This is a genomic window from Arthrobacter sp. BI5, from assembly GCF_056680065.1.
This window is the reverse complement of the sequence record NZ_CM155264.1, coordinates 1,304,549-1,362,219: the sequence shown is the minus strand read 5'-3', so window position 1 is coordinate 1,362,219 and position 57,671 is coordinate 1,304,549. Positions and strand designations below refer to the sequence as shown.

At 69.9% G+C, this 57,671-nt stretch carries 37 protein-coding genes (2 of these 37 running past the window's edge); 13 read left to right on the top strand and 24 right to left on the bottom strand.

All coding sequences use genetic code 11. The features are described 5' to 3' along the window. On the bottom strand, positions 1-618 hold the 5' portion of the coding sequence (locus AC1MED_RS06140; protein WP_479786019.1) for a CitMHS family transporter. It extends 849 nt beyond the left edge of the window; only the first 618 of its 1,467 coding nucleotides appear in the window; it begins with the start codon at positions 616-618; its stop codon lies beyond the left edge, outside the window. A 180-nt stretch (positions 619-798) separates the two neighbouring features. Between AC1MED_RS06140 and AC1MED_RS06135 the strand changes: the two genes are divergently transcribed. Together AC1MED_RS06135 and AC1MED_RS06130 are read left to right on the top strand one after the other, a co-directional pair. After that, a complete protein-coding gene (locus AC1MED_RS06135; RefSeq protein ID WP_479786018.1) occupies positions 799-2,574 on the top strand; it encodes a sensor histidine kinase in 1,776 nt (591 codons plus the stop codon). Further along, on the top strand, positions 2,567-3,238 hold the full coding sequence (locus tag AC1MED_RS06130) for a response regulator (RefSeq protein ID WP_479786017.1): 672 nt from the start codon (positions 2,567-2,569) through the stop codon (positions 3,236-3,238). The genes AC1MED_RS06135 and AC1MED_RS06130 overlap by 8 nt, the downstream gene beginning before the upstream one ends. 37 nt (positions 3,239-3,275) lie before the next feature. Here the strand turns inward: AC1MED_RS06130 and AC1MED_RS06125 are convergent, their stop codons facing one another. From AC1MED_RS06125 to AC1MED_RS06030, 20 genes are all read right to left on the bottom strand, one after another. Continuing rightward, positions 3,276-3,797, bottom strand: coding sequence for a hypothetical protein (locus AC1MED_RS06125; RefSeq protein ID WP_479786015.1), 522 nt, complete (start codon positions 3,795-3,797; stop codon positions 3,276-3,278). 144 nt (positions 3,798-3,941) lie between these two features. Then, positions 3,942-4,445 (bottom strand): GNAT family N-acetyltransferase, encoded by a 504-nt coding sequence (locus AC1MED_RS06120; RefSeq protein ID WP_346960130.1) that lies wholly within the window; start codon positions 4,443-4,445, stop codon positions 3,942-3,944. Between the two features lie 83 nt (positions 4,446-4,528). Next, positions 4,529-5,359, bottom strand: coding sequence for an inositol monophosphatase family protein (locus AC1MED_RS06115; RefSeq protein WP_479786013.1), 831 nt, complete (start codon positions 5,357-5,359; stop codon positions 4,529-4,531). Beyond that, positions 5,356-7,659 carry an NAD-dependent DNA ligase LigA gene (gene ligA, locus AC1MED_RS06110; protein ID WP_479786012.1) on the bottom strand — a complete coding sequence of 768 codons (2,304 nt, stop codon included), beginning with the start codon at positions 7,657-7,659 and terminating at the stop codon, positions 5,356-5,358. The genes AC1MED_RS06115 and ligA overlap by 4 nt, the downstream gene beginning before the upstream one ends. 143 nt (positions 7,660-7,802) lie before the next feature. Further along, entirely contained in the window at positions 7,803-8,069 is a 267-nt protein-coding gene (locus tag AC1MED_RS06105; RefSeq protein ID WP_479786010.1) for a hypothetical protein, read from the bottom strand. Positions 8,070-8,229: 160 nt separating this feature from the next. Next, positions 8,230-12,675: an FtsK/SpoIIIE domain-containing protein gene (locus AC1MED_RS06100; protein ID WP_479786009.1), complete on the bottom strand. Its 4,446-nt coding sequence runs from the start codon at positions 12,673-12,675 to the stop codon at positions 8,230-8,232. After that, positions 12,672-13,376, bottom strand: coding sequence for a hypothetical protein (locus AC1MED_RS06095; RefSeq protein WP_479786008.1), 705 nt, complete (start codon positions 13,374-13,376; stop codon positions 12,672-12,674). The genes AC1MED_RS06100 and AC1MED_RS06095 overlap by 4 nt, the downstream gene beginning before the upstream one ends. Positions 13,377-13,407: 31 nt before the next feature. Then, on the bottom strand, positions 13,408-15,087 hold the full coding sequence (locus AC1MED_RS06090; protein WP_479786006.1) for a serine/threonine-protein kinase: 1,680 nt from the start codon (positions 15,085-15,087) through the stop codon (positions 13,408-13,410). Further along, positions 15,084-16,835 carry an FHA domain-containing protein gene (locus AC1MED_RS06085; protein ID WP_479786004.1) on the bottom strand — a complete coding sequence of 584 codons (1,752 nt, stop codon included), beginning with the start codon at positions 16,833-16,835 and terminating at the stop codon, positions 15,084-15,086. The genes AC1MED_RS06090 and AC1MED_RS06085 overlap by 4 nt, the downstream gene beginning before the upstream one ends. Next, positions 16,822-17,811, bottom strand: a complete 990-nt coding sequence (locus AC1MED_RS06080; RefSeq protein WP_479786002.1) for a PP2C family protein-serine/threonine phosphatase — start codon at positions 17,809-17,811, stop codon at positions 16,822-16,824. The genes AC1MED_RS06085 and AC1MED_RS06080 overlap by 14 nt, the downstream gene beginning before the upstream one ends. Further along, a complete protein-coding gene (locus tag AC1MED_RS06075) occupies positions 17,808-19,265 on the bottom strand; it encodes an RDD family protein (protein WP_479786001.1) in 1,458 nt (485 codons plus the stop codon). The genes AC1MED_RS06080 and AC1MED_RS06075 overlap by 4 nt, the downstream gene beginning before the upstream one ends. Beyond that, positions 19,262-21,766, bottom strand: a complete 2,505-nt coding sequence (locus AC1MED_RS06070) for a transglutaminase-like domain-containing protein (RefSeq protein WP_479786000.1) — start codon at positions 21,764-21,766, stop codon at positions 19,262-19,264. The genes AC1MED_RS06075 and AC1MED_RS06070 overlap by 4 nt, the downstream gene beginning before the upstream one ends. Next, positions 21,763-23,094 carry a DUF58 domain-containing protein gene (locus AC1MED_RS06065; protein WP_479785998.1) on the bottom strand — a complete coding sequence of 444 codons (1,332 nt, stop codon included), beginning with the start codon at positions 23,092-23,094 and terminating at the stop codon, positions 21,763-21,765. The genes AC1MED_RS06070 and AC1MED_RS06065 overlap by 4 nt, the downstream gene beginning before the upstream one ends. A 63-nt stretch (positions 23,095-23,157) precedes the next feature. Further along, entirely contained in the window at positions 23,158-24,129 is a 972-nt protein-coding gene (locus AC1MED_RS06060) for an AAA family ATPase (RefSeq protein WP_346960119.1), read from the bottom strand. A 99-nt stretch (positions 24,130-24,228) separates the two neighbouring features. Beyond that, positions 24,229-30,360 carry an Ig-like domain-containing protein gene (locus AC1MED_RS06055; RefSeq protein ID WP_479785997.1) on the bottom strand — a complete coding sequence of 2,044 codons (6,132 nt, stop codon included), beginning with the start codon at positions 30,358-30,360 and terminating at the stop codon, positions 24,229-24,231. 150 nt (positions 30,361-30,510) lie between these two features. Then, positions 30,511-36,714 (bottom strand): Ig-like domain-containing protein, encoded by a 6,204-nt coding sequence (locus AC1MED_RS06050; RefSeq protein ID WP_479785996.1) that lies wholly within the window; start codon positions 36,712-36,714, stop codon positions 30,511-30,513. 151 nt (positions 36,715-36,865) lie between these two features. Continuing rightward, a complete protein-coding gene (locus tag AC1MED_RS06045; RefSeq protein ID WP_479785995.1) occupies positions 36,866-38,191 on the bottom strand; it encodes an adenylate/guanylate cyclase domain-containing protein in 1,326 nt (441 codons plus the stop codon). Then, positions 38,181-38,777 (bottom strand): PH domain-containing protein, encoded by a 597-nt coding sequence (locus AC1MED_RS06040; protein WP_346960114.1) that lies wholly within the window; start codon positions 38,775-38,777, stop codon positions 38,181-38,183. The genes AC1MED_RS06045 and AC1MED_RS06040 overlap by 11 nt, the downstream gene beginning before the upstream one ends. After that, positions 38,770-39,687, bottom strand: a complete 918-nt coding sequence (locus tag AC1MED_RS06035) for a biotin--[acetyl-CoA-carboxylase] ligase (RefSeq protein WP_479785992.1) — start codon at positions 39,685-39,687, stop codon at positions 38,770-38,772. Before AC1MED_RS06035 ends, AC1MED_RS06040 begins: the two co-directional genes overlap by 8 nt. A 225-nt stretch (positions 39,688-39,912) precedes the next feature. Continuing rightward, positions 39,913-40,818, bottom strand: coding sequence for an SDR family oxidoreductase (locus AC1MED_RS06030; RefSeq protein WP_479785991.1), 906 nt, complete (start codon positions 40,816-40,818; stop codon positions 39,913-39,915). Between the two features lie 433 nt (positions 40,819-41,251). Here AC1MED_RS06030 and AC1MED_RS06025 point away from each other — a divergent pair, with 433 nt between their 5' ends. From AC1MED_RS06025 to AC1MED_RS06005, 5 genes are all read left to right on the top strand, one after another. Then, the gene (locus tag AC1MED_RS06025; protein WP_479785990.1) at positions 41,252-42,835 is read left to right on the top strand and encodes an acyl-CoA carboxylase subunit beta; all 1,584 of its coding nucleotides are present in this window, start codon (positions 41,252-41,254) and stop codon (positions 42,833-42,835) included. After that, entirely contained in the window at positions 42,832-43,068 is a 237-nt protein-coding gene (locus tag AC1MED_RS06020; protein ID WP_479785988.1) for an acyl-CoA carboxylase subunit epsilon, read from the top strand. Before AC1MED_RS06025 ends, AC1MED_RS06020 begins: the two co-directional genes overlap by 4 nt. A gap of 53 nt (positions 43,069-43,121) precedes the next feature. Further along, positions 43,122-44,831: a DUF885 domain-containing protein gene (locus AC1MED_RS06015; protein WP_346960109.1), complete on the top strand. Its 1,710-nt coding sequence runs from the start codon at positions 43,122-43,124 to the stop codon at positions 44,829-44,831. A 393-nt stretch (positions 44,832-45,224) separates the two neighbouring features. Next, entirely contained in the window at positions 45,225-46,769 is a 1,545-nt protein-coding gene (locus tag AC1MED_RS06010) for a glycoside hydrolase family 71 protein (protein WP_479785986.1), read from the top strand. A gap of 269 nt (positions 46,770-47,038) precedes the next feature. After that, on the top strand, positions 47,039-48,505 hold the full coding sequence (locus tag AC1MED_RS06005) for a dicarboxylate/amino acid:cation symporter (RefSeq protein WP_479785985.1): 1,467 nt from the start codon (positions 47,039-47,041) through the stop codon (positions 48,503-48,505). A 78-nt stretch (positions 48,506-48,583) separates the two neighbouring features. Here AC1MED_RS06005 and AC1MED_RS06000 read toward each other — a convergent pair whose 3' ends face one another. After that, positions 48,584-49,156 carry a hypothetical protein gene (locus AC1MED_RS06000; RefSeq protein ID WP_479785984.1) on the bottom strand — a complete coding sequence of 191 codons (573 nt, stop codon included), beginning with the start codon at positions 49,154-49,156 and terminating at the stop codon, positions 48,584-48,586. 194 nt (positions 49,157-49,350) lie between these two features. On the opposite strand from AC1MED_RS06000, the gene AC1MED_RS05995 reads away from it, so the two are divergent. The 3 genes from AC1MED_RS05995 to AC1MED_RS05985 are packed head-to-tail and all read left to right on the top strand — an operon-like array spanning position 49,351 to position 53,109. Beyond that, on the top strand, positions 49,351-49,794 hold the full coding sequence (locus AC1MED_RS05995; RefSeq protein ID WP_479785983.1) for a YbjQ family protein: 444 nt from the start codon (positions 49,351-49,353) through the stop codon (positions 49,792-49,794). 38 nt (positions 49,795-49,832) lie between these two features. Next, the gene (locus tag AC1MED_RS05990; protein ID WP_479785982.1) at positions 49,833-50,564 is read left to right on the top strand and encodes a TetR/AcrR family transcriptional regulator; all 732 of its coding nucleotides are present in this window, start codon (positions 49,833-49,835) and stop codon (positions 50,562-50,564) included. A gap of 1 nt (position 50,565) precedes the next feature. After that, entirely contained in the window at positions 50,566-53,109 is a 2,544-nt protein-coding gene (locus AC1MED_RS05985) for an MMPL family transporter (RefSeq protein ID WP_479785980.1), read from the top strand. On the opposite strand, the gene AC1MED_RS05980 is transcribed toward AC1MED_RS05985, so the two are convergent. Beyond that, positions 53,076-54,578, bottom strand: a complete 1,503-nt coding sequence (locus AC1MED_RS05980) for an HNH endonuclease (RefSeq protein ID WP_479785979.1) — start codon at positions 54,576-54,578, stop codon at positions 53,076-53,078. The genes AC1MED_RS05985 and AC1MED_RS05980 overlap by 34 nt on opposite strands. A 3-nt stretch (positions 54,579-54,581) precedes the next feature. Further along, entirely contained in the window at positions 54,582-54,875 is a 294-nt protein-coding gene (locus tag AC1MED_RS05975) for a hypothetical protein (protein ID WP_479785978.1), read from the bottom strand. Between the two features lie 72 nt (positions 54,876-54,947). Between AC1MED_RS05975 and AC1MED_RS05970 the strand changes: the two genes are divergently transcribed. The 3 genes from AC1MED_RS05970 to AC1MED_RS05960 form a co-directional block, all read left to right on the top strand. Continuing rightward, on the top strand, positions 54,948-55,637 hold the full coding sequence (locus tag AC1MED_RS05970; RefSeq protein ID WP_479785977.1) for a Maf family protein: 690 nt from the start codon (positions 54,948-54,950) through the stop codon (positions 55,635-55,637). Positions 55,638-55,761: 124 nt separating this feature from the next. Next, the gene (locus AC1MED_RS05965; protein ID WP_479785976.1) at positions 55,762-57,606 is read left to right on the top strand and encodes an acetyl/propionyl/methylcrotonyl-CoA carboxylase subunit alpha; all 1,845 of its coding nucleotides are present in this window, start codon (positions 55,762-55,764) and stop codon (positions 57,604-57,606) included. A 33-nt stretch (positions 57,607-57,639) separates the two neighbouring features. After that, positions 57,640-57,671 carry the 5' end (the start) of a glutamine amidotransferase gene (locus tag AC1MED_RS05960; protein WP_479785975.1) on the top strand. The gene runs 700 nt beyond the window's last position, so 32 of the gene's 732 nt are visible here — the first part of the coding sequence; the start codon lies at positions 57,640-57,642; its stop codon lies off the right edge, out of view.

The following is a 57,671-nucleotide window of genomic DNA, read 5'->3' as shown; positions in this document are numbered from 1 at the left end:
CACCGTACGCAGCCGGTTGCGTTCCTGCAGGCCCAGCAGCCAGGCGAAGACAAACACCACGACGAGTCCGGCGATCAGCGACGGGACCATCGGAACGAAGACCTCGTTGACGTCGATCTTCAGCGCGGAGGCGGCGCGGGCGGTGGGGCCGCCCCACGGCAGGATGTTCATGGTGCCGTTGGCCAGGCCGGCCACGCAGGTCAGGACCACGGGGCTCATCTTCAGCCGCAGGTAGACCGGGAGCATGGCCGCAGTGGTGAGAATGAAGGTGGTGGAGCCGTCGCCGTCGAGCGAGACCGCCGCGGCGAGGATCGCGGTGCCCAGGACCACCTTCGCCGGGTCGTTGCCCAGCTTGCGCAGGATGAACCGGACCAGCGGGTCGAAGAGCCCGACGTCGATCATCAGGCCGAAGTAGATGATGGCGAACATCAGCAGCGCGGCCGTGGACGTCATCGACTTCATCGAGTCGAGCACCATGGGGCCGATGCCCAGGCCGGCGCCGGCGAACAGTCCAAAAACGGTGGGGACGATGATGAGCGCCAGCACCGGCGTCAGCTTCTTCGTCATGATCAGCACCATGAAGACCGCAATCATGGCGAATCCAAGTAATACCAGCACGGCCGGCTCCTTCTTCTGTGTTCCGCACCACTCCGCTGTGATGCGCACTACAGACGTTAGGGTGGCGTGCGTCACGGGAGGGCCTTTGCCTCAATTGATTGGCATACTGCTTGTTGGACGCATTTTGCGCATTTAGCTCACAGGCCGATGAGGCCGCCGGATCACCCAAGGAGGGCCGCCGTGGAAGCCCTCAAACGCCGCACTCCGCTGAAGTTCACGACCCAGACGCTGCTCCTGCAGCTGGGGGTGGTAGCCCTGGTGGTGCTGCTCAGCAGCGCAGTCCACGCCTGGCTGACGTACGAGCGGCTGGGCCGCGAGGCGGAGAACCAGGCCCTGACCCTGGCCCGCACGGTGGCCTCAGACCCGGCGGTCCGGGCCGAGGTGCAGCAGATCAGCGCACGGCCCGGCACTCCCCCGCCCGCGGAGCTGCTCGCCGGTCCGCTGATGGCCGCCGCGGAGGGCGCCCGGGCCCGCACCGGCGCGTTGTTCGTCGTCATCACCGACGAGACCGGCCTGCGGCTGGCCCATCCCGACGCCGACCGGCTGGGGATGAGGGTCAGCACCGACCCCTCCGAGGCCCTCTCCGGCAAGGAGGTCACCACCCGGAACACCGGCACCCTGGGCCCCTCGGCCGGTGCCAAGGTGCCCGTGTTCGCGCCGGGTTCAACCACGGTGGTGGGCGAGGTCAGCGTGGGCTACTCCACCGAAACCATCGGCCAGAGCCTCGCCCGGGACATCGTCCCGATCGCCCTGACCGCGGCCGGCGCGCTGCTGGCCGGCGCCCTGGTTTCTTTCCTGCTGCGGCACCGGCTCCGGCGGCTGACCCTCGGGCTGGAGCCTGAGGAAATCAGCACCCTGGTGCACGACCAGGTGGCGGTCCTGCAGGGCGTGGACGACGGCGTGATCGGCGTATCCGCCGACGGCCGGATCAGCGTTTTCAACGCCGCGGCCCGGCGGATGCTGGAGCAGCCGGACCTGGCCGGAACCACCTGGGCAACGGCGCCGGTGCCGGCCCCGTTGACGGCCCTGACCAGGCCGGACGCCACCGAGGGTGACGCCGTGGAGTTCCTGGCCGGCGGCCGCGTGCTGGTGGCGAGCGCCCGCAAGGCCCTGCACGGCCGGGAGGACCTGGGCTGGGTGGTGATGCTGCGGGACCGCACCGAGCTCCAGCATCTCACCCGCCAGCTAGACGCCGTCGGCACCATGTCCACGGCTTTGCGCGCCCAGCGCCACGAGTTCGCCAACCAGCTGCACACGATCGCCGGGTTCATGAGCATCGGGCAGCATCAGCAGGCGCGCGACTACCTGGCCCGGCTGGCCGCCACCGGGCCTTTGAAGTTCCCGGTGGACCAGGCCGAGCTGCTGCAGGACCCTTACCTCCAGGCTTTCCTGGGCGCCAAAGGGGTGGAGGCCGACGAACGCGGCGTCAGCCTGCGGCTCGGCCCCGAAACCCTGGTCCGCGGCCACGTCGTGGAGCCGCAGGAGGTGACCACGGTGCTGGGCAACCTGATCGACAACGCCGTGAACGCCGCCGTCGCCGGCGCCGCAACCGACCGCTGGGTGGAGGTCGAGGTGCTGGACGCCCTCGGCGACGGCGGAGCCCCGGGCACCCTGCACATCATTGTGGGCGACTCCGGCGACGGCCTGCCCGCCGCGGCGGACGGCGGGCAAGGCTTCGGCACGGAATACAGCACGGACGACGCCGGCGGCACGGAGGGTGTCTTTGCCGAGGGTTTCACCACCGCGGACCAGCCGGCGCGGGCCGGCGGCGGGCAGGGCCTGGGGCTGGCCCTGGCCCGGCAGCTGGCCCGGCGCCGCGGCGGCGACGTGACGGTGCTGGAGCGGGGTGCGCCCGGCGGGCCGGGCGCGGTGTTCCTGGCGACGCTTCCGGGGACTATCACCGGCGGCGTTGAGGACGTGGCAGCAGACGTGGCAGAAGGAGACAACAATGTCTGAAGATTTCCGGGTGCTGATCGTGGACGACGACTTCCACGTCGCCAAGCTCCACGCCGCCTATGTGGACTCCGTGGCGGGCTTCCTGGCCCTGGCGCCGGCCGGCTCGGCGTCGCAGGCCCTGAAGTCCATCCACAGCCTTCGTCCGGACCTGGTCCTGCTGGATGTCTACCTGCCGGACGCCTCCGGGCTGGACCTGCTGCACCAGCTGGATGTGGACACGATGATCCTCAGCGCCGCCTCGGATGCGGCGTCAATCCGGGTGGCGTTCCGGCGCGGCGCCCTCGGGTACCTGCTCAAACCCTTCACGGCCGAGTCCCTGTCCCAGCAGCTGCGCTCGTACGCGCGTTACCGCCGGATCCTGGCACAGCCCGGGAACCTGACGCAGGAGACGGTGGAACGGGCCAAGCGGGCTCTGATCCCCGGCGACGTCACGGCCTCCGCGCGGCCGCGCTCGGCCACGGAGGCGGCGGTGCTGGAGTCGCTGGAACCGGGGCAGCAATACTCGGCGGCCGAGGTGGCGGCCCGGGTGGGCGTCTCCCGGGCAACCGCGCAACGCTACCTCTCCGCACTGGCGGACGACGGCGCCGTCGACATCCAGCTGCGCTACGGCACCACCGGCCGGCCGGAACACCGCTACGGGGTGCCCGCGGGCCCCGGAAGTTAAGCCGGTCCGTGTCCTCGCGGCCCGCCACGAGGCGGTGCTAGCCGGCGATGTCGCGGGCTTTATGGAAGGCGTTGCTGCGGGCGTGCTCGTGGACGCGGTCCAGTGCTGCGATCTGCGACCGTCCGTCGGCAATGAGGCCGGCGAACGTTGACGGATCGAGCCCGAGTTCCGGCGCCAGCTCCTCCAGTGTCTGCCAGCCGCCGATTTTGCCCAGGATCGCGGCGCGCATCAGTTCGGATTCCAGGACCAGGGTCATGGGCGACCGGCTCAGCACCCGGCCGTTGAGCTTCAGGCGGCCGGCGCGTTCGGCCAGCCAGGCGGCAGCCTGGCGGTGCGGGCGCTGGCGGATGCCGAGCTCGCAGATCAGATCCTTGAGCAGCCCGCGCTCCCGGCGGATCTCCGCCGCCAGGGTTGCCAGTTCGGCGTGCACCGGGGTGTCGGTGAAGTCCTTGGCCATCCGTTCGATCCGGCCCACCCCGGCGGTGGAGCCGGTCAGGTGGTCCGACAGGTAGAGGCCGAGCAGTTTTTCGTCGATGGTGTCGGGGATGTGCGGGGCCATGCTTCCTCCGGCTGTACTCGTGCTGTTCCCAGCGTGGGTCACGGTGGTGCTCTGGGTGCATACCTTACCGCAGTGGGTCTCGCAGCAGCGGTGGCTTGTGACACCGCCGGACTGGAGCCGGGAAGGGCTGGGAGCCGGAAGGGGCTAGAGGTCCAGGCGGTAGACCAGCAGCTTGATGTCCGTCTCCGGGACGAACCAGTCGCGTTCCGGGGCCCGCTGGAAGCCCGTCTTCCGGTAGAGGCCGTGCGCGCTCTCCCAGGTCAGGCCGGTGGTCAGCGCCACGCCGGTGATGCCCGGAAGGGACCGGGCGTGCTCGATGATGGCCTGCACCATGGCTTTGCCGGCGCCGCTGCGCTGCACCGCCGGGTCCACCACGAGCATCCGGAATTCCAGCTCGTCCGCCTGGGCGATGTCCGCATAGGGCTCCCCCGCGACGGCGAGCGTCACCGAACCCACGACCCGGCCGGCGCGCTCCGCCACCCAGATGGTCGCGTCCTCGTGCCGCTGCGCGACCTTCTGGATCTGCTGCATGTAGGGGTGGTCCGCGTCCTCGAAGTGGCCCGCGGCCAGGTAGGCGTCCCGGGTGATGCGGGCGACGGCGTCGTAGTCGGCCGGGACGGCGGGGCGGATAAGGATCTGCGGATTCACCTGTCCATGGTACGGGCGCGTCCGGTTGTCGCGCCGCCAAACAGTACTTTCCGTGACTGAGCTATCAGTTCCGGTCCCCGTCGTCAGAGCGGGAACTTGCCGGAGAGCTCCAGGGGGCCGGCGCAGGTCCAGGCTGCGAGCCGTTCCTCGTCGGAGGGCCCGCCGTCGAGCACGCTGGTCAGCCGCGGACGGCGCACCCAGCAGCCGGCCTCCTCCGCGATCAGCGCGCCGGCGGCGAAGTCGTGTTCGTTGAGCCCGCGTTCGCCGTAGGCGTCGTGGGTGCCGTCCGCCACGAGGCAAAGATCCAGCGCGGCGGATCCCAGCCGGCGGACATCGGCGAAGCCGTCCATCAGGCCGCCCAGCGCGGCGGCCTGCTCAGCCCGGACGCCCCTGTCGTAGCTGAAGCCCGTGGCCAGGATCTGGCCGGTCCGGCCCGGCACCGGCCCGTTCAGCGGCACCCGCCGCCCGTGTTCTTCAAGCCACGCGCCGTAGCCGCGGGCAGCGTAGTAGACCCGTCCCAGCGCCGGGGCGTGGACGACGCCGGCCAGCCAGGCGCCGTCGGGGCCGGCCACCGCCACCGAGGTGCCGTAGTAGACGATGTTGCGGATGAAGTTCGTGGTGCCGTCGAGCGGATCGATCGACCAGCGGAAGCCGCTCGGGCTGCCGGGCAGCACGGTGCCGCCCTCCTCGCCGGTGATGATGTCCTGCGGCCGGGCGCGGGTGATGACCTCGCGGACGGCCGCCTCCGACGCGAGGTCGAAGGAGGTCACCCAGTCCCCCGAGTCGCCCTTGTTGCTCACGCCCAGCTCAGCCGCGCTCCGGCCGGCCAGCACCGCGGCGCCGGCGGCGGCAGCCTGCCGGGCCAGGTCCAGGAACGCGGTGGGCGCGGGGAATTCTGCCGGGCCGGGTCTCACTCGGCCGCCTCCTGGTGGTCTTCGCCGTCGTCCTCGGCCGCCTCGGCAGGGCCGCCCGGCGCTTCCTCGCCGCCGTCGTCCGCTCCGCCGCCCAGGCCGGCCGGTCCTTGGGCGAGCAGCGCGCGGAAGCCGTCCTCATCCAGGACCGGCAGGCCCAGCTGTTCCGCCTTGTCCAGCTTGGTGCCGGCGTTCTCGCCGGCCACCACGTAGCTGGTGTTCTTGGAGACCGAACCGGCGGCCTTGCCGCCGCGGACCAGGATCGCTTCCTTGGCCTCGTCCCGGCTGAACCCTTCCAGGCTGCCGGTGACCACCACGGTCAGGCCCTCCAGGGTCCGCGGCGTGGACTCGTCGCGCTCGTCCTCCATCCGGACGCCGTCGGCTGCCCAGCTGTCCACGATCTCCCGGTGCCAGTCCTCGGCGAACCATTCCTTGAGCGCCACGGCGATCACCGGGCCCACGCCGTCGACGCCGGCCAGTTCCTCCTCGGAGGCCTGGCGGATGGCGTCCATGGTGCCGAAGGCGGTGGCCAGGGCGCGCGACGCCCGCGGCCCCACGTGCCGGATGGACAGCGCCACGAGGACGCGCCAGAGCGGCTGGGTCTTGGCCTTTTCCAGTTCGCTGAAGAGCTTTTCGGTGCTGGCGGTCGGCTTGGACGGGGTCTTGGCCGTGCCCTTGGTGTAGAAGTACGGCACCAGCTCAAACTCACCGGTGGCCACGCCCTTGCTGCGCTTTTCACGGCGGATCCGGACCCCGGCGAGATCCTCGGGCTTGAGCCGGAACAGGTTCGCCTCGGTGGTGAGGGGCGCGACGTCGGGCTCGGCCGGCTGGGTCAGGGCGATCGCCGCTTCCCAGCCGAGCGCCTCGATGTCGAAGGCGCCGCGGCCGGCCAGGTGGAAGACGCGTTCGCGCAGCTGCGCCGGGCAGGAACGGGCGTTGGGGCAGCGGATGTCCACGTCGCCTTCCTTGGCCGGCGCGAGCGGCGTGCCGCAGGCGGGGCATTCAGTGGGCATCACGAAGTCGCGCACTGGCGGGTCCTGCTGATCGCGGAGCGCCAGCACGGGTCCGACAATTTCCGGGATGACGTCCCCGGCCTTGCGCAGCACCACGATGTCGCCGATTTTGACGCCCTTGGCCTTGACGACTTCCTGGTTGTGCAGGGTGGCCATTTCCACCGTGGAACCGGCCACCTTGACCGGCTCCATCACGCCGTAGGGGGTGACGCGGCCGGTGCGGCCGACGTTCACGGCGATGTCCAGCAGCTTGGTGTTGACCTCTTCCGGCGGGTATTTGTAGGCGACCGCCCAGCGCGGCACCCGGGAGGTGTAGCCGAGGGCGCGCTGGGTGGCGAGATCATCCACCTTGACCACGATGCCGTCGATCTCATGGCTGAGGCTGTGCCGCTTGTCGCCGTAGCGCCGGATGAAGTCCAGCACCTCCGCCAGGCCGGGCAGCACCTCGAAGTACGGGCTGGTGGGCAGCCCCCAGTCGGCGAGCTGCCGGTAGGTATCCGACTGGCTGGCGGTCTCCAGACCTTCGCGGGCGCCGATGCCGTGCACGTACATCTTGAGCGGGCGCTTGGCGGTTTCCGCCGGGTCCTTCTGCCGCAGCGAGCCGGCGGCGGCGTTGCGCGGGTTGGCCAGCGGTGCCTTGCCGGCCGCGATCAGCGCGTCGTTGAATTCAGCGAACGCCTTGGACGGGATGAAGACCTCGCCGCGGATCTCCATTTCAGCCGGGAAGTTCTCACCCTTGAGCTGCTGCGGGATTTCCTTAATGGTCAGCACGTTGTGCGTGATGTCCTCCCCCGTGAAGCCGTCGCCGCGGGTGGCCGCCCGGATGAGCACGCCGTCGCGGTAGAGCAGGTTCACGGCGAGGCCGTCGATTTTCAGCTCGGTGAGCCACGACGGCGGATTGCCGCCGTTGCCGAGCTTCGCGACGCCGGCCTCGGCCTTGGCGATCCAGGCCTCCAGCTCCTCGAGCGAGAACACGTCCTCGAGGCTGTACATCCGGGTCAGGTGTTCGACGGCGGCGAAGGCGGCGGAGACCTCGCCGCCCACCTCCTGGGTGGGGGAATCGTTGGCGACCAGTTCCGGGTGCATCGCCTCGATGGTTTCCAGCCGCCGGAAGAGCTCGTCGAACTCGGCGTCGGAGATGATCGGGGCGTCCTCCTGGTAGTACGCGAAGCGGTGCTTGCGGACCGCTTCGACCAGTTCCTCGTACTCTTCGCGGACCGCCTCGGAGGGGACCAGTTCCCCGGCGGGGCTGCGGGTGTCGGTGTCTGTTGAAGTCTTCCCTGTGCTCACAGACCTATCCTGCCCTAGATCCCCGACGTTGTCCGGTCAGCAACCCGCCCCGTTCGCAGCACCGGTCCTGCCCGGTTGCCCGGGACTTAAACGGGAGGGCCCGGACGCGGGTGCGTCCGGGCCCTCCGTGACCAAGTTCGGCCTTAGTTGGAGGAAGCGCTTTCCTGGTCGGCGGCATTGCGGCTGGCCTGCTGGCTGGCCTGCTGCAGGGCCTGGGCCGCCCGGGTGAGGTTGGCCGAGTGCTCGCCGTTCCACTCGTTCCGGAACTTCGTCGCGTCCGGTCCCATCCAATCGGTCGACCCCAGCGCCTTCGTCAGGAGCGACCTCTGGTTGTCGATCTCCTGCGCCCCCGCCAGCAGCTTCGACCCCAGCGCCTTGAGCTGAGTAACATCCGCACCCCACATAGCCATTGAAAAAACTCCTTAGTTCATCGGACCCGAACACTCTCGGCATCCCCAGCGGCCCCCGGCTGTTCCGGAAGATCCAATGCCTCGAACCTACCCTGCCCCGCAAAAACCTGTCGATGGGCAGCACTCCCCATCCCCCGCGGACCCCGCGGGAGCGAGGCGGCTAGGTGCGGTTCTCCGGCGGCAGGGCGACCTGGAGTTTGCGGACCTTGCCGCGGCCCACAATGTAGCCGCGGCCCGGGATGAACTCGCCGCCGACCCGGCCCAGCGAGGTGCTGAGCAGGCTGTCGCCCTCGATGTCGCCCGGGTTGAGCAGCAGCCCGCGGCGGCCGGACTTGAACGGCTGCGCCAGCGACCAGGCCGAGGACCAGGTGGAGGTCTCGGATTCGCCCACCACCCACTGCTCGGCCTTGACGGACGCCGTGACCAGCCGGCCGATGCCGGACTCGGCCAGGGTGTCGGTGAAGTCGGTCAGGCCCTCGATAAAGATCGCCAGCTTGCCCGGCGTGCCGGTGGAGTAATCCACCAGCTCGTCGATGGCTTCCTCGACGTCGTCCGCGCCCACCACGGAGCGGTCCCAGAGCTTGAGCGACGCCGCGGCGGAACGCCGCGAACCGAGGTAGATCAGCTCCACGCCCGGGTTGGAACGGCGCAGCGCGTAGGCCAGGGTCACCAGCGCCACGGTGCGGCCGGAGCCCGGCGGGCCGGCCAGCAGCAGCGGGCCCTTCGCCAGGATCTCGGCCGGCTGCAGCGTCTCGTCGTCGACGCCGATCACCGGCAGGTCCGGGCTGCCCGCGGGGAGCAGGTCCAGGTCCACCGAGTCGGGCAGCCGTTCGATCTGCGGCGCCCGCTCCACGCCCTGGCGCAGCATGGCCTCGCGGAGCTTGTGCACCTCGCGGGCCTGCACGGCCAGGTTGGAGTTGCCGCCCAGCACCGCCAGCTGCACCTCGAGGTTGCCCAGCAGGCCGCGGCCCGGCGGCGTGCCGGCCCCGAGGACGTCCTTGGGCACGTCGAGGGACAGGTAGTCGTCCTCGGAGGAGAGCCGCAGCACCAGCCGGCGCTGGATCGAGGCGAGCAGCGAGGCCGGCACCGCGTTGGGCCGGTCGCCGCTGACCACGAGGTGGATGCCGAGCGGGCGGCCGTCGGTGGCCAGCTGCAGGAAGATGTCCCAGAGCGCCGACAGCTTGCTGTACTCATAGCCCTCGCGGAACGCGGACATGCCGTCCACAAGGACGAAGATGCGCTTCTCCTCCGGCATGTTGGCCAGCTTCCGGTACTCCACGATCGTGGCGGCACGGACCTCGGCGTAGCGGGCCGAACGGTCGTCCGCGAGGTCCCGCAGCCAGCGCAGCAGCCGGCCGACCCGTTCGACGTCGTCGCCGTTGATGATCTCGCCGACGTGCGGCAGCTCGTCGAGCATCTTCAGGCCCGAGGAGCCGCAGTCGATGCCGTAGACGTTGACCGGGCCGCCGCGCGGGGTGACGGCGGCGGCGATCGCGATGCCGCGCAGCGCGGCCGACTTACCGGAACCGCCGGTGCCGTAGATGGCCATATTGCCGTCACGGTCGGGTTCGTAGAAGACCGTCGGCTGGTCCTGGTGCGCGGGGTCGTCCGCGACGCCGAGGAGCAGCCGCTCGTCGGTGCGCGGGTTCGGCAGCCGGGAGAAGTCGTAGGTGGTGGCAAGCTCGTCCAGCCACGGCTTGCGCGGCGGCTCGATGGCGAGCACGTCCGCGGCCTTGATGATGTTGGCCGTCATCCTGGCGATGTCGTTGGGCCCGGCGGGTTCCTCCCGCACCGGCGCCTCGGCGGCGGGCGCGGCCCAGGCTGCACCGGAGCCGAACGCCATCTCGACGACGTCGATCCGCGGCCGCTGCGGCTTCTCCGTGGTCCAGCCGCCGGCGTAACCGGTCTGGAAGCCCTGGATCCGGCCCGGTCCGGTTTTGGCCGCGCCGCGTCCCGGGATGGAGGGGTCGAAGTACGCGGCGGTGGGAACGCCGAGGATGTCCACCGCGTCGTCCTCGTCTGCCATGCGCAGCGCCACGCGCAGGTTGGTGTTGGCGCGCAGGCTGTCCTTGATGACGCCGGCCGGGCGCTGGGTGGCGAGGATCAGGTGCAGGCCCAGCGAACGGCCGCGGGCGGCGACGTCCACCACCCCGTCGACGAACTCCGGCACCTCGGTGGCCAGGGCCGCGAACTCGTCCACAATGATGATCAGGTAGGGCGGCGCTTCCGGGTCCGCCTGGCGCTGGAGTTCCAGCAGGTCCTTGGCCTTCTTGCGGTTCAGCAGCCGCTCGCGGTGGTGCAGTTCGGCCCGGAGCGAGGTCAGGGCGCGGCGGACCAGGTGCTGCGAAAGGTCCGTGACCAGGCCCACCGTGTGCGGCAGGTGCAGGCAGTCCGCGAACGCGGCACCGCCCTTGTAGTCCACGAACAGGAAGCTGACCCGGTCCGGGCTGTACGCCGCGGCCATGCCCATCACCCAGGACTGCAGGAACTCGGACTTGCCGGCACCCGTGGTGCCGCCGACCAGGGCGTGCGGGCCCTCGTTCTTCAGGTCGAGGTAGAGCGGTTCGATGCCCTTGGACCCCACCAGGGCCCGGAGCGTGCCGTTGTCCTTGCGGTTGGGTTTGGCGGTGGCATGCACGGAGTTGTTCTCGCTCCAGCGGTCCGCGACGGCCTGCGGGTTGTCCAGGAAGTCCTTGCCGATCAGCGCCGCGTAGGACACCGCGCGGGGCAGGTCCGAATCGTCCTCGAGCGGCTTGCCGACGTCGACCACGGGGGCGAGCATGCGCGCCAGCTGGGCGGCGAGCCCGGCGTCGAGGCTTTCGCAGCTGACCGGGAAGGTGTGCCGGCCCAGCCGGACCTGGCCGGTGGTGGTGCCGTGTTCGCCGTCGACCGCCATGAAGTCGCGGCAGGCGGCCGGGAGCTGCTGGACGGAGGTGGCCACCCACATGACGTGGACGCCGGAGTCCGGTCCGCGTTCCAGTACCCGGGTGAGCCGCCCGCGGTCCACCGGGGCGTCGTCCTCCACCACCAGCAGCACGGTGGGCAGCTGCGGGCCTGGCACGTCGTCGCCCTCCAGTTTGAGCCCGGGGCGCAGTTCCGGGCGCGGCGACTGGGCCGCGGCCTCGCGCTGGTCGATCAGGTCTTCGAGCCTGGACAGCAGGGCCGAACCCCCGGCCGGGCCGGCGGCGAGGTGGTCGCCGCTGAGCGGGCTGTGGCCGGAACCGGCGTGCGGCAGCCACTGCAGCCATTCCCAGCGGTCCTTGGACTGGGCCGAGGTGATGGCAGTGAGCACCACTTCGGCCGGCGAATGCAGCCCCACCAGCTGGAGCACCATGCCGCGGGCTACGTCGTCGACGAGGCCGCGGGCACCGGCGAGGCCGAACGAGCCGGCGCTGCGCAGCTGGGAGACGATCGGTACGCCCTCGATGCTGCCGAATTGGGCCATGCACTGCTGGATTTCGGCCATGTACTCGGGCTCGGTCTCGTTGCTTTGCGGCTCCTCGAACTGGATCCGGGACGGTGCCGTGCCGAGTCCGAACCGCAGCCCCAGGAAGCCGGTGTGCTCGGGCCTGTGGGTCCAGAGGAGCGGGCCGAGTTTGTAAATGGAGTCCACGGTGTCGCTGACCGACGGTGCCTCCTGCAGCCGGACGGAGCGTTCCACCTTCTGCAGCGCGGTGATGTCGGCGCGGAACGCGGCCATGGCGGCGCGGAACGCCTTGAGCTGTTCCTTGCGTTCCCGCTTGGACTGCATTTTCTGGTCCACGTAATGGCCCACGATGAACAGCGGCATCATCATCATGAAGATCACCGACATCATGTTCTGCGTAACGGCGAAAAGGACGGCGCCCATCATCAGCGGGGCCACCAGCATGATGTACGGGAACGGGTGGTGCTCCTGGCGTTTGGGACCGGCCGGCAAAGTCCGTTTGTGCGGTTCGAAGCGGGGCACCACGCGCGGCGAGCGGTTGAAATTGATCAGCGGTGAACTCGGCGCGGCGCCCTGGCTGCCGCCCAGGGACACCACGGACACGGTGGTGTCGCCGAGCGTGACGGTGTCCGAGGAGTTCAGCGTGGCGCGGCTGACCGGCAGTCCGTCCATCAGCAGGCCGTTGGCGGAGTTCGTGTCCACAATCTCCACGGTTTCGCCTACCGTGATGCGGGCGTGCCGTTTGGAGGTCAGCGGGTCGGTCAGCCGGATGTCGACGTCGCGGTCCCGGCCGAGGTAGCTGGTACCGGAGGGCAGCGGGAATTCGCGACCGACGTCGGGGCCGGAGAGGACGCGCAGGGTCGCCGCCGCGGGTCCCCGGTTTGCCCCGGGGAGGTCGAACTGCTCGCTGACCTGGGTCAGCGAGACGATTGAGCCGGGCCGCAGCCCGGATTCGAGCAGGTTGTCCTCCCGGTTCAGGACGCTGCCGTTCAGTCCGCCGGCGGCGAAGGCCTCCTCGATGCTGAGCGAGAGGTTCGACGGCGGGGCGGTGCCGCGCCGCGCGGGGTCAGCCGCCCAGAGTTCGGTGGCGATGTCCGCCACCGTGGCGAGGCCGTCTACGGTGACGGCGAGGTCCTTGGCCTCGGCGGGGTCGCGGCGCAGGGTCAGCCGGATCCTCATGCGTCGTCCCCTCCGCCCTGCGTCTCCAGCAGCACCAGGTCGGCCGCGGTGACGAGGTGGGAGGTCACGGCGTGTTCCACCAGCCGTGCGCGGCGGTTCGTGGCGAGCTTGCCGCTGCCGCCGCGCAGGCCGGCGACGCCCACCCGGTCGAGTTTGTCGCACACGTTGTCCAGCTTTCTGTTGAACCGGGTCAGTGCCCAGCCCAGGGTCTTGGCCGCTTCCGCGGAGGAAGGGATGGCGCTGAAGCCGGTTCCTTCGCGCCGCAGCATCGGTTCGGCGAGGGCCACGATCAGGGCCTTCTGCGAGTCGGTGAAGACCACCGGGCCGATTGTGGTGTCGCCGCCGCTGTCCTCGCTGCGGGCCTCCTGCCGGAACGCGGGCGTCCGGAGGTGGACGGCAAACTCGTAGGTGGTGGGGCCGGCGGTGAAAATAATGTTGGTCTGGCTGAAGACCAGCGGGATCCGGGCACCCGGCGCGAGCCAGGCCTGCATGCCGCCGGAGGCGTCGGCCACGGTTGCGCAGAGCATGCTGCCGACGTTGCTGAGCCACCAGATGCCGTCATAACGGGCAATCTGCAGGAACTGCCGGTGCAGGTACGGGTTGTCGTCCACTTCGAGGTCGCCCTCGCGGCCGATGCTGAAGATGTCCTCGTCGGATGGCTCGTGCCATTCGCCGCAGAAATCTATCGCCAGATCCCCCATTGTGCGTGTCTCCTCAGGGCCATTCATAGTGTCATTTAGGGGTGTAGCAACCAACGGAATTATCAATATCCAGCGGCGAAGACGATCCGTCCCGGCGGACAATCATCACCTGGACGCAGAAAAACTGCCCCGTCCCGAAAACGACGCTTGCCTCCGGCTTCTCGGTGGCTTGGAACGTGCCGTCATCGTAGACACGCCACTTGTAGCTGTCGCCGGGTTTGGGCTGCGGATTCGTCCAGGTGAATCTCAACTTTCCGTCAGCCCCCGGTCTGCCCACGATGTTGGTGACATCCGGGACGGTGCCCTCATCGATGGCGTCCGCGGGCGGCCTGCTGACCTGCTCGGATGCCCTGGGGGCCGGCTCGGGCCTGGTGGTGCCGGCAATGATGCCGACGACGACGGCGACCGCCAGGACGGCGCCGCCCACGATCGAGAGCACCAGGTTCCGGCGGCCGTGGCCGGCAGGGGCGGCGTCGGCCGGTTCGGCGGCGGTTCCGTCTCCGGCCCCGTCCCGCGGTGCGACGCTGGAGCGGTTGACGGTGGCCGCGACGTCGTCGTCCCCGGCCGGTCGCGGCGCGGCAGGCGGCCGGGCAGGGAAGGACGGCGCGGCGAAGCCCGGCAGGGCCGCAGGCCGCTGGACGGTGTCCCTCCCGGCGTCCCTGCCGATCCCCCTGTTGACGCCGTTGTTGAACGTCGTCGAGTCGTCCGGCGCGGCGGCGCCCGGCAGCCGGGTCGGGAACGTCGGGGCGTGTCCGGTGGCGTCCGGGTCGATCGCGGCGACGCTGCGGACCCGGGTTTCCTCAAAGCTGTCATCCGGGTGCGGCTCGTCGGCCCGCGGCTCCTCGAGGACCTCGAACGGTGTCACGGAGAGGTTCAGCTCGGCCTGGATGCGCTGCAGCGCCAGGGCAAAGGCGTGGGCGGAGGAGTATCGGGAGTCGGGCGATTTGGCCATCGCCGTAGCCAGGGCCAGTTCCAGGGACTCCGGGACGTCGGCGCGGCCCAGCTTGGGGACCGGCAGGCTGGTGATGCGGGAGATCAGCTCGCGCTGGGAATTATCCGCGCCCGGCAGCACGAACGGGGACCGGCCGGCCAGCAGCGTGTAGAGCGTGGCACCGAGCGCCCAGACGTCCACCAGGACGCCGTCGACCTGCCGGTCGCTGAACTGTTCCGGCGGGGACCACGGGATGGACATGCCCGCGTCCTCGTCCTGGTCCCCCGCCAGGGTGCCGGAGATGCCAAAGTCGGTCAGCGCCGGCCGGTTGTAGTCCGTGACGAGGATGTTTCCCGGTTTGATGTCGCGGTGCGCGATCCCGGCGCGGTGCGCGGTTTCGACGGCGGAGGCCACCTGGATGCCGACGGCCAGGACCTCGTCCACGCTGAAGCGCTGGCGCCGGTACCGGACGTCCAGGCTCGGCCGCGAGCAGTACTCCATGGCCAGGTAGGAGTGGCCGGAATCGGTGATTTCCGCTTCGAAGATCGTCACGATGTAGGGATGCGAGGACAGCTGCGCCATCAGGTTCGCCTCGGATTCGAAGCGGCGGCGGGCCCCCTCGGTTTTGAGGTCCGAGAGGAGCACCTTCACCGCTACCTTGCGGCGCGGCCGGTCCTGCTCGTAGAGGTAGACGTCGGAGAATCCGCCGGAGCCGAGCAGGCTGATGTAGGTGAACCCCGGGATGCTGGGCGGCGGGGCCACGGGGCGTTTGGCGTTCACAGCAGCTCCTCGAAGCGCAGCTGGATGCCGTCGCCCAGTTCGGCGATGTCGCCGTCGAACAGGATCGCCATCTCGCCCTGGGCAAGCCGGCGCGGGGCCTGGCCCTCGCGCAGCAGCACCGTGCCATTGGTGGCCTTGAGGTCGCAGAGCATCACGTGCCAGCCCTCGAGCCGGACCTCCACGTGCGAGCGGGAGATGTCCCCGCCGGGGCTCGCCACCTGGACCAGTTTGGGCATCACGGCGCCCTGGACGCGGGAGACCGACGGTTGCCGGCCCACGATAAGCGACTGGTCAAGGTCGATCAGCTCGCCGGTGGACAGCCGCATCCGGCCCAGCCGCGGGCGCCGGACCTGGACGCCGTCGCCGGGGAGCGCCTGGCCGCAGTAGGCGCACTGGGCGTTGGTGGGCGGGTTCGCGTGGCCCTGCGGGCACACCCGGGCCAGCACCATGGGACCGGTGCCGGGGTTTTGGGCGTCCGACGGCGGCGCGGCGCGCTGCCCGGCGGTGCCGGGGCCGTCGAGGTCGTTTTTCATGATGGTCTGGCCGTCGTGGTCCGCGTCATCGGCCGGCGGCCGGGGCGCGGCCGGGGCGGTGGTCACCGGCGGGACCGGCGGCGGGGTAAAGAGCGACGGCGGAGCGTCGGGCCCGGGGGCGGCGCGCGGCGCCGGCGGGACCGGATTCGCCGGCCGCTCACCGCCGGTTCGCCAGGGCACCGAGTCGATCAGGCCGGTGGGGACCGCCGGGACGTGCGCGGGCCCGGCCGCCGGAGCCGCTGCCGGCTCGTCTTCGGCGGGCTTTTCCGCCGCGCCGGGCGCCGGGGCGGCCGTGGGGTCCCCCGCGTCGGCCGGCTCCGGCGCGGCGGGACCCGGACCGGGCTCCGGTTCCGCCTCGGGGTCCTCGCGCACGGCGGCGTCTTCAATACTCCGCATCACCGTCTGTTCCCAGAGGTGGTCGTAGCTGCCGGTAGGCTCTTGCTCGGCGGTGTCCGGCGCCGGGACATCCTGCATGGTGCCCGCGAGGTCGGGGCCGGCGTCGAGGTCCGCTTCCGGGAATTCCAGCACCGTTTCCGCGGAGCTGTCGTGCTCCTCCTGCTCGGCGGCGATGTCCGCCTCGGCGGCGGCCAGCAATTGCTCGTCCCCGGCGGCAACAGTCGCAGCCGCCGCAGGGACGGCAGCAGCCGGCGCAGCGGAATCAGGCGCAGCGGCAACAGGCGCAGCGGAATCAGGCGCGGCCGCCACCGGCACGTCCGCGGAACTCCCGTCGCCGGTCAGCGCGCCGTGTAGCCCCTGCAGCAGGACCACGCCGTCGCCCAGCGGCAGCGGCCCGGCCTGGGCGGCCGCCGCAGTGCCGGCAGCATAAGCGGCCTCGGGGACGGCAACGCTGAAGCCGTCCGGGGCTGCGAAGCGCCGCTCGGTCCATGTGGTGACGTCCCGGCCGCTGAGCTCGACGGATTCCCCGCCGTCCAGCCGGACGTTCAGGTCGATCCCGCCGCGCAGGAAGACCTGCAGGGAACCGCGCAGCCCCACGATCCCGAACCAGGGCAGCCGGGCGAGCGGACCGCCCGAGGCCGAGGTCACGGCGTCCAGAACCTCAGGGAGCTCCGGGCTGCCGGCCAGCAGCGTCCAGAGCGAGTCGACCAAGGCGCGGTCCGTGTCGGGGCGCAGCAACACCACGGTTTCGGAGCGGACCACGCCCAGCCAGGTTCCCGGCGTGTAGCTGACGGCGGCGGTGCGGCTAGCGGGCGCCATGGCGCCCCTCGCCGGACCCGGCCGCGGATCCGCCTTCGTTCCCGCCGACGGCACCGTCGGGGGCCACATCCAGGACCTCGGTGCGCGGCAGGGTGTTTTCGTCTTCGGCTTCCGCCGGTGTGCGCGGAGCGGTCTGGGTGCCGTCCTCGCTGGCGACGTTGCTCGCGTCCACCACGATGCAGGTCACGTTGTCGCGGCCGCCGCTGCGCAGGGCCGCCTGGATCAGCTGGTCCACTGCAGCTTGCGGGTCCGGCTCGGAAACCAGGATGTCGGCAATCTGCTCGTCGTCGAGCTCGCCGTTGAGCCCGTCGGAGCAGACCAGGATCCGGTCGCCTTCCTCAACGGGCAACAGCCAGTAGTCGGCTTCCGTCTCATCGCCGGTGCCGAGCGCCCGGGTGACGACGTGCCGGCGCGGGTGCACCGCAGCCTCGGCCGCGGTGATCTCGCCGGCGTCCACCAGCTCCTGCACCTCGGAGTGGTCCACGCTGACCTGGCTGAGCTTGCCCTGGCTGAGCCGGTAGGTGCGGGAGTCGCCGATGTTCAGCACCAGCCAGTACGGGATCCCCATCTGTTCCACCACAACGACGCCGGAGAGCGTGGTGCCGGCACGCGAGCCGGTCTCCTCGCGGATGCTGGCATCGGCCTGCAGCAGGTACTGCTGGACGACGGCGGCGGTGGCGTCCCGCTCCCCCGTGGCGAGCTGGGGGATCTCGGACAGGGTGCGCACGCAGATGCCACTCGCGATCTCGCCGGCCTCATGGCCGCCCATGCCGTCGGCGACCGCGAACACCGGGTCGGCCGCGATGAAGGAGTCCTCGTTCATCTCGCGGCGCAGGCCGCGGTCGGTGCCGGAGCCGCAGCTCAGCCGGAGGCTGGGAGCACTGCTGGGAGCACTGCCGGGAACACTGCCGGGAGCAGTACCGGAGGAAGCTGCGGAGGCTTTGGCGGGAGGAACGGAAGCCGGCTGGGATGTCATGCCTGTCCTAGGTAGAAGGAGCGGTCACCGAAGTGCACGGTGGATCCGGGGCGTACGTGGGTGGGTTCCCCGGGTGCCAGTGCGGTGCGGATACCGTCCGGCGTCGTGACGGCGCTTCCGTTGGTGGAGTTGCGGTCCGTCACCCAGATGCCGCCGTTTCCGGCCAGCACATGGAGGTGGGTCTTGGAGATGGAGCGTCCCGGGTCGGCCACGGGCAGCAGTTGGACGGATTCCTCGCCGGGGTGGCCGGCGGGGTTGCGCCCGATCAGCAGGGAGCCGTCCAGTTCGACTTCCCGGCCGTCGTCGATCCTGATCCGCAGGATGGCGACCGTGACCGGGGCGGAACCGTCGCCGCGGACCTGGGTGCGGTCGTGGTCGTCGTCCGGGTGCGGGCTGAACGCCCGGCTGTTCACGGCCTGGCTCCGGGCGGCCTCAATCGGCGCGGACCTGGAGTCGGCGGCGGCGGGCATGGGAGCCGGCTGGAACGGTGCGGGCTGGAAAGGCGCCGGGGCCTCGGGAGCCGGAGCCCCGGCGGGCGCGGGCGCGGGCTGCGGCTGGAGCCGGGCGGCACCCGCCACCGGCGAGGCGACCTGCTGCACCGGGGGAAGGTCCAGCGGGGCAAAGCTGTAGGGTCCCTGGATGCCGCCGGTGGTGATCGGGTTCCGGCCGGCCTTGATATCGAAGACCAGGGTCTTGGCGGCGGTATCGTGCCAGCCGCGCAGCCTGCTGTTGTTGTCCCAGCGGTTGGAGATCACCACCAGGACGGCCCAGCCGGCACCCAGCAGGGCGAGCGGCCCCAGGAGGACCAGTGCGGCTCCGAACCACTGGAAAACCACCACCAGCACGGCGGCGAGGGCGGCGAGCAGCACGCCGGCTCCGGTGATCAGGCCGCGGAGGAAGACGGCTCCCCCGCCGGGCGCGTACCCGTCGGCGTCGGCGCTGCGGATCCCCACGATGCGGTTGCCGAGGGTGGCGCCGGACCGGCCCTCCAGCACGGCCTGGACCAGGATGTACACCAGGGTGGCGCCGAGCCCGATGCCGCCGTAGAGGACCAGCGAGGAGGTGTTGTAGATGATGGAGCCGCCGCTGCGTGTCTGGGTGACCCCGGCGAAGCCGACGGCGAAGAGCACCACGAGGAGCGCCGCCGGGCCGGTCCAGTCCAGCACCGCGGCCCCGAGCCGTTTTCCGGCGTCGGCGGGAACCAGCTCAAGCTTGTTCGGCAAAACCGTACCTCCCCCTTGTCCGCGGACACCCTGTCCGGGGCCCGCCGGCCCCGGTACGGACGGTCCGCCCTGCCCCGAAGGCGCTACCGGGATAGTACCGGGTGTTGCGTCCGGCCGCCGGGCGCTGCGCGCCGAACGGTTGCCCAGCGGCGCCCCGCAGGAGGTGCAGAACGCGGCGCCCGGGCGGATCGGCTGCTGGCAGCGCGGGCAGCGCTCGACGTCGTCGGTCATGGCTCGTTGCGGTTCTTCCTGGCTGTTCCCTGCGGTTCCTGGTTCGGACCGGGCTCCACTGTACTAGCTGGAGCGTTGCGGCCCCGGCCCGGCAACACCGGGCGGAGCCCGCGCAGCTTCAGCGCGGCCCGGCCGTCGGCCAGCAGCGAGCGCGGCGAGAAACGGGCCTGCTGGCGGCGCCAGAAACCCACCGTCCCGGTCATCTCCTTCAGCGAGCCGTCCACGATCTCCCAGTATTCACGCACCTGGTCCTCGCTCGGCTGGCCCGCGCCGAAAATCGCGGCGTCCGCCCGGTGCGCCAGCAGCGTGGTGCTGCCCTGGCTTGCCGGGAAGGCCTCGCCGAGCACGGCGGCGGACTCCCGCCGGGTGGCGCGGTGGTCCACCCCGGCACCCAGGTCGGTCGCCAGGCTCAGGACTTCGTTCCAGCCGCCGCCGACGCGCTGCGCCGGGTGCCCGTCGGTGAAGCGGGCTTTCCGGCGTCGGGACTTCAGCAGGGCAATCAGCAGCAGCGGCAGCGCGAGGACCGCCACCGGGATCAGCGCCGTGCCGATCGCGGCGAGCAGGGGCCCCCAGAACAGCCAGGGGTTGTTCTTCTTTTCGTCGGCGTCCAGCGCGTCCGGCGAGGAGTCCGGCGGCAGCTCGGCCGGCTCCTGCGGCGGGGGCGGCGGCTGGAGGACCTGCGGCTTGGGCTTGGACTTGTTCTCCGGGTCCGGCGGGATCGGCACGTTGTCCTTGGGCGGGGTGGGGTCGAAGGACACCCAACCCACCCGGTCGAAGGCCACCTCGACCCAGGCGTGCACGTCCTTGCCGGTGATCTGCACCTCGCCGGCGCCGTTCTCGGGGCTCTTGGGATCGGGGTAGAACCCCATCACCACCCGGGACGGGATGCCCAGGTGGCGCAGCATCAGGGACATCGCCACGGCGTACTGCTCGTCGTCGCCGAGCATCTGCTTGGCCGTGAGCAGGCTGCGGATGCGGTTGGCGCTGTGGCCGGAGACGCTGGGCAGCTGCCCGTCGGCGATCAGGCCGTTGCTGAAGGCGCCCTGCTTCTGGAAGTGCGCCTCGATCTGGCGCACCCGGTCGATCGCGGTGGGCGCGTCCGCGGCGAGGTCGTTGGCCTGCGAGCCGACCACCGGCGGGACCTCGGCCGGGTCCGGCAGCGACACCTTGGCGAAGTCGTACTGGGTCAGCTGCCCGTGCTCGAGCATGGCCGGGTCGGCCACCTGCACACTGTAGGAGTCGCCCTTGCCCAGCCCGCGGGTGGTCACGGCGGTGTCCGTGCCGGAGTTGAAGTACAGCCCGGACGCCGCGCCGGAGCCGTCCCGGGCGAAGCTGATGCCGGTGGTCTTGCGGCCGCCCGGGAGGAAGTACCCCTGGTAGTCCTCGATCGTGATGTCCAGCGTGTAATTGTTGGTCGGCACAATCCCGGTGGTGTCGGCGAGGGTGTTGAGGGACTTCGCGTCGCCTACCTTGCTGAAGCTGCCCGAACCGTTCGGGTCCATGGTGTAGTTGGTGCCGTTGAAGGAGTCCAGGGCGGCGAGGCGGACCCGGCTGTCCTTGGGCAGGCCCTTGACGAGGAAGAGGTTGTCGTCCTTTTTGTCCTTGACGAAGTTGCGGAAGCTCGCCAGCGGGGTCACGTAGTCCTTCGGGTCGAACGGGGGCACGATCGTGTTGCGCAGCACCTTCCGGTCATCGTCCGCGGTGACCAGCGGGGATGCGACGGCGGTGATCCCGACGGCGACGGCGATCACGGCGGCGGCGGTGCCCAGCCGGCGGAGCCGCGCGGCGCCGGCCGCAGCCTGGTCCGTGTCCGGCCGGTTCACCGAGACCTTGCGGGTGTCGCCGCTGCGCAGGGCATCGCGGCGGAACGTGGCCCAGGCGATCGCGCCTACGGTCAGCGAGATGCCGCGTTCCACGGTGAGGAACCCGGCGTTGGTGCTGAACGCGATGCCGGTGATGAACAGCACCAGCACCGGCAGCAACGGCCAGTACGGGCTCCTGAGCCGCCAGGTCAGCAGTCCGGCCGCGAGGGCGGTGAGCAGCGAACTCAGGAACGGCACAATCAGGGTGCCGCCCGCGGTACCGACCGGCACGCCCACGGTGAGCATGTCCTTCCAGGCGAAGACCACGCCCGCCAGCAGGGTCCGGAGTGAGTCGAGGGTGGGCAGGACCCCGGCGATCGAGGCCTCCGGGACGGCCAGGGCGGTGCCGAAGACAAGGTAGGTGCCCACCGCCAGCGCCGTGGTGATCAGCACCCCGAGCCGGAAGTGCACCTTGGCGGCGGCGACGCCCAGGCCCAGCAGGATCCCGCCGAAGCCGGCAGCCAGGTAGTAGGGGTCGCCGCCGAAGCTGAGGCTGAAGCCGAGCACGCCGAGCCCCAGCAGCACGGTGAGGGCGCCGGCGTCGAGCGCGTAGTGCCAGGCCGGCTGGCTGCCGGCGAAGCCGGACCGGGAACGGGCCGGTGCGTTGTTGCGGGGACGGAACCCCGTGGCGGTGCTCATGCGGCCGCCTTCCTCAGCACGATGGCCAGTTCGGAGAGATCGCCCAGGGTGAGCACGGTCAGGTCCGCGATGTTCGCCCGGGCCGGGGCGGCGCCGGCCTGGATCCGGACCGCGAGGCTGCGCACCCCCGGCGGCACCGAGGCGGAGGCGGAGCGCAGCTGGGTGGGTGTCACGTTGCTGCCCACGACGAAGAACACCACGGAGGCGTTCGGGACGGTGTCGGCGAGGGTCCGGGCCAGGTCGACGGCGTTTTTGCGTTCCGGCGCGCCGACCACCCGGGTCAGGTCATCGAGCAGGTTCCGGCCGGTCTCGCAGCGCAGCGGCCCTTTCTGGGTGAGGACGTCGAGGTTGCGCTGCTCCCGGATGGCCTGCAGCCCGATCGAGGCGGCGGCGGAGACGGCCAGCTCGAACTCCTCCTCGGAGGCGTACTCGTCCGTGTTGGTGGAGAGCGAGATGGCCAGGTGCGCCCGGCGGGTTTCCTCGAACTGGCGCACCATGAGCTTGTTGGTCCGGGCCGTGGTTTTCCAGTGGATGTGCCGCCGGTCGTCTCCGGGCACGTAGTCCCGCAGCGCGTGGAAAGAGACGTCGGCGCTGGAGAGGTCCGTGGTGGGCATGCCCTCCAGGTCGCGGATGAAGCCGGCGGCGGAACCGGCCAGGGCCACGGTCTTCGGGTGCACAAAGAGGTCCTGGGGTTCGGTCCAGAGCACCTGGCGGCGGAGCAGGTGCAGCGGGTCGGCGCGCACGGAGCGGACCGGGCCCACCACGATCACGGCCCGGCGGGCGGTGGGGATGGTGAAGAGGTCCTCGTGGACCTGTCCGGGTTTCATCCGGGGCAGGTGGAACACGGCGGTGGCGGCGCCCACCGGGAGTTCCAGCGCGGCGGGCAGCAGCGGCCGCGCCGAGGTGTTGGACACCGCGATGCTGCCGACGGCGCTGTCCCCCACGGCCACCCGTGTCCGGGCGAGATCCAGCAGCACACCGTAGGAGGAGCGGCCCAGAATGAAGCCGACCGCCAGCACCAGGAGCACAAAACCGGCGATCGCGGCGGCCTTGGCCTCCTGCCAGCCGTAGGCCTGGCCGGCAGTCCAGAGCAGCACCGAGGCCGCCAGCACGGACCAGCCGAGCACGCTCACCACCGAGAGCACGGGCCAGAGGTGCCGGCGGAAGCGCTCCCGGACGGCGCGTCCGGCCGGAGCCAGCGCCAGGGCGGCGGTGCTGCTGGCTTCGGCCCAGACGGCGGACGGATGCAGCCGGGCGGGCCTGCCGCCCCGGGAAAGGGGCTGCTTCAGGCGTTCAGCAAGCCGGGTCAACGGTGTGCCGGTGGACATAGGGTGGCCTTTGTTCGTGCATGGTCCGGGCGCTGGGTCTGCCCGGGGGGACGGGGTCGGAGCCTAGACGGCGGCCCGCTGCTGCGGGGCGGCGACGTCGGCGAGCACCCGGGCCAGGACAGCGTCGGCGGTGGCGCCGGAGAACTCCGCTTCCGGGTCCATCACCAGGCGGTGGGTCCAGACGACGGCGGCGAGGTCCTTCACGTCGTCGGGCAGCACGAAGTTCCGGCCCTGGCTGGCCGCCCAGACCTTGGCGGCGCGGACCATCGCGAGCGCGCCGCGGACGGACACGCCGAGGCGGGTCTCCGGGGCGCTGCGGGTCTCCTCGCAGAGCCGGGAGATGTATTCGAGCACCGCGGTGTCCACGTGGGTGGTGGCGGCGAGGTCGGCCATGTCCGCGACGGCCTGGGTGGTGATCACGGCCGTGATGTCCTTGGAGCGGTCCTTGAGGTTGGCGCCGCCGAGCAGCTGCACGGTGGAGGCATGGTCCGGGTAGCCGATGGACGTCTTGATCAGGAAGCGGTCCAGCTGGGCCTCGGGCAGGCGGTAGGTGCCGGCCTGTTCGATCGGGTTCTGGGTGGCCATCACCATAAAGGGGCGGCCGGCCTCGTAGGTGGCGCCGTCGACGGTGACGCGGGATTCCTCCATGACCTCCAGCAGCGCCGACTGGGTCTTGGGCGAGGCGCGGTTGATTTCGTCGGCGAGGACGATGTTGTTGAAGATCGGGCCCTTGTGGAACTCGAACTTCTGCGTCTTCTGGTCGTAGATGGTCACACCGGTGACGTCCGAGGGCAGCAGGTCCGGGGTGAACTGGATGCGGTTGTTGGAGCCCTGGACGGTGGCCGCGAGGGCCCGGGCCAGCGAGGTCTTGCCGGTGCCGGGGGCGTCCTCGAAGAGGACATGCCCCTCGGCCAGCATCGCCGTGAACGTCAGCCGGATGACGTGGGACTTGCCGAGCACGGCCTGCCCCACGTTGGCAACGAGTTTCTCAAAGGTGCCGGCAAACCATTCGGCCTGCTCAGTGGTCATCGTCATGCGCTGGTTCCTCTTCCATTCGGGTTAAGCATCGGGGGGGGTCCGCCGGCAGGGAGTCCCCGCGTTGTCCGGCGTTTAGTCTAGGCGACGGGATCATGGTCACCGCCGGGGCATTCCGGGCGGCGGGGTGGAGCCCAGGCTGGTGGTGTCGCCCCGGGCAAAGTTGCCGGCGGCGGGCCCGGAGGTCAGGTGGTACCAGAGCCGGCCGGACGAACCCCAGCGGACGTAGTAGTCCGTCTGCGCGGTGATCCCCGTGTCGAACCACTTGCCCGGGCTGATGCACTGGTCCGGGTTGCTGTTCCGGTAGCTGTCCGTGCTGCTGTTGGGCTCGGTGCAGGTGCGCACCGGGGTGGCCCGGATCGACCACGAGGTGGGCGGCGGCGGGGCGGGGTTCTTTCCGCTGGTGGCGTTCGCGGAATCCGCCGGTCCGCAGACCACCGTGCAGGCCCGGACCTTGAGGTTCTTCGTGGCGCTCCAGGCGTTGGTGTCCCGGTCGTAGCGGTTGGCCAGGCCCACGCTGGTCCACCCGCCGCCCTCGTAGCTGACCTCGAAGCGCTGGATCGGTCGGCCGTTGTTGGCCGGGTTGTTCCAGGTCCAGTGCACCTGCTGCGTGGTGGAACTCTGGGCCGAGAGCCGGGGCGCATTGGGTGGGCCGTACGGATTCGCCGTGCCGATGGCGGCGGCGTCGCCGGAGATGTTGTTCTTGGTGGAGGTGGCGATGATGTTGATGGTCACGTCCTGGCCGTTGGGCAGGCCCCCGATCGTGCCGCCGCCGGCGGCGATGCCCCCGGCCTTGACCACGCCGCCGGACGTGGCGGCCCGGTAGCTGTACTGGATTTCGCTGGCCTGCGAGCCGTTGCGCTGGGCCGCGGTGAGCGGGGAGAACGTGACCTTCAGCTGGCCGCTGGTGCCGGTTTCCTTAACCGTTCCGCCGGAGACCCGCCCGGGTTTCCCGGCGGCCCGGATGGCGGCGGAACGGGCGCTGACGCCGGAGGTGCCGGCCTTGTTCGTGGCCGAAACCGTGAAGGTGTAGTCCGCCTCCGAGTTGTCCACGGTGACATTCTGCGAGGTTCCGGCGACCTTCTGGTTCGCCACCGGGGAGCCGCCGCGCAGGGTGGTCAGGGTGTAGGAGGAGACGGCGTCGCCGTTGTTCTCCGGAGCCGTCCAGTTCACCCGGAGCTGGCTCTGGCTGCCCACCGCGCCGGCCGACGCCGCCGAGGGCGCGGCCGGGGTGGCGGGCTTGCCGGCGGGGATTTCGGCGGCCGAGTAGGCGCTCCATTCGGAGGGTTCCTTGGCGTCATTGCGGGCCAGGACGCGCACCTTGTAGGCCACACCGTTCTGCAGGCCCTTCCAGACGTAGCTGACCGACGTCAGGTTCTGCAGCTGGGCGTTCTGGCTGGGCGGCGCGGGCGAGATCTCCAGGTCGTAGGACTTGACCGGCGAGCCCTTGGAGGCGGGGGCGGTCCAGGCGACCGAGAGCTGCCGGTCGCCGAACTTCAGCGACGGCGCGGCCGGGGTTTCCGGTTTGACGTCCGGGCGCACCTCGGCCGACGCCGGGGACCGCTCGGATTCGTCGATGGCGTTGGTGGCCGTGACCTGGAAGTGGTATTTGGTGTTGTTGGTCAGCCCGGTCAGGGTGCAGCTGTTCGCCGGGCAGTCCTGCCGGAAGCCGCCGTCGCCGTAGACGGTGTACTTGGTGATGGGGGATCCCCGGTCCGCCGGCGCCGTCCAGTTCAGCAGGGCGGTGCCGTCCCCCACGCTGGCCGCCAGCGGCGTGGTGGGTGCCTGCGGGCGGTCCTTGACGGTCAGCCGGATCCGGGCGGTGGCCTGCCGGGAGGGGTCGCTGGTCTTGTCGGCGATGGTGTAGGCCACCACCATGGTCCCGGAGAAACCCCCGGCCGGGGTGACCACCACGTTGCCGCCGTCGACGGCGACGTTGCCGGAGCCGGTTTCCGTGGTCGCGGCGACGATTTTCAGCGGCGTTTCCGGGAACGGGTTGGCGTCGTTGGCCGTCGCCGGCACGGTGACGGGTTTGCCCGCGGCGGCGTTCGGTTCCAGGTCGTCGTTCGCCACCGGTTTGGGCCGGTTGGAGGCGGTGACGGTGAAACGGTAGGTCGCCGTGGCCTCAAGGCCGCGCGGGTCCCGGGCCTTGACCTGTACGGCGCCGTCGGTCCCGGCGGCCGTGCCGTCCCGGGCCGCGAGCTTGAGGGTTTGTCCCTCGATGCCGGCGGTGAGGCCGCCGGGGACCTCGCCCACCAGCTCGTATTTCATGTTCTGCACGTCCCCGTCGTCCGGGTCGGTGGTGAGCCGGGCGAGGTCGATGCCGGCGGCGTCGCCGGTGGGCACGTCCACCTCGCTGCCCAGCAGCTCGGGCGGGTTGTTCCGGTTGGGGTCCGGGATCACCCGGGTGCGGATGCTGAGCGTGGACTTAAGCCCGGCCGGGTCGTCCGGGCCGGTGCCGTCGGTGACCTCGAAGCTCAGCGAACCGGGGCCGGCGTAGTCCTTGCCGGCCGTGTACTTCAGCGCGGTGCCGTTGTTGGCCACGGGGTCCGAGCCGTCGGCGCCGATCAGTTTGATCCGGTCGGTCTGGGTGATCCGCGGCGAGCGGCCCTCGCGGACCCTGACCCATTCCTTCAGGTCCACGGTGACGGACTGGCCCGCCACGACTTCCACGACGTCGTCCTTGGCCAGGGTGGGGACCTGCTGCGCCAGCCCGGGGACCCAGACGATCGCGGTGGACTTTTGCCCGTCGACGTCCTCGACGGTGTACGGGACCAGCTGCGGCTGCTCGGCCAGCTCCACGATCAGGCTGCCGTCCGGGCCGGGGCGCGCCGTTTTCGCCTCGGTGCCGATCTTGAGGTTTTCGCCGACGCCGTCGGGGTCCTCGTCGTTTTTGAGCACCGGGACGTCGACGGCGGTCTTGCCGAGCGTCTGCGCGGAGGTCACGCGGTCGTCCCGGGCGATCGGCGCCTGCAGCGGCACGTCCTTTTGGACCTTGACGGCGACGGCGGCCTGCGCCGTGGCGCCGCGGTCATCGGCCACTTTGTAGCGGACGTTGACGGTGCCTTCCTGGGCGGGCGCCAGCAGGATGATCCGGCCGCTTTGCTTGCTCACGGTGGCCTGCAGTTCGGGGGCGGCCTCGATCCCGTTGGTCAGGATCCGGATCGGGTCACCGTCCGGGTCGGTGTCATTGCCGGCGGCGTCGACGGCAATCTGCCGGCCGGGGCGCACTGCGACGGCGTCGTCCACCGGCGTCGGTTTCTGGTTGGCCTCCCCGCGCGGGGCGATGCCAACGGTGACGGTGCCGGTGTTCACGGCGCCCTGCCGGTCAACGACCTTGTAGCGGAAGGTGTCCGTGCCGGCGCCGTCGCCGGCGGCGGTGAAGTCAATGAAGGTACTCCCGGCGGTGGCGGTGCCCATCGCGGGGGTGCTGTCGATGCCGGTGAGTTGGACCGAGTCGCCGTCCGGGTCGATTCCGTCCAATTCCACGGGGATCCGGACCGAACCGCCGGCCACCACCCGGGCGGTGAGGTTTTTGGGCTGCGGCCGCGAGTTCTCGGCGCCTTCCAGCGGCAGGATGTGGATGGTGACGGCGGCCGCGCTCTTTTGGCCCTGCGGGTCCACGGCGTTGTAGATGGCCCGGACGGTCTTGGGCGCGGCGCCGGCGATGAAGCGCAGCGTGTTCTCGGAGACGAAGCTTTTGCCGTCCGCGGGCGGGACGGGCTGCGGCAGCACCGGGTCCACGGTCAGTTTGGCGCCCTGCGGGTGCGTGTCGTTGGTCAGCACCGGGATGGTGACGACGTCCCCGGCGCGCACGTTCACTTCGTCGGGTTTGGGCTGCGGGGCTTCGACCACGGCGGGCGCCGGGACGGGGACCACGGAGACGCTGCCGGTGGCGGACTTGCTGCCGTTGGACATGGTGTAGCGGAAGATAAAGGGGTCCTTGCTGCCGCTGATGTCGGTGACCCGCAGCACGGCGTGGTCGATCACGCTGACGGAGGCGGTGGCGTTTTCCGGCAGTTGCACGGACTGCAGCACCAGCACTCCCCCGGCGGGGTCCGAGTCGTTCGCGAGCGGGTCGACCAGCACGCTGCCGCCGGCCGGGAGCAGGGCGACGTCGTGCACGGCGACGGGGTCGCCGGTGTCTTTGCCGGACTCGACGTCCACCCGGATCAGGCCCTGGGTGCTTTGCGGGCCGTTGCTGGCGATGTAGGTCAGGTAGACCGGTCCCGGGGTGTCGCTGCGGAACGTGAAGGTTCCGCCGTCGGTCACGGGCCCCAGCCCGGCGGTCCCGGCGGCTTCCACCTGGGCGAGGCGCAGCGCGCCGCCGTTGGGGTCGACGTCGTTCTTCAGCGGGGCGATGACCAGGTCCTGGCCGACGACGGCGGTCACGTGGTCCGCGTTGACCACCGGCTGCAGGGCTCCGGGGGGCTGGACGTTGACGGTCACCTTGCCGGTGGTGGTGGCGCGGCCGTCCCAGACAGTGACGGTGACGGTCTTTTTGCCAGGGGCGGCGCCGGAGTCCTGGTAGCTGAGCAGGCCGTCGCGGCGGACCTTGACCTGGTCCTGGTCGTTGACGGCCTTGGCGTCCAGCAGGACCAGGTCGTCGCCGTCGGGGTCGGTCCAGTCCGTGAGGATGTTCTGGCTGACCGTTTTGCCCTGCTCCACCAGCATGGTGGTGGGCTCGCCGCGCTTGAACAGGGGCGGTCGGTTCTCCTCCGGGCCGACGACGTTGAGGGTGATGCTGCCGCCGGCGGAGAGGCCGCGGCCGTCCGCGGCGTTGTAGCCGAAGGTTTCGGTGCCGGGCTTTGCGTCGGCCGGGACGGTGATCTGGAAGGCCGTGCCGCCGTAGATGTTCTGCAGCCTGCCGGCCTTGGGGCCGTCGCCGGCGACCGAGGCGGTCAGCACGTCGCCGTCGGGGTCGGAGTCGTTGTCCAGCACGCTGAGCACGGTGGTGCGGCCCGGGCGGACGCCGACGGCGTCGGGTTTGGTTTCCGGCGGCCGGTTGGGTTTGGTGCGGTCCGGGAGGATGTTGATGGTGTTGTTGTCCGCGGACTCCTGGTCCTGGTCATCGGACTGGTTTTTCGGCGGGATGACGTCGTCCCAGTTGTTCACCAGCTGCATGTTCTGGTTCACCAGCCACACATTGCCCGAATTCACATCATTAAGCACCACCAAATCCCGGTTCACCCGAAACACATAACTAGGCGACGCGCTGGCCTTCGGCACCGCCACGTTCCGGTCAGCGGCATCATCGGCGCAATCCCGCACATACTTATTCGCCCCCGACCACGCCGCATGCACACACCCGCCCAACTGCACCGGCGCCGCAGGAACACCCTGCCCGCCAAACGTGACAGTCCTCGCCGCCGAACCATCCAACGGCACCTCAACCAGCGCCTTCGACGTCGCCACCGCCACCGCATCCGCCCCCGGACCCGGCTGCTGCAACCGCGCGTCCCGCGCCTCCGCGAGGGCCACCTCACGCCCGCCCGGCAGGAACAGCTTCCCTGCGCCCGCGTCCAGCACCACCGGCCGGTCCCCCACCACACTCAGCTGCAGATCCCCCGCACCCTTCAACCCCTCCCAGGTCTCCGCCTGCGAATCCGCCACCCGGCCCTCGGCATCCACCGCCGTCACCGTCACCCGCCCCGACCCGGGATCAGCACTGTAAATCCGGTCATCAGAGCCCACCGCCGACACCGTGCCCGCCGCCCCCGCCAGCACCGGCTCCGAGCCCTCCTCATCAAAACCATTCACCGTCGACGGCGACAACGCCCACACCCGGCCCCGCGCCGCATCAGTCACCGCAATCACCCGCGACCCGAAACTCACCACCGCCGACCCCGGCAACTTCTTATCCCCGCCCAACCGCATCTGCGCCGCCGACACCTGGTTCAACGTCGAACCCGAGGCATCATCAACAAACACCGTCCCCGCATCCTGCAACACATCAAACGACGTCGACGCCGGCGTCACCGCACCATCCAACACCCGCGACGGATAATTCAACCGCCCCACCGCGTTCTTCGCCTTCGACACCACCCACACACCACCATCGTTCAACTCCACCTCAGCAGTCTTGAACCCCGGATAGATAACCGCCCCCGCCACCAACACCGCAGCCACCGCCACCAACGAGGTGCCGGTGACGACCTTGCGGCGCGTGCGCGAGCGCGGTTTCAGAAAACCCGGCTTCCTGGCCCCCAGCATGGCGAAAAGTCGTGTCACAGCGTTAGATTTCCTTCAAGATTGTGGTGTTCGTTCCCCCGGTGGATCCGAGACCGGTCCCCCACTTCCCGCGACAGCCTACCCAACCGTCCCCGGGAGTGCGATGGGGAGGACTGCCCGCCGGCCGGCGCCGGCCCGGGCCCGGGCCGGCTACGGCGTGGCTCCGGTCGGGAAGGTGCACAGCGGTACGCCGCTTTGCGCCGGGGAGCCGAGGGTGGTGTGCAGCGACTGGATCCAGCGTGTCTCGTTGGGCGAGCCGCGCATGATGTAGTACCACTGTCCGTCGCCGCTGTAGGTGGTGCCGTGCGGCTTCCAGCACATGATGTCGAAGCTGTCGAAGTGCGACATCCAGGGCCGGTCGTAGCCGCCCTTGCCGTCGCAGGTGAACTTCTTCGGGTCATAGGACGTCGCGCCGGGCAGGTCGGTGCAGCTGCGGTCCATGCCGGAGTTAAGCCGGGTGGACCAGCGCGTTTTCTCGGCCCCGGACTGGGCGGACGCCGAGGCGACCGGGCCGCCGGTGCCGCGCGAGTTGACTGTCTGGACCTGGATGGTGTGCCGCTCGTTGAAGCCGCCGGTGTTGACGGTGCGGCTGCCGGAGGCGGCCACCCGTTCCCAGCCGCCGTTGTCGATCTTGATCTGGGTGTAGGCGATGTCGTGGCTTCCGGCGTCCGGCGAGGCCCAGTTCAAGGTCAGGTTCCGCTGGTTCTCCGCCCCGTCGCTGCCGGATGCGGACGGGGTGCCGGGCGAGCCGTACGGGGTCGCGTTGGCCCCGGCGCTGGCGTCGGAGCTGGGCGCGACGGACGAGTTGGCCGTCACCGTGATGGTGGTGGCGGCGCCGTTGGCGAAGCCGCCGACGGTCTGGCCGGGCTTGATCGGGCCGGCCTGGCCGGTGCTGGCCCGGTAGGTGTAGCCCACCTCGGAGTAAGCGGAGCCGTTGCGTTCCGCGGCGCTGAGCTCGCGGAAGTTGATGGTGACGGCCCGGCCGGCGCCGCCGGTGTTGGCCTCGGTGACGCTGACGCCGGAGACCTGGCTGAGTTTGCCGGTGGCGCGGCGCGGGGCGGACGCGGCGCTGACGGCGCCCTTGCCGGCCTTGTTTTCGGCCTGGACGGTGAAGGTGTAGGACGCTTCGGAGTTGTTGGCGGTGAAGTTCGCCGTCCGCACGGTGCCGGCGACCCGCTGGGTCTGGTCCGCACCGCCGCCGCCGTGCATGGTGACGTAGTAGTTCTTGATCGCGTCGCCGTTGGTGTACGGCTCGTCCCAGGTCACCTTGAGCTGGTTGGAGGTGCCGACGGCGGACGCCACCGACGTCGTCGGCGCGCCCGGGGCGGCCGGGACGCCGGCCGGGTTGTCCTCGGCGGAGTACTGTCCCCAGTCCGAGGGGCCGAGTTCGTTGACGGCCTGGGCCCGGACCTTGTACCGCACGCCGTTGCTCAGGCCCGGCCAGGTGTAGTTCAGCCCGGTCACACCGTTCTTCACGGCGACCCCGCTGGCCGGCGGCGGTGAGATTTCCAGGTTGTAGTTCTTCACCGCGGAGCCCTCGGTCTTCGCCGCGGGCCAGGCGATCACCATGTTCTTATCGCCGGCCTTGACCGTGGGAGCCTCCGGCGGCGACGGTTTTTCATCCGGCCGGATCTCGTTGGAGGCGGGCGAGGGATCGGACTCGTTGACCTCGTTGGTGGCGGTGACGGTGAAGACGTATTTCACGTCATTGGTCAGCCCGCTCAAGGTGCAGGTGGTGGTGGCGCAATCCTGGCTGAAGCCGTTGCCGGAACGCACGGTGTACTTGGTGATGGCAGCCCCGTTGTCCGACGGCGGTGTCCACTTGAGCACGGCCGTGCGGCTGCGGACATCCGTGGCGGACGGTGCCGACGGCGCGTCGGGCTTGTCCCGGACGGTGATCCGGACCCGGCCGTCGGTCTGCCGGGACAGGTCTCCGGTCTTGTCCATCACGGTGTAGCGCACCACCATCACGCCCTTGGAGCCGGCGGCCGGGGTGACGGTGATGGAGTCGCCGGCCACCGCGGGCTGGCCGGCTGCCGAACCGGTCTCCACCGTGGCGGCGACGATCCTCAGCGGCGTCTCCGCGAATGGGTTGAAGTCGTTGGCGAGGACGTTGACGGTCTCCGCCTTGCCGGCGTTGGCCTTCTCCACAACGTCCTCGTTGGCGACCGGCAGCGGCCGGTTGGAGGCCGTGACCGTGGCCGTGACGGTCGCCCGGACCGGCTCGGAGCGGCCGTCGGTGACCTTGAGCGGGATGCTCCCCTTCCAGCCGGCGGCCTTGGCGGCGTCCGCGGTCACGGTGAGGGTGGCTCCGTCGATGCCGGCCTTGAAGCCCTCGGGCAGGGTGCCGTCGAGTTCGAACCGGAGTTTCTCCTGGTCCCCGGAGTCCACGTCCTTGGCCAGGTTGGCGAGCTCCAGGCTCGCGGATTCGGCTTTGGGCACGTCCAGGGTGGCGCCGCTGAAGGTGGGCGGGTGGTTGGCGTTGGGGTCCGGGATGACCCTGGTGATGATGCTGAGGGTGGACTTGAGTCCCGCCGGGTCTTCGGGTCCGGTGCCGTCGGTGACCTCGAAGGTGACGGAGCCGGGTCCCACGTAGTCCTTGAGGGCGGCGTAGCGCAGGGCGCTGCCGGCCACGACGTTCTCCGGCTGTGCGCCCTGGACCTTGACACTATCCACCTGGGTGATCCGCGGCGTGCGGCCGTCCCGGACGCGGACGTACTCGGCCAGGTCCAGGGTAATGTCCTTGCCGGCCATCACTTCGACGGGTTCGGTCCTGGCCAGGGTGGGGTGCTGTTCGCCCTGGCCCGGGACCCAGATGACGGCGGTCGCGCTTTGGCCGTCCACGTCGGTGACGGTGTAGGGAACCAGCTGGTCCTTGGGCGCGAGGGCCACCCGGACGGTGCCGTCGCCGGCCACGCGGGCGTTCGGGTTGCCGTCGGGCAGGCCGATCTTGAGCTCGGCGGCGACCCCGTCCGGGTCGGCCTCGTTCTTCAGCACGGGGACGTCGACGGCGGATTTGCCCAGCGTCTCCGCCGGGGTGACCACGTCGTCTTTCGCGAGCGGGCGCTTGAGCGTGGCGTCCGGGCTGACCCGGACCCGGATCACGGCGCTGCCCTGGGCTTTTTTGTCGTCCTGGATCTTGTAGCTGATGCTCTCGTTCCCGGCGGCGCCGGGCGCCGTGAGCAGCACCTTGCCGCCGTCCGCGGGCTCGACGGCGAGCTCCGGCCGGGCTTCGAAGCCGTTGCCCACCAGGCTGATCGGGTCCCCGTCGGGGTCCGAGTCGTTGGTGAGGGCGTCGACGGCGACCTTGCGGCCGGGCCGGACATCCACGGCGTCGTCCACGGCGATGGGCTTCTGGTTGTTTGTTTCCTGCGGCGCGATGCCGACGATCACGGTGCCGGTGTTTTCGGCGCCGATCCGGTCCCGGACCCGGTAGCTGAAGGTGTCCGTGCCGGCGGCGTTGCCGGCGGCGGTGAATTCAAGGTAGCCGTCCTTGACCACGGCCGTCCCCATGGCGGGGGCTTTGTCCACCCCGGTGAGCTGGACCGAATCGCCGTCGGTGTCCACGCCGTCGAGCGGCACCGGGATGCGCACCGTCATGCCGGCCACCACGCGGGCGGTCAGGTTTTTCGGTTCGGGGCGGGTGTTGCGTTCGTCGTCGCGGGCCCGGATCCGGATGGATACCTGCTGGGAGTCGGACTGGCCGGAGGCGTTGGTGACCTTGTAGATGGCGTAGACCGTTTTGGGGACCTCGCCGGCGATGAAGCGCAGGGTCTGGCCGGAGGTGAAGATGCGGCCGTCGGCGGCGTCCGGTTTTTGCGCGAGTTCCGGTTCGAGGGTGAGCTTGCCGCCGTTGGGGTCGGTGTCGTTGTCCAGCACGGGGATGGTGACGACGTCGCCGGCGCGGACGGTGGCCTCGTCGGGTTTGGCCTGCGGGGCCTGGAGCTTGGACGGCGCGGGGACCACCAGGACGGCGATTTCGCCGCTCGCGGAGGACTTGCCGTTGGAGATCGTGTACTTGACGTTGAGCTGGCCCTGGGCGCGGATGTCGGTGATCCGGATGACGGAGTGGTCCAGGACGGCCACGCTCAACGGCAGTCCGTCCGCCGCGGTCACGGACTGGACCACCAGGACGCCGCCGGAGGGGTCGGAGTCGTTGCCGAGCACGTCCACCAGCACGCTGCCGCCGGAGGGCAGCAGCGCGGTATCGCGGACCGCCACCGGAGCGCCGTCGCCGCCGCCGGGGACGACGTCGACGCGGACCAGCTGCTGGGCGCTGGCCGGTCCGTTGGTCACGAGGTAGGAAACGTAGTGGGCGCCCTGGGCGGTGGAGTTGAAGGTGAAGGTCTGCTGGTCGGCGCCCAGGGTGGCGGTGGAGTTGCCGTCCGGGGTGACCTGCGCCAGCCGCAGTGCCCCGCCCTGCGGGTCGGAGTCGTTCTTCAGCGGCGCGATCACCGTGTTCACGCCGGCGACGGCCACGAGGTGGTCCGCGTTCGCGATCGGCGGCAGGGCCCCGGGCGGGCGCACCTCGACGGTGACCTTGCCCTCGGACGTGGACCGGCCGTCGGAGACCGTGACGGTAACGGTTTTGCGGCCGGGTTCGGAGCCGGAGTCCTGGAAGCTGAGCAGGCCGTCGGGCCGGACCTTCACCTGGTCACGGGGGTCGCTGCCGGCCGCGCCGACGACGAACAGGTCATCGCCGTCGGGGTCGGTCCAGTCGGTGAGGATGTTCTGGCTGACCGCCTTGCCGGCCTGGACCACGAGCGTGGTGTTCCGGTTGGGTTTTTGCCGCGGGGCGGAGTTCTCCCCGGGCGGGACGATGTTGAGCGTGACGTCGGCGGAGGCGGAAAGGCCGCGGCCGTCGTCGACGGTGTATTTGAAAGTTTCGGTCCCGGTCTTGTCCGCGCCGACGCTGACCTGGTAGCCGGTGGCGCCGTAAATCGGCGCGACCACCCCGGATTTGAGCGGCTCCGGGGAGCGGACGGTGAGGATGTCGCCGTCGGGGTCGGTGTCGTTGTCCAGCACCGGAAGGATGGTGGTTTTGCCGGCGCGGACCCCGAAAGTGTCCGGTTTGGCCACCGGCGGGCTGTTCGGTTTGGTGCGGTCCGGCAGGACGGTCTGCTGCACCTCGTCGGCGGAATCCTTGTCCGCGTCGTCCGAGGTCTGCTGCGGCGGGATGACGTCGTCCCAGTTGTTCACCAGCTGCATGTTCTGGTTCACCAGCCACACATTGCCCGAATTCACATCATTAAGCACCACCAAATCCCGGTTCACCCGAAACACATAACTAGGCGACGCGCTGGCCTTCGGCACCGCCACGTTCCGGTCAGCGGCATCATCGGCGCAATCCCGCACATACTTATTCGCCCCCGACCACGCCGCATGCACACACCCGCCCAACTGCACCGGCGCCGCAGGAACACCCTGCCCGCCAAACGTGACAGTCCTCGCCGCCGAACCATCCAACGGCACCTCAACCAGCGCCTTCGACGTCGCCACCGCCACCGCATCCGCCACCGGACCCGGCTGCTGCAACCGCGCATCCCGCGCGTCCGCGAGGGCCACCTCACGCCCGCCCGGCAGGAACAGCTTCCCTGCGCCCGCGTCCAGCACCACCGGCCGGTCCCCCACCACACTCAGCTGCAGATCCCCCGCACCCTTCAACCCCTCCCAGGTCTCCGCCTGCGAATCCGTCACCCGGCCCTCGGCATCCACCGCCGTCACCGTCACCCGCCCCGACCCGGGATCAGCACTGTAAATCCGGTCATCAGAGCCCACCGCCGACACCGTGCCCGCCGCCCCCGCCAGCACCGGCTCGGAGCTCTCCTCATCAAAACCATTCACCGTCGACGGCGACAACGCCCACACCCGGCCCCGCGCCGCATCAGTCACCGCAATCACCCGCGACCCGAAACTCACCACCGCCGACCCCGGCAACTTCTTATCCCCGCCCAACCGCATCTGCGCCGCCGACACCTGGTTCAACGTCGAACCCGAGGCATCATCAACAAACACCGTCCCCGCATCCTGCAACACATCAAACGACGTCGACGCCGGCGTCACCGCACCATCCAACACCCGCGACGGATAATTCAACCGCCCCACCGCGTTCTTCGCCTTCGACACCACCCACACACCACCATCGTTCAACTCCACCTCAGCAGTCTTGAACCCCGGATAGATAACCGCCCCCGCCACCAACACCGCAGCCACCGCCACCAACGAGGTGCCGGCCAGGTGTTTTTTCCGGTTCCGGGCCTGGGTGCCGGTCCGGGTGTTGGTGGGGTTGTTCTTCCAGGCAGGACGGAAGCCGGGGCGTGTTTTTGCCCGCACGGCATCGAGGATGCGTTTCATGTTTCCTGCTGTCCCCCAGTGTCACGCCCGCCGGGCGTGGTGAAGTGCTCTTGGCGTGGCCGGATAACCACGACTATGACATATTGACCATCGAATTGAGAAACCCTTACCGCGGGTTTGCGGGGGCCGCGCCCGGCCGTTGCCGGGACCCCTAGTCCAGGACCAGGCCCCTTCCGCTGCCGCGCTGCAGCTCCACGGGGTGGATCTCGCCGAAGCCGCGGACGTTTTCGGCGTCCCGGGGCAGCAGCACAAAGCGTTCGTCGTGTTCCAGGGCGGCGGCGGTCATGGAGTCGACCAGCACGGTGCCCGGGTCGGCGAGCGCCGTGAGGCGGGCCGCCAGGTTCACGGTGGGCCCGTAGATGTCGCCCAGCCGGGAGAGGATGCGGCCCCACACCATCGCGACGCGGGCCTGGGGCAGGATTTCGTCCTCGTTGAAGGCGTGTGAGAGGGCCAGCGAGATCTCGGCGCCGGCGGCGGGTGTTTCAGCAATGTAGAGCACTTCGTCGCCGACCGTCTTGACGAGGCGGCCGCCGCCGACGGAGATGATCTCGGCGCACTTGTTCTCAAAGCGCTGGACCAGCTGGGCGAGGGTCTTTTCGTTCATCCGGCGGGACAGGCTGGTGTAGGAGACCAGGTCCGCGAAGCCGACGGCGCGCGCGAGCGGCAGCGGGGCGTCGTCCTCGTCCCCCTCGCGGCCTTCCTCGCTGGAGGCCAGGCCGGCCTCGGCGCGCACGGCGAGCCGCTGCACCCCGGCGTTGAGCTGGCGGCGCCAGGAGTAGACCAGCATTTCCTCAAGGGCGTCCACGAGGGAGGGCAGTTCGTTGACCAGCCGTTTCCGGGCCACAGCGTCGGTGACCCCCTGCTTCTGGACCATGTCCTCCACCAGGGCCTCGATCTGCCAGACCACCATGCGGTCCGTCATCTGGCCGATGGCGCGGGTGACGGAGATGGCGGCTTCCTCGGTGAGTTTGCCGGTGCGGACCAGGTCCACGATCGTGTTCAGCGCGGTCTGGTCCTTCTCGGTGAATGCCACGTCCTCGTCGCCGAGGTTGGGGAAGCCGAGGGCACGCCAGAGTTTCCGCGCGGACAGCAGCGACAACCCGGCGCCGGCGGCCACCTCGCGGCGGCGCAGCTTGCGTTCGCCGCCCAGCAGCCGCTGTTCCAGGGCCTTGGCGGCGAGGCGTTCGGCGGACATGGTGCCGGTGGGCGGAGTGGCCGGCGGCTCTTCGACGAGCTCCGGCTGGGCGTCGTCTGCGTCGTCTGCTGCCGGGTCGTCGTCGCCGTCGTCGTCGGCGTCGACGTCGGAGGCATCGGCGCCGGGAGCACCAGCAGCGCCGGCGGCAGCGTCGTCGTCGGAGGCGGCGACGGAGTCCAGCACTGCGGCTTCGAGGGAGGCGGTGTCCAGGACCGCCTCGGGGACGTCCGAGGGCTCGGCCGCCTGGAGTCCGGTGTCAGGGTGCACGTGCTCAGCGTTCATCTCTTCCACCTTCTCTCATTTCCCATGGCCACCCGCCGGAGCCGGGCATCGTGTCGTCGGCCTCAAGCAGTTCGCCCTCCGGCAGTTCGTCGATCGCGTCGAGGATGAAGTTCCGGAACGTCATCACCTCGGGGACGTCCGGAATCACCGTGCTGGAGGGGTACCCGGTCTCCAAGGATATATTCCCCGAGCGCAAGGACCGTTGGAGCAGCGTCTGTTCGATGAACACATTACGGACCGCGGCCAGCGGAACCTGCTGGTCGCGCCGGCGCAACATGCCGTAACGGGCAACCAGGCGCCGGCTGGTCAGCGTGTAGCGGCTGGCGTGCCAGGTCACGACTTTGGGCAGGCAGGCCGCCAGCAGCACCCACGCAGCGAGCGCCAGGGAGGCGCCGATCAGCCACGGCGTCCACTCCGGGGTGATGAGCGGGACGAGCCTGGCCGGGCCGCCTTTCAGGATCCAGGCGCAGGCGAAGGCGGTCAGGGCGCAGACCAGGATGAACAGCAGTGCCGGGACAATCAGTGTCCGCGGTTGCGGGCGGGTAACCACAATGACTTGCTCGCCCGGGAGGAGCTCTTTACGCATAGCCGCTTTCGCCGCCGGCCTCGCCGGGTGGGGTCCAGGGGCGCAGGTGCACAACGTCGCCGGCGGTCACCACGTGCTCGTGCCCGGCGGAGTCGACCACCAGCAGGGAGCCGTACTCGTCCAGCCGGGTGGCGTGGCCGATGATCTCGTGGTCGCCCGGGAGCTGGGCCCGGACCTGCTTGCCGAGGGTGGTCAGCACGTGTTCCACCCGCTTGTGCAGCGAGGGACCGCCGGCCATGCCCGCGGCGGGGTCGCCGTCGGCGTTGCAGAAGCTGCGGTAGAGCGTGGCGAACCGGGAGAGGTAGCTCTTCAGCAGCGCGGTCCGGTCCAGTGTCGTTGGGTGTTCCAGCAGCACGGAGGTGGCCGTGGGCACCGGAAGCTCGGCCTCGGTAAGGGTGACGTTCAGGCCGGTGCCGAGCACCACGGGCGGCACGGCGCCGTCGCCCATCGGGCCCAGCTGCGCGAGGATCCCGGCGATCTTTTTGCCGCGGACCAGGACGTCGTTGGGCCATTTGAGCTCGGCGGGGATCCCGGCGGTTTCCAGCAGCGCCTCCCGCAGCGCGAGGGCGGCCAGCAGCGAGAGCCAGGAATAGCTCTGGGTGGGCAGCGGGCGGCCCTCGGCGTTGACCGGCCGGAGCACGATCGAGACGGAAACGGAGCTGCGGGCCGGGGCTTCCCAGTGCCGGTCCAGCCGGCCGCGGGCGGCGCTCTGGAACTCGGCGGTGAGCACGGAGAGATCCGGCCAGGCGCGGGGGTCCACGGTCACGCCGCGCAGCAGGTCCGCGTTGGTGGAGCCGGTGGACTCCACCATGGTCAGCTGCGGGATGCCGTGGGCGGAGAGGAATGCGGCGTCGCCCAGCGCCTCCTGGTCCAGGGGTGGACGGTCCGGTGTCTCGTGCGCGGCGTGCATGCTTGAATCCTACCGAGTAACCGGCCCCGCGGCGCCGGGCCGGGACGGCAGTGGCGGCCGCACGCCTGGCAGTGGCGGCCGCGCGCCTGGCGGAGCGCCCCCACCTTTGGACGCCGCCACCGGCGGGTTGCACCGACACGCCGCGGTATTCCGGCGTCGAACCCGCAAAAGCGGGGAGTTTCGGCGGCCAGCACCGCCCCGGGACGCTGGATGACGGCCGGAAACTCAGAGGAAAATGTCAGGAACCAGCTGGTCCTCCAGCGCACCCAGGCTGTACGGGGCGAAGTCCGTGACGCCGGCCGCGGCCAGGACCTGCTCGTCGGTGTAGAAATTGCCGCTCCAGCTGCCGGATTCGGGGATGGCGTTGCTGGCGGTCAGCACGGCGTGGGCGGCGTCGGCCATGATCTGGGGGCCGCGCGCGCCGCGGACGATCTGCTCGCCGCCGGGCATATTACGGATCGCCGCGGTGTCGATCAGGGTGCAGGGCCAGAGCGAGTTCACGCTGATGCCGTCCACCTTGAGCTCCTCGGCCAGGCCCAGGGTGGTCAGGCTCATCCCGTACTTGGCCATGGTGTAGGCCAGGTGCAGGCCGGCCCATTTGGGGTCCAGGTTCAGCGGCGGGGAGAGCGTGAGGATCTGTCCGGCCGCGGATTCACGCAGCGCCGGCAGGGCGAGCTTGCTGAGCAGGAAGGTGCCCCGGACGTTGATGTCCTGCATCAGGTCGTAGCGCTTCATGTCCACGGCGTCGGTCTTGGACAGGTCGATCGCGGAGGCGTTGTTGATCACGATGTCGATCCCGCCGAAGCGTTCGACGGCGGCGGCGACGGCGCCGGCGACGTCGTCGTCGTTGCGCACATCGCCGACCAGCGGCAGCGCCTGTCCCCCGGCCGCCTCGATCTGTTCGGCGGCGGAGTAGACGGTGCCCTCCAGCTTGGCGTGCGGCTGGCCGGTTTTGGCCAGCAGCGCGACGTTGGCGCCGTCCCGGGCGGCTCGGACGACGATCGCCAGGCCGATGCCGCGGCTGCCGCCGGACATCAGGATGGTGCGGCCGGCCAGGGAACCCGAGGCCTGGTACGGCCCCTGCTGGCCGGAGTGCGGGGACGTGGCCGAAGCGTCGTTGCTTGAAGTCATGGCCCCAGCTTAGCCGATGTTACTGGTCAGTAACATACCCGGCGGCGCCGTGCGGTGGCGTTCCTGCCCGGTTGTTGGCGGACCTGTCCGGAAAATGCGCCCCGCGGCCGCGGAAATCCGGGGCCCGGCCGGGCGCCGCGGGGGTGCCACGGGGAAGAAACGGGCGGGAACGCACGGGCCAGGGGCGTCACGTTCCCGGGTCGGGCAGACCGCGCCGGCCGGGGCGCCGGCCGGGCCGGGTCCGGGGCCGGGGACGGGCGGTCCGGCGAGAGTCGTGGCGAAAATTGTAGGTTTTCTACAGCGGCGCGGGCGAATACCGTCACTAGACTTGCCAACACGGCCATGTTTTTGTGTGGAATCCACTTAAGCGCCACCGCACGGGCCATAGTGACAGCCGTAACGAAGAACAGCACAACAGAGCCGGAGACACTTGATGAGCCACGATCTGACCACGACTGCGGGAAAGATTGCCGATTTCCGCGACCGCCAGGCCCGTGCCGAGCAGCCCTCCGGCCCGGAAGCGATTGAGAAACAGCACGCGCGGGGCAAGAACACCGCCCGCGAGCGCATCGGCCTGCTGCTCGACGCCGGCTCCTTCGTCGAGTTCGATGCCCTCGCCGTGCACCGCTCCACCGCGTTCGGCATGGAGAAGAAGAAGCCCCTCGGCGACGGCCTGGTCTCCGGCTACGGCACCGTGGACGGCCGGCCCGTGGCCGTCTACAGCCAGGATTTCTCCGTCTACGGCGGGTCGCTGAGCCAGGTCAACGGCGAGAAGATCGTCAAGGTCCAGGAGTTCGCGCTGCGCAACGGCTGCCCCGTGGTCGGCATCCTCGACGGCGGCGGCGCCCGCATCCAGGAAGGCGTCGCCTCGCTGGCCATGTTCGCGGACATCTTCCGCAACAACGTCCACGCCTCCGGCGTCGTCCCGCAGATTTCACTGATTATGGGGCCCTCCGCCGGCGGCGCCGCCTACTCCCCCGCCCTGACGGATTACGTGGTCATGGTGGACAAGACCTCACACATGTTCATCACCGGCCCGGACGTGATCAAGACCGTCACCGGTGAAGACGTGGACATGGAGACCCTCGGCGGGGCGCGGCAGCACAACGCGAACACCGGCACCTCCACCTACCTAGCCGCCGACGAGGCGGACGCCGTCGAGTTCGTCCGCGAACTGCTGGACTTCCTGCCGTCGAACAACCTCGCCGAGGCGCCGGTGCTGGAGCACAGCCAGCAGCCGGAGCTCGACGACGACGACCTCGCCCTCGATGCGCTGATCCCGGACTCCGCCAACCAGCCCTACGACATGCGCAAGGTGATCGAGCAGATCGTCGACGACGCGCATTTCCTGGAGATGCAGTCGCTCTACGCGCCGAACGTGATCATCGGGTACGGCCGCGTCGAGGGCCACACCGTGGGGATCGTGGCCAACCAGCCGATGCAGTTCGCCGGCACCCTGGACATTGCCGCCTCGGAGAAGGCCGCCCGGTTCGTCCGTAACTGCGACGCCTTCAACATTCCGATCATCACGCTGGTGGATGTGCCGGGCTTCCTGCCGGGCAAGGACCAGGAATTCCAGGGCATCATCCGCCGCGGCGCCAAACTGCTGTACGCCTACGCCGAGGCCACCGTGCCCAAGCTGACCGTGATCACCCGCAAGGCCTACGGCGGGGCCTACATCGTGATGGGCTCCAAGAAGCTCGGCGCGGACCTCAACCTGGCCTGGCCCACCGCGCAGATCGGCGTGATGGGCGCCCAGGGCGCTGTCAACATCCTGTACCGCCGCGAACTCGCCGCGGTCGCGGAGGCCGGCGGCGACGTCGAGGCCAAGCGCGCCGAGGTCATCCGGCAGTACGAGGAGGAACTGCTCAACCCGTACCAGGCCGCCCAGCTGGGCTATGTGGACGCGGTGATCGCCCCCTCCGAGACCCGGCTGCAGATCGTCAAGGGCCTGCGGGCCCTGCGCGACAAACGTGCCAGCCTGCCCGCCAAGAAGCACGGGAACATCCCGCTGTGACGGCACCTGAGACCGAACCCGGCGCCCAGCCGGCGGAACAGCCACTGCTCGCCGTCGTCAAGGGGGAACCAACGGCGGAGGAGCTCGCGGCGCTGACCGCCGTCGTCCTTTCGCTCGGCAGCAGCGAATCCGCCGCCCCGGAAAAGCCGGGCGTACGGCACTGGCTCCGCCGGCAGCAGCTGCAGCTGGCGCCGAAGCCTGGCCCTGGCTCGTGGAAGCGCAGCCGCGGCTAAGAAAAGTTCAGTAACCCTTTCATAACCGCCGCGGCCCGGCTAGTCTCGTTCGGGTGACTACCGAAACAACTGAGAACACCACGCCCGACACCCCGGTTCCGGCGCGCCCGCAGACCGCGATCGACGCCGTCGCCGACGCCTTCACGGACACGCTGATCCGGCTGAACCCGAGCTTCGCCACCGAACTTGGCCTGCCCGGCCACGAGACTGAGTACCAGGACTTCTCCCCCGCCGGGCACGAGGAGTTCGCCGCCGCGGCGCGCGAAACCCTCGCGGCACTGGAAGGGCTGGAGCCGGCTGACGACGTCGACGCCGTCACCCTGGATGCGATGCGCGAGCGCCTCGGCCTGCAGCTGGAAATCCACGACTCCGGCTGGGACCTGGCCGAGCTGAACAACATCGCCTCCCCGGCGCAGGAGATCCGCGCGATCTTCGACTTGATGCCGACGGACACCGCCGCGCAGTGGGAGCACATCGCCGGCCGCGCACACAACGTGCCGGCCGCCCTGGACGGCTACATCGAATCGCTGCGCGCAGCCCGGAACGCCGGCCGGGTCTCCGCCGCCCGCCAGGTGCGGATTGTGATGGAACAGACCACCAAGCACGCCGCGGACGACGGGTTCTTCGCCAAGCTGGCCGCCGAGGCCAAGACCGCCGAGGGCCCGCTCCCGGCGGACGTGCAGTCCAGGCTCGACGCCGGCGCTGCCGCCGCCCGCACGGCCTACGCCCGGCTGGCCGGATTCCTGGAATCCGAACTGCTGCCTGCCGCCCCGGAGAAGGACGCCGTGGGCCGGGAGCGCTACGCCCTGGCCTCCCGCTCCTTCCTCGGCGCCACCGTGGACCTCGAGGAGACCTACGCCTGGGGCGTCCAGGAACTCGACCGCCTGATCGCCGAACAGGAGCGGGTGGCCGAGCAGATCCGCCCCGGCGCCACGGTCGAAGAGGCCAAGGAGATCCTCAACAACGACCCGTCCCGCCAGCTCAAGGGCACCGACGCGCTCCGCGCCTGGATGCAGGAGCTCTCCGACAAGGCCGTGGCCGACCTCGCCGGAGTGCACTTCGACATCCCGGACGCGATGAAGACGCTCGAATGCAAGATCGCCCCCACCCAGGAAGGCGGCATCTACTACACCGGCCCGTCGGACGACTTCAGCCGGCCGGGCCGCATGTGGTGGTCCGTGCCGCCGGGCGAGGACACCTTCACCACCTGGGCCGAGACCACCACGGTCTACCACGAGGGTGTTCCGGGCCACCACCTGCAGGTCGCCACCGCCACCTACCGCCGCGAACTGCTGAACAAGTGGCGCCGGAACGTCTGCTGGACCTCCGGTCACGGCGAGGGCTGGGCGCTGTACGCCGAGAAGCTGATGCAGGAACTGGGCTATTTGAAGGATCCGGGCGACCACATGGGCATGCTGGACATGCAGCGCATGCGGGCGGCCCGGGTGGTGTTCGACATCGGCGTGCACCTGGAGTTGGAGGTGCCCGAGCGTTGGGGGTCGGGCACCTGGACGCCGGACACGGGGTACGAATTCCTGAAGCAGAACCTCGCGATCAGCGAGGGGCAACTGAAGTTCGAATTCACCCGCTACCTCGGCTGGCCGGGGCAGGCGCCGTCGTACAAGGTGGGCCAGCGGCTCTGGGAACAGATCCGCGCCGAGCTCGAATCCCGTCCGGGCTTCGACCTCAAGGCCTTCCACACCAAGGCCCTCAACATGGGCTCGGTGGGACTGGACACCCTCAAGCGCGCGCTGCTCGGGTAAGCGCACGCGCCACATGGCAGTTCGCGGCAGTGTTCTTCGGAAACACTGCCGCGAACTGCCACCTCGGTCCGCCCGCGGTCTCATTGTCCGGACGCGGTGGACGTGGGCGAGGCAGTGGACTATTCTCTGTGGAACATATCGCCGGGCCATCAAGGCCCACGTCGAGGGCTGGGGACGGCGACGCGAATGCACGGAGGCCCTGCGCCTGGTCGCGGGCCCGCCGTCGGGCAAGAACTACCGTATCCAAGGTGACTCTTGCCTGCTGTCAGTATGCGCGCGTCGTCGCAGCGGTCACCACGCAGGACGATCCTTCTCTATGAGGCGCGCAGCCGATGAGCTGTCCAGCACCCTGGTCTCAGGTGCAACGCACCCGACCTGATACTGGAGCATTCCATGAGGACTTTCGCCGAACACCCGAGACCAACGACGCACGGCCAGGAGCCGGAACGGCGCCGAAGCCGACGGCGGACGACGGCGTCCGTAGTTGCGGCCGCCGTTTTTGCGGCCGCGGCGACGATCGGTTCCCCCGCTCCCCTGCACGCGGCGACACCGCTGGCCACGACGGCCGCCTGCAACCCCCTGCCCATCAGCCTGCCGGCCCCCGCGAACCGGCACACCTCGGTCAAGAAGGCCTGGGCCTACTACTTCCCGCCGTTCCCGCTCGCCATCGACAGCCCCGACCCGAGCCGCGACAAATATGCGTCCTGGCTCAATACCTACAACTCGACCAACGGCGCCTATGACCTGCGGGACCGGCCGCTGCCTCCGCTGCGTCCGAGCCCGACGACCTGGCGGCAGGCCGACTTCGAGAAAGAAATCCGGCAGGCCGTCGGCGCGGGCCTGGACGGGTTCATCTGGGAGTACCACAGCTCCAGCGACATCCGGTGGCAGCAGTTGCCGGCCATGCTGGCCGCCGCCAAAGCGGTGGACCCGGGCTTCAAGATCATGCTCAGTCCGGACTTCAACACCGCGGCCGGTTCCACGTCGGACAGCGTCTACAACAACGTCATGAAGGTCAAGGACGATCCTTCCATCTACCGAAACAATGCCGGGATCGTGCTGGCGCCGTTCTATCCCGAGCGCAAGACTCCCGCGTGGTGGGACGGACTCCGGAGCCGGCTCGCCTCCTCCGGCGTCAAGTCCAACCTCGTCCCGATCTTCCTTTCCTGGGGCGGCGGGACCCAAAAAACGGAATGGAACAACTCGGTGTCCGGCTACTCGCAGTGGGGCACACGCTTCGCCGGCGGCGTCCCTACGCTCGCCCGGGAAAGCGCCGAAGCCCACCGCCGGGGCAGGACGTACATGCAGCCGGTGGCGTTCGAGGATTCACGGTCCTACGACGGGCGGTACTGGGAGTCTTCCAACAGCTCCACCCTGCGGGATTCCCTGGCCTCTGCAGTCACGAGCAACGCCGACTCCATCGCGCTGATGACCTGGAACGACTACACGGAGTCGTGGGTGGCGCCGTCCAAACAACGCGGCTATGCGGTGCTGGACATGGCCGCGTACTACATCTCCTGGTTCAAGAACGGCGTGAAGCCCACGGTCAGCCAGGATGCCCTGTACTGGAGCCACCGCTCGCACCCCGCCAACGCCCCGTATTCAAAAACGCCCATCGGCCGCAACGGCAAGCCCGCCCCCATGTACATTCCAAACGGCGACGCGGCGAGTAACCAGGTGGAACTCGTGGCCGTGCTGAAATCTCCGGGCCGCCTGAGCATCACGCAGGGCAGCAACGTCAAAATCCTGGACGCCCCGGCCGGCCTGACGTCCTTCAAGGTCCCGCTCGTGAACGGCACGACGCCGTCCTTCAAGCTCTCCCGCAGCGGGACGACGGTCCAGACGGTCACCAGCAACACCCCGGTACGCTCCGCCGTGGTGTACCAGGACATGATCTACCACGCGGGCGGCGGCGTTGCCGTGAGCTGCCCGCGTTAGCACCTGCGCCTCGGATAAGCGCACCGGCGCGGTGAGCTTCGCCGAGGTGGCAGGTCGCGGCAGTGTTCTTCGGAAACACCGCCGCGAACTGCCACCTCGGTCCCCTCGCCCCGCGAGACTATCGCCACACCGCGAGCTGGAATAACTTCACACTTAGGCCGTATTTCGGCCCCAATTCGCGGTTCTTGCGGACAGGTGGGAAATCAGGGTGCGTAACATTTCTCAACATCCGTTCGTCGTGTTATGGACCGCGGTCCTAGCGTATTCGGGTGACCACTCAGACAAGCACCCCCGCAACCGCAGGCAAGCCAGGTTTCCGGCTGCCCAAATGGGCCGGCTCTTTCGGCTTCCAGATCATCGCCGCCCTGATCGTGGGCCTGGGCCTCGGCCTGCTCGCGAAGTACACGGGCAGCACCAAGGCGAACCCCAACGCCCTCGGCGCCACGCTGCAGACCATCGGCTCGAGCTACGTCTCGCTGCTGCAGACCGCCGTCGTGCCCCTCATCTTCACCGCCGTCGTCAGCTCCATCTCCAACCTGCGCGCCGTGTCCAACGCGGCCCGGCTGGCCTGGAACACGCTGCTCTGGTTCGCGATCACCTCGCTGATCGCGGTGCTGATCGGCATCGGCCTGGGCGTGTTCCTGCAGCCCGGCGCCAACACCGGCCTCACCGGCCAGGGCGAAGCGCCGTCGAAGGTCGGCAGCTGGTGGGCCTTCTTGGTCGGGCTGTTCCCGAAGAACTTCCTGGGCCTGGGCGCCAGCACCACCGTCACTGACGGCGTCACCACCACCGCGGTGAGCTTCAACGTGCTGCAGATCCTCGTGATCGCGATCGCCGTCGGCATCGCCGCGCTCAAGGTAGGCAAGGCCGCCGAGCCCTTCCTGAACCTCAATGCCTCGGCCCTCGCCGTGATCCAGAAGGTCCTTTGGTGGATCATCCGGATCGCCCCGCTGGGCACCGTCGGCCTGATCGGCAACGCCGTGGCCGTCTACGGCTGGGACACCATCGGCTCACTCGGCAAGTTCACGTTCGCCATCTACGTCGGCCTGGCCCTCGTGCTGTTCGTCGTCTACCCAATCCTGGTCCGCAGCCACGGACTGTCGATCAAGCAGTACTTCTCCGGCGTCTGGCCGGCCGTGCAGCTGGCCTTCGTTTCCCGCTCCTCGGTGGGAACCCTGCCGCTGACCCAGCGCGTGACCGAACGCTCCCTGGGTGTCCCCCGCGCCTACGCCTCCTTTGCCGTGCCGCTGGGCGCCACCACCAAGATGGACGGCTGCGCCGCAATCTACCCCGCCGTGTCCGCCATCTTCGTGGCGCAGTTCTTCGGCATCCAGCTGGACTTCAGCCAGTACCTGCTGATCGCCCTCGTCTCCGTCCTGGGCTCCGCCGCGACCGCCGGCACCACCGGCGCCGTGGTCATGCTCACCCTGACGCTCTCCACGCTGGGACTGCCGCTGGCCGGCGTCGGCCTCCTGCTGGCGATCGACCCGATCCTGGACATGGGCCGCACCGCGGTCAACGTGGCCGGACAGGCCCTGGTCCCCACCATCGTGGCCAAGCGCCAGGCCATCCTGGACGAGTCGCTCTACAACGCCCCGCGCAACGGCGACCCGTTCAGCGACGACGTTGTGGACGCCGATGTTGTTGACGCCGACGGCGACGCCCCGGCCCCCGCCGCCGGCGCCCCGGCATCCGGTGCCTCCGACGCCCGGGAACTGGCCGGCGCGAAGGCCTAGGCTCCATTCATCGCAAAAGTAGTCCCCGGGATCATCTTCCCGGGGACTACTTTTTTGTGGGCTTTGTGTTGCTGCTCCCTAGTGGCCGCCGCCGATGACGCCCTTCTCCATGGCCTTGGTGACCGCGTCGGCCTCGGCCTGGGTCAGGGTGCCATCGCTGACGGCCTTGTCCAGCCTGGTCTTCAGCTCAGCGGCGCGGTCCGCCTGTGCGGCGGTGCGGAGTTCCGTCAGGGCCGCGGTGACCTTGGCTTCGTCGATGCCCAGCGACGCTGCGAGCGACTTAGCCAGTTCCGCCTCCATGGCCGAGCGGTCCGGCCGGGTTCCCTCGGCCGGCGGGGTGGCGGGCTTGTGGGCGTCGCGGAAGGCCTTCAGCGCGTCGGTGACCTTGGCCTCATCGACGCCGAGCTTGGCGGCGAGTTCGGAGGCCTTCGCCCCGCCGAAGCCGCCGCGTTCGCCACCGTGGCCGTGGCCGCCGCGCATGCCCATCCCCATCCCGTCACCTTTCGTGCTGCTGCCCTCCGGGGAGGCGGTGGAGCTCGGGGTGGGGGTCGGCGTCGTGGTGGCGGAAGCCATCCCGGCGACTCCGACGCCGGCGCCCAGCGCCAGGGCGGCGGCCGAGATGCCGAGCGTGATTCTCTTGGTACGTGACATGTGCGCTCTCCTGGATCTGCCGTACGGCGACGGCTTGCGTTCTCGGAAGTCTTTTTCGAGACGTGACTCCAGTGTGTCCCGCCGGCTTCGGCGGGAGCTGTCCAGAACCTTTCATCTTCCTGTGAATGTTTCCTGCCAAATTGTTCCCCGGGCCCTCCCCTTGTCCGGGCGCCCAAAGTGGCTAGGCTCGCATCATGCTGATCGTCACCTCGAACGACATACCCGGCCACCGGATCGACGCCGTCTTCGGCGAAGTCATGGGTCTCACCGTCCGCTCGCGGGACGTCGGCGCCCAGGTCGTGGCGGGATTCCGTTCGCTGGCCGGCGGCGAGCTGCGCGAACTTACCCAAGTTCTCTACGAGAGCCGGCAGGAAGTCATGGCGCGGATGGTCGCCGAGGCGGCCCAGCGCGGCGCCAACGCAATTGTGGCGATGCGGTTCGATACCGCCCACATGGCCAACAACTGGACGGAGATCTGTGCCTACGGCACGGCGGTGTACGCGATCCCGCTGGCCGACGGCGAGGCCGGCGCCACCGGGCAGTCCATCCAGCTGACCGGCACAGGGACCGGCGGCAGGACCGCGGGCCCAGCAGGGCCGGGCGCCGCCGGCCTCGCCCAGGGTACCGCCGGCAACTAAACTTGCCCGGAGTGCAAACATGCACATAGTGTAAGTCCATGCCCACTCCACCCCTTTTTGGCCCCGATGACGGGGCCGCGGCGCCGTCGCGGCGCGAGCTGAACAAGGCCGCCACCCGGCAGGCCATCACGGACGCCGCCCTGGGCCTGCTCCGCACCCGGGGGCCCGGCAACTTCACGGTGGAAGACATCGCCGAAGCCGCCGGCATCTCCCGCCGGACGTTCTTCAACTACTTCAGCAGCACCGAAGTGGTCATCGCCTCGGTGACCCGCGGATTCCTTGACACCGCGCTCCAGCAGTTCCGCCTCCGGCCCGCCGGCGAGCCCGTCCTGGAATCTGCGCGCGCGGCCCTGGTGGCCCTCGCCGACCCGATGACGATCGCCCCGCTGGCCGAGCTTTACAGCCTTGGCCAGTCCAATCCGCAGCTCAACCGCTCCGAGCTGGAAGCCTGGGACCACTGCACCGCCGAGATCATCGACGCCGCCCGCGAGCGCTTCGCCCAGGGTTCCGCCCAGGGGTCAGACCAGGGGTCCGGCGTCGAGATTGACGAACTGTACTTGCGCGCCCTCGCCGGCTCCGTCATCTCCTGCGGCAAGGCCGCGATGGACGTCTGGTTCGCGCGCTGCAAGGGCTCCCTCTCCCCCGAATCACTCTCCACCCTGCGCCAACTGCTGATCGACTCCATGAGCTTGCTGGGCTCCGGATTCGCGTCCCCGGCGGCCGCCCCGGCCGCCAGCCCCACCGCCGCCCCTTCCCCAGATCGGTTCTGACATGGCCCTGTTGCTCTATCGTCTCGGCAAGTTCTCCTACCGCCACCGCTGGCTCGTCATCTCCCTCTGGCTCGCCGTAATGGTGGCCGTCGGCGGTGCCGCCGCGGCGTTCCACGGCACGCTGTCCAACAACTTCCAGATCCCCGGCACCGAAACCCAGCAGATGGCGGACAAGCTCAAGAAGGACCTCCCGTCCTCCTCCGGCGGCTCGGCCAGCATCGTCTTCGAAGCCAACGACGCGCAGTTCAGCCAGGCCGGCAAGGACGCGGTGTCCGCCGCGCTGGCCAAGCTGAAAACCATCCCGGACGTCCAGGGCACGGTGGATCCGTTCGCCACCCAGGCCCAGTTGGACAAGGCCGGCACGGACCTCGCCGCCGGCGAACAGAAAGCCGCCGCCGGCAAGGCCCAGCTGGATAAGGCCGCCGCGGAGCTCGCCGCCGGCAAGGCCCAGCTGGCCGACGCAGAGCAGCAGATGGCCGCCGCCGGGCTGCCGCCCGCGGCCATCGAGGCCCAGCTCGGCCAGCAGAAGGCCGCCCTCGCCGCCGGGCAGGCAAAACTCGACGCCGGCACCAAGGAACTCGACGCCGGAAACGCCAAGCTGACGCTCGGCAAACGCCAGCTCGAAGCGTCCCAGGGCCTGCGCTTTGTCTCCGAGGACGGCAAAGCCGCCATCGCCCAGGTCCAGTTCAAGACCTCGATCAACGGCCTCAAGCCGGAGGTCCGGCAGGAAGTCCAGGACATCGTCAAGGAGGTCTCCGCCGCCAACGTGACCGCGCTGCCCAGCAAGGAAATCAGCGAGGACATCTCCGAGATCTTCGGTACCGCGGAGATTATCGGCATTGCCGTAGCCGCGCTGGTGCTGATCGTCATGCTCGGCACCCTCGTCGCCGCCGGACTCCCCCTGCTGATGGCCATCGTCGGCGTGGCCGTCGGCGTGGGCGGCACCTTCGCGCTCAGCGGCGCCGTGGACATGAGCTCCATTTCCCCGATGCTGGCCCTCATGCTGGGCCTGGCCGTCGGCATCGACTACTCCCTGTTCATTGTCAACCGGCACCGCGGCCAGCTGCTCGCCGGCATGGATCCCGAGGAGTCCGTGGCCCTGGCCACCGGCACGTCCGGCAACGCGGTGCTCTTCGCCGGCCTCACGGTGATCATCGCCCTCGCCGCCCTTGTGGTGCCGGGGCTGCCGTTCCTGGCCGTGATGGGCCTGTCCGCCGCCGCCACGGTGGCCGTCGCCGTCGTCGTCGCCCTGACCCTGACGCCGGCCGTGCTGTCCCTGGTGGGCCGCAAGCTGATTTCCAAGCGGGCCTGGGCCAAGGCGGAGCGGCACAACGCCGCGCCGGGCCACGAGACCGAGGACCGGGCCCGGGACGAATACCGCAGCAGCCACGGCTGGGGCGGCGTCGTCACCCGGCACCCCTGGCTCTCGCTGGTGGCAGGCGTGCTGCTGCTGGGCGTGGTGGCCCTGCCCGCCAGCCAGCTCCGGCTCGCCCTGCCGGATGCCAGTTCCGAGCCGGTCGCCTCGCAGGCTTTCAAGGCCTACGACGTCACCAAGCGGAGCTTCGGCGAGGGCATGACCGGGCCGATCATCGTCGTCGGCGATTTCCCTGCCGGGCTCAGCGCCGAGGAGGCGCAGGCGAAGCAGTTCGACGTCGCGGACATCCTGCGCAAGACGGACAACGTCACCGCCGCCGTGCCGCTGGCGCTGAGCGAGGACCGCCGCACCGCGGTCTTCCAGGTCCTGCCGAAGGAAGGCCCGGCGAGCGCCAGCACCGTCGACGTGGTCTCTGAACTCCGCGCCGAAAAGGCCCGGATCAACGACACCACCGGGGTCAGCATCGGGCTCACCGGCCAGACCGCCGGCAACGTGGACGTCTCGACCAAGCTGGGCGACGCCCTGCCGCCTTACCTGGCGATCGTCGTCGGGCTCTCCCTGGTCCTGCTGCTGCTGGTGTTCCGTTCCATCGTGGTTCCGCTGCTGGCCACCGGCGGCTTCCTGCTCTCGCTTGCTGCCGCGTTCGGCGGTGTCGTGGCGGTGTACCAGTGGGGCTGGCTGGGAACCGTGTTCGGCGTCGAGAACCCCGGCGCGGTGCTGAGCTTCCTGCCCATCATCCTGATCGGCGTGCTGTTCGGCCTGGCCATGGACTACCAGGTCTTCATCGCCTCCGGCATGCGCGAGGCGTACATGCACGGTGAGACGGCCAGGCACGCGGTCCGCTCCGGCTTCAGCCACGCGGCGGCCGTGGTCACCGCCGCCGCGATCATCATGGTCAGCGTGTTCTCCGGCTTCATCTTCTCGCACTTGAACATGGTCCGGCCGCTGGGCTTCGCGATGGCCTTCGGTGTGCTGGTGGACGCCTTCGTGGTGCGCATGACGATCGTCCCGGCCGTGATGTACCTGCTCGGCCGCAAGGCCTGGTGGCTGCCGCGCTGGCTGGACCGCATCCTGCCGGACGTCGACGTCGAGGGCGCCAAGCTGCGCAAGCCCGACGCCGACGGCGGTGCGGCGGCCTACGTGGAGCCCGCCGCGGCCGAGGCACGGTAGCCGCATTCCGTCCCCCATTGCCGCCCGTCGATCCTTGCGATCGGCGGGCGGCTTTGTTGTCGGCCGGCTCGGGCCCCCGCCCTTCCCGCCAGCGAGCCGCCCGGCAGTGCACTTCCCGGCAGTGGTGGGGCGGTCGAGGAGTAGGTGTGGCCGGTGGGGGTGGTGAGCTGGATGGTGTGCCGTCCGGGTCCGGGGCGTGGTTGTGCGCTCCAGCCAGGGGTCTCCTTGGTGTGGTTGCAGGCTTCGCAGAGTCCGGCGCCGTTTCCGCTGGTGGTTGCGCCGCCGCGGTGCCACGGAACGATGTGGTCCAGGTGCCGGATGGGGGCGTCGCAGTAGGGTGTCCGGCAGGTGTCGTCGCGAGCCTGGATGAACCGGCGCAACCCGGACGGGAAGAGCCGGCCACGGGAGTCCATCCCGAGGAGTTCGCCGGTGGCTGGGGCCGTGTAAAGCCGGCGGACCCAGGTTGCGAAGGCCGGCTCATTGCCGGCAACACCCGCGCCGCCCGTGCCCAAGACCTGATCCGTGCGCTTGCCTGTGCCCGCGTTCTTGAGCAGTGCACGAGCCCAGCCTGCCGGGACGATGCCATACCCCGGCAGCCGTGCAGGTTCGCTGTCGCCCTGGAAGAAGGTGCGGTCGGTCATGACCAGCTGGATCTCGATGCCGCTGATCCCGCCGGCCTTCCCGGTGGTGCGTTCGACCAGGGCGTCGGCCATGAGCTGCCCGCGGGTCCTTGGGTCTCCTGAATTGCGAAGGGTGTCGGCGTGCCGGGTGAGAGCGGCGTGCACGGCCACGCCCTCGGCGACCGGTAGCAGGGCCGTCAGGTAGCACATAGTGTCGGGGGCCGGGCGGAGACTGACGTGCCGCTCCGTGGCGGCATGGCTGGCTCGCTGCGTGACCCTGCGGGGGTCCCGGCGGTACGCTGCGGCCCGGGCGGCGGCGATGATGCGGCGGTCTCCGGCGCCGTCGAACGTCCCGGTGTCGGGCGCGAGTTCCTCGTCGACGGCGGCCCGCTCCTCCGGGGACAGGCACGCGGTTTCCCGCACGAGCAGCGTGGCGCGCCATTCGTTGAGCTGCCCGGTCTCGAGCGCGGCGAGGGTGTGCGGCATCTCCGTCACCAAGGCCTTCGCCAATCCGAGGAGCCGTCCGCCGTGGGCCGGTGATTCCCGCCGGGCCAGTGCGATCTGCGCGGCAATCCCGACGCCCAGGTCTGCGGCGGGCATGCCGGCGTCGGCCTGTTCACCCCGCTGCAGCAGATCAAAGGCAACGGACAGCCGCGCCTGACGGGCGGCCAGGGCGGACTTGCGGTCTTCCACGGCCCGGATCTCGGCGATCAAACGGGCGCTGTCCGACTCAGGCACGTCGCCGCTCAGCACTGTGGCTGCATCGTCTGATGCCGGCCTCTTCCCGCAATTGCAGGCACAGCCGCACCCAACTGCTGCTTCGAGGACCGCCGCCTGATGACCGTGCATGACTTAAGTGTCCTGGAGGGCTAAGACATTGATGAGGGCCAAGAGCAGCCGATCCACCGCTTCGGTCGCCATCGGGGTGGTGCCCGCTTCGAGGGCAACTGCGGGACCACGACATAGCACTGCGGCCACTTCGAGACGGGTCGTGACAGTCGTTAGGGCGGACTGCAGCTCCTCCAACCGCAGCTCCTCTTCGATCAGTCCGGCGCCGCTTTCGGGCAATGCCATCTCCTCAAGTGCCCGGCAACACAGGGCAATGACGCTGCGAAGATTCCCTACGACGGCTCGGTTACCATCCATGGCCTAACTCTCCCAGCGACCTCTGACAGAAAGCGCTCACCGACGACCAGCCCCAGGAACTAGGCTGGAGCCGTGACCCGCCTCATTCTTGCCTCCCAGTCCCCCGCCCGCACCAAGCTGCTCAGCAACGCCGGCATCGCCCACGACGTGCTCGTCTCCGATGTCGATGAGGACGCCGTGCAGGCCCGCTACGGCGTGACCGACCCGCACGACACCGCCCTGCTGCTGGCGCGGGCCAAAGCCGAGGCGGTCGCCTCGCTGCCGGAGGCGGACGGCGCCCTGGTGATCGGCTGCGACTCCGTCTTCGAGTTCGACGGCGAGGCCCACGGCAAGCCCTACACCGCCGACGTCGCCAAGGAACGGATGCTCCGGATGAGCGGCGGCATGGGCGTGCTGCACACCGGCCACTGGCTGGTGGACTGCCGGGACACCGACCCGGGCTCGCCCGACGACGGCACGGGCGCCGGCGCCGGCACGGGCGCGACGCTCGGCGCCGTCTCCTCCGCCGAGGTGCACTTCATGGAGATGAGCGAGGCGGAGATCGACACGTACATCGCCACCGGCGAGCCGCTCCAGTGCGCCGGCTCCTTCACGATCGACGGCTACGGCGGCGCCTTCATCCGCAAGGTCGACGGCGACCCGCACACCGTCGTCGGGCTCTCCATCTCCACCCTGCGCGGCCTGCTGGGCCAAGCCAAAGTGAACGTCACCGAACTCTGGACCGGCGGCGCCGCGGACCCGGTCGACATCCGCGCAGAGTGAGCCATTTCGCACCGCCTTGTAGGAACCCCACAAAGGATCGGCTGTTTACGCGCGGGATCCGCAAGTAATATCGGCGGAACCCACAAAACCGCGCTAGGCTCCCTGAAGGAAAGAAGGAGACGCCTTGTCAGCAAATTCGGAGCAGTCCGCCACGCAAGTGCCCGCAAACACCACGCCGGGCACCCATTCCCTGAGCAAGGTGCTGATCGCCAACCGCGGCGAAATCGCCGTGCGCATCATCCGCGCCGCGCGCGATGAAGGCATCGCCTCCGTGGCGGTCTACGCGGATCCGGACCGCGACGCCCTGCACGTCAAGCTCGCCGACGAGGCCTACGCCCTGGGCGGCAACACCGCCGCCGAGTCGTACCTGGTGATGGACAAGCTGATCGAGGTGGCCCGGCGCTCCGGCGCCGACGCCATCCACCCCGGCTACGGCTTCCTCGCCGAGAACGCCGACTTCGCCGCCAAGGTAATCGACGCCGGCATCACGTGGATCGGCCCCTCCCCGGCGGCCATCTCCGCCCTGGGCGACAAGGTCCAGGCCCGCCACATCGCCGAAAAGGTCGGCGCCCCCCAGGTTCCCGGCACCGCCGACCCGGTGCAGTCCGCCGAGGAAATCCTCGAGTTCGTGGACAAGTTCGGCCTTCCGGTCGCCATCAAGGCTGCCTTCGGCGGCGGCGGCCGCGGAATCAAGGTGGCCCGCAGCCGCGAGGAAATCCCCGAACTGCTCGAATCCGCCGTGCGCGAAGCCACCGCAGCGTTCGGCCGCGGCGAGTGCTTCATCGAACGCTTCCTGGACGCCCCGCGGCACGTTGAGACCCAGTGCCTGGCCGACGCGCACGGCAACGTCGTCGTCGTGTCCACCCGCGACTGCTCGCTGCAGCGCCGCAACCAGAAGCTGGTGGAAGAGGCCCCCGCCCCGTTCCTCACCGAGGAGCAGAACCAGCGGCTCTACGAATCCTCCAAGGCCATCCTCAAGGAAGCCGGCTACCTCGGCGCCGGCACCTGCGAATTCCTCGTGGGCCAGGACGGCACCATCTCCTTCCTCGAGGTCAACACCCGCCTCCAGGTGGAGCACTGCGTCTCCGAGGAAGTCACCGGGATCGACCTGGTCCGCGAGCAGTTCCGGCTGGCCCGCGGCGAGGAGCTCGGCTACGGCGACCCCGAGGTCCGCGGCCACTCAATCGAATTCCGCATCACCGGCGAGGACCCGGGCCGGAACTTCATGCCCGCCCCCGGCACCATCACCGGACTGAAGAACCCCACCGGTCCGGGCGTGCGGATCGACTCCGGCGTGGAGGAGGGCGACGTCATCAGCGGCAACTTCGACTCCATGCTCTCCAAACTGATCGTCACCGGCGCCACCCGCGCCCAGGCACTGCAGCGCTCCCGCCGGGCGCTGGAGGAAATGGTGGTGGAGGGCATCCCCACCGTCATCCCGTTCGACCTCGCCGTCGTCTCCAACCCCGACTTCGCCCCCGCCGAGGGCCCGTTCAAGGTCCACACCCGCTGGATCGAGACCGCCTTCGTCAACGACATCCCCGCCTGGGCGCCTGCGGGCACCGCAGCGGAAACGGCCGACGCCGGCGAACGCCAGCGCGTCGTCGTCGAGGTCGGCGGCAAGCGCCTCGAAGTGGTGCTGCCGGCGTCGCTCGGCTCCGTCTCCGGCGGCGGTGGCGGCAAGCCGGCGAAGGCCAAGAAGCGCTCCCGGAGCGCCGGCACGGCGGCACCGGCCGGCGGCAACGCCCTGACCTCCCCCATGCAGGGCACCATCGTAAAGGTGGCCGTCGCCGAGGGCGAGCGGGTTTCCGAAGGCGACCTCGTCGTCGTGCTCGAAGCCATGAAGATGGAGCAGCCTCTCACCGCGCACCGCGCCGGCATCGTGATCGGGCTCTCCGCGTCGGCTGGCGAGACGGTGTCCGCGGGCGCTGTCATCGCCATGATCGAGGACGGCGACGCCGCCGAATAGCGGCAACGGTGCGGCGGGGGCAGACTTAGTTACGTGAAGCCATTCCTGCTCCTCGCCTCCCGTGC

Coding starts and splice junctions, on each gene's coding strand:
- AC1MED_RS06130 (WP_479786017.1), top strand. CDS start 2,567: ATGTCTGAAGATTTCCGGGTGCTGATCGTGGACGACGACTTCCACGTC.
- AC1MED_RS06125 (WP_479786015.1), bottom strand. CDS start 3,797: ATGGCCCCGCACATCCCCGACACCATCGACGAAAAACTGCTCGGCCTC.
- AC1MED_RS06105 (WP_479786010.1), bottom strand. CDS start 8,069: ATGGCTATGTGGGGTGCGGATGTTACTCAGCTCAAGGCGCTGGGGTCG.
- AC1MED_RS06100 (WP_479786009.1), bottom strand. CDS start 12,675: ATGAGGATCCGGCTGACCCTGCGCCGCGACCCCGCCGAGGCCAAGGAC.
- AC1MED_RS06095 (WP_479786008.1), bottom strand. CDS start 13,376: ATGGGGGATCTGGCGATAGATTTCTGCGGCGAATGGCACGAGCCATCC.
- AC1MED_RS06085 (WP_479786004.1), bottom strand. CDS start 16,835: ATGGCGCCCGCTAGCCGCACCGCCGCCGTCAGCTACACGCCGGGAACC.
- AC1MED_RS06080 (WP_479786002.1), bottom strand. CDS start 17,811: ATGACATCCCAGCCGGCTTCCGTTCCTCCCGCCAAAGCCTCCGCAGCT.
- AC1MED_RS06075 (WP_479786001.1), bottom strand. CDS start 19,265: ATGACCGACGACGTCGAGCGCTGCCCGCGCTGCCAGCAGCCGATCCGC.
- AC1MED_RS06070 (WP_479786000.1), bottom strand. CDS start 21,766: ATGAGCACCGCCACGGGGTTCCGTCCCCGCAACAACGCACCGGCCCGT.
- AC1MED_RS06065 (WP_479785998.1), bottom strand. CDS start 23,094: ATGTCCACCGGCACACCGTTGACCCGGCTTGCTGAACGCCTGAAGCAG.
- AC1MED_RS06060 (WP_346960119.1), bottom strand. CDS start 24,129: ATGACGATGACCACTGAGCAGGCCGAATGGTTTGCCGGCACCTTTGAG.
- AC1MED_RS06050 (WP_479785996.1), bottom strand. CDS start 36,714: ATGAAACGCATCCTCGATGCCGTGCGGGCAAAAACACGCCCCGGCTTC.
- AC1MED_RS06045 (WP_479785995.1), bottom strand. CDS start 38,191: ATGAACGCTGAGCACGTGCACCCTGACACCGGACTCCAGGCGGCCGAG.
- AC1MED_RS06040 (WP_346960114.1), bottom strand. CDS start 38,777: ATGCGTAAAGAGCTCCTCCCGGGCGAGCAAGTCATTGTGGTTACCCGC.
- AC1MED_RS06035 (WP_479785992.1), bottom strand. CDS start 39,687: ATGCACGCCGCGCACGAGACACCGGACCGTCCACCCCTGGACCAGGAG.
- AC1MED_RS06030 (WP_479785991.1), bottom strand. CDS start 40,818: ATGACTTCAAGCAACGACGCTTCGGCCACGTCCCCGCACTCCGGCCAG.
- AC1MED_RS06025 (WP_479785990.1), top strand. CDS start 41,252: ATGAGCCACGATCTGACCACGACTGCGGGAAAGATTGCCGATTTCCGC.
- AC1MED_RS06010 (WP_479785986.1), top strand. CDS start 45,225: ATGAGGACTTTCGCCGAACACCCGAGACCAACGACGCACGGCCAGGAG.
- AC1MED_RS06000 (WP_479785984.1), bottom strand. CDS start 49,156: ATGTCACGTACCAAGAGAATCACGCTCGGCATCTCGGCCGCCGCCCTG.
- AC1MED_RS05995 (WP_479785983.1), top strand. CDS start 49,351: ATGCTGATCGTCACCTCGAACGACATACCCGGCCACCGGATCGACGCC.
- AC1MED_RS05990 (WP_479785982.1), top strand. CDS start 49,833: ATGCCCACTCCACCCCTTTTTGGCCCCGATGACGGGGCCGCGGCGCCG.
- AC1MED_RS05985 (WP_479785980.1), top strand. CDS start 50,566: ATGGCCCTGTTGCTCTATCGTCTCGGCAAGTTCTCCTACCGCCACCGC.
- AC1MED_RS05980 (WP_479785979.1), bottom strand. CDS start 54,578: ATGCACGGTCATCAGGCGGCGGTCCTCGAAGCAGCAGTTGGGTGCGGC.
- AC1MED_RS05975 (WP_479785978.1), bottom strand. CDS start 54,875: ATGGATGGTAACCGAGCCGTCGTAGGGAATCTTCGCAGCGTCATTGCC.